The organism is Pseudomonas sp. 22490 (assembly GCF_052044465.1).
Classification (GTDB): Bacteria; Pseudomonadota; Gammaproteobacteria; order Pseudomonadales; family Pseudomonadaceae; genus Pseudomonas; species Pseudomonas aeruginosa.
Genome location: NZ_JBQENS010000017.1, coordinates 45,754 through 101,876, shown reverse-complemented (window position 1 = coordinate 101,876; position 56,123 = coordinate 45,754). Strand labels below are relative to the sequence as shown.

The window sequence follows — 56,123 nt, the reverse complement described above, 5'->3', positions numbered from 1 at the left end:
GGTCCCGGATACCGCCTGGAGGCTGTACTGCGCCGAACGCACGCCCTGCAACTCGCGCACGCCGATTCCTTGGCCCAGGTAGGCCACTTGCGGGCCGTTGGGAATCGGCGGGAAGGCGTCGTTGCTGTCGGCCAGCACCAGGGTGTGCTTGCCGGCGGCATGGGTGAAGAACCAGAAGATGCCGTCTTCCTCCAGCAGCCGCGAAACGAAGGCGAGATCGCTCTCGCCGTACTGCACGCAGTATTCGCGGGGCTGGTAGCTGCCGCTGAGCTGCAACTGGTAGTCGCTGAAGCCGTGCTGGTCGAAGACCTGGGTGACGATGTCGCTGGTGGCCAGGTTCTGGAACACCCGGTTGTTGCTGGCCAGCGTCAGCCACCAGAGCCAGGGGCGCAACAGCACCTGGTAGCGCTCGGCGCTGGCATCGCCGGGGAGTTGGCGGATCTCCGCGACCAGACCGTCGAGCGGACGCTGGTCGGCGTCGTTGTGCAGGGTGGCGGTGAGATGGGTGGCCACCGCATTGCTCAACGTCAGCGCGGTGGCGCTGTAGCCGCCGAGCGTCAGGCTGCCCAGCTCGTTCAACGCCTCGCCCCCGGAAAGCGTCTGGGGGTAAAGATCACCCAGGGTGGAGGCGCTGAGGGAGAGGGTGGTATTGGTGTCGGTGGGACGGGGCATTAGTGTGCCTTGTCATGCCAGCCCGAAGGAATGATGAATAACCTCAAGACGACCTTCATCCCGATTTTTCCATCCACGTATAGATCACCGGAAAATGATCGCTCCTCATCGGTTGGCCAAGTATTGTCGAGGAACTCCAGCTTTTCCCAAAAGGCCATCGAATGAGTGGATGTGGATTGGTTGTCCATGTGCTGTACGTTCCAGACCAGAATTTCAGCGCCATAATGATGACTTGGTCAGAGTTCATAAAGGGGGATGGAGGAGGCTTATTTTGTGGTTATGAAGTGTCAAAAAATAGATATCCCATTACTCGTTTCCTTTTTATTTGAGATGGCGCTAAATTATTCTTAAGGTACTCTCTGTCTTGCTTCCGAAGCTCGAAATCTTGGCGTTAGCACTACATTGCCTTGCGCATCAAAGAGTACCCCGTCTTTATGGTAATTGCCGTCGGCAAATTCTTTCGGTACCGACACCGATGAATTATAGTAATATACATCTATATTGGGGTAGCCCATGCTGTCTCGCATTTTGCTTTTGAATGAAGTAGCAAATTCCGAAAACTCACCCCCTGAGTTACATACGTAGAGCTTGACTCTTCTATGGTTTGCATTTAATCCTGCTACTTTCAGTCTTACTGACAGTTCCCCTGCCGTTAACGCCGGTATGAGCCCGTTCGCAGGAGGGGTGCTCAGGCTGAATATGTAGTCTGAGATGCCTTCGTAACCATGAGCAATCACGTACAGCGTATCGTCATTGTTTATGATATTTAATGGCTTCATGTGCTTAGTGTTGTAAAATAATAGCTTCGGTGGTTCTCTGCCGCGAGGATCCTTTGCCACTTGGGATGCCCAAAGCGTACCCATGGATAGTAGTTCGTTATTGCTTTCTTCGCTTGTGAATGGCACGAATAAATAGTTCATATAGACTCCTCAAATAGGGTCCTACTCCAACACCCACTCCGCCAACTTCCCCGTCACCTGCGCCATCAGCACGTTCTCGATATCCCGCGCGCCCGCCGCGCTGCACTTGGCGAGCACGGCCTTGACGATGGCCGGGTCGAAGTCGAACTGTTTGCCGGTAGCGGCCTTGTAGCGTTCCCGCAGTTTTTCCAGCTTGGCCACGACGATGCCTTCCAGGGTGGCTTCCTCCAGCGGCCGGTAAGGCACCACGGTCATGCGCGCGAGGAACGCCGGGCGGAAGGTTTGCAGCAGGACTTTGCGCAGGCGCTCGTCGAAGGCCGGGGTGGCGACCTGTTCGGCCGGGCTGTCCAGCAGCAGTTCGGCGCCGACGTTGCTGGTGGCGAGGATCACGGTGTTCCTGAAGTCCACCACCAGGCCGGTGCCGTCTTCCATCACGCCCTTGTCGAACACGTTGTAGAAGGCTTCCAGCACGTCCGGATGGGCTTTCTCGATCTCGTCCAGCAGCACCACCGAATAGGGCTTGCGGCGCACCGCTTCGGTGAGCACGCCGCCGCTGCCGTAGCCGACGTAGCCGGGCGGGGCGCCCTTGAGCTGGCTGACGGTGTGGGCCTCCTGGTACTCGGAGAGGTTGATGCTGATCAGGTTGCGTTCGCCGCCGTAGAGGGCGTCGGCCAGGGCGTAGGCGGTCTCGGTCTTGCCCACGCCGGTGGGGCCGGGCAGGAGGAATACGCCGACCGGCTTGGCCGGGTCGCTGAGTCCGGCGCGATAGGCCTGGATGCGCTGGGCGATGGCGCCCAGGGCGGCCTCCTGGCCCATCACCCGCTGGCCCATTCGTTGCGCCAGGGAACGGATGGCGTGGGCTTCGTCGGCGAGCATCTTGCCCACCGGGATGCCGGTCCAGCCGGCGATCACCGCGGCCACGGTACGCGAGTCCACCTGCTCGGGAACCAGCGGGTCGTCCTGGCGGATGGCTTCGAGGCCGGCCGCCAGGCGCGCCAGTTCGGCGGCCAGGTGGTCGATGCGACCGTCCAGTTCCTCGTCGGGCTTGGCCGCGTCGGCGCTTTCGCTGAGGGCCAGCAGTTCGCGGCGGATGTCGAGCAGTTCGCGCACCGCTTCGCGTTCCTCGTCCCAGCGGGTCTCCAGCTCGCGGATGGTCCGGCGGTTATCGCCCGACTCGCTTTCCAGGGCGGTGATACGCGCGCTGTGGTCGAGGCCGGTGGCCTGTTCCCGGCGCAGCCGCTGCAATTCCTCTTCCAGCGCCTGCTCGCGATGGCGCAGGCTTTCCAGCGGCGGCGGCACGTCGTGCTGGCCGAGGGCGACCCGCGCGCAGGCGGTGTCGAGCACGCTGATCGCCTTGTCCGGCAACTGGCGGCCGGAGATGTAGCGGTGCGACAGCTTCACCGCATCGACGATGGCCGCGTCCATGATCTGCACGCCGTGATGCAGTTCCAGCTTGCCGGCGACGCCGCGCAGCATCTCCACGGCGGTGGCCTCGTCCGGCTCCTCGACCTGGACCAGCTGGAAGCGCCGGGTCAGCGCCGGGTCCTTCTCGAAGTATTTCTTGTATTCCAGCCAGGTGGTGGCCGCCAGGGTGCGCAACTCGCCGCGCGCCAGGGCCGGCTTGAGCAGGTTGGCGGCGTCGCTGCCGCCTTCCGCGCCGCCGGCGCCGATCAGCGTGTGCGCCTCGTCGATGAACAGGATGATCGGCTGCGTGCTGTTGCGCACGGCGTCGATCACCCCCTTGAGGCGCTGCTCGAACTCGCCCTTCATGCTGGCGCCGGCCTGCAACAGGCCGAGATCGAGCACCCGCAGGATCACCTCCTGCAACGACGGCGGCACCTCGCCGGCGGCGATGCGCAGGGCCAGGCCCTCGACCACCGCGGTCTTGCCGACGCCCGGCGCGCCGACCAGGATCGGGTTGTTCTGCCGCCGGCGCAGGAGGATGTCGACGCACTGGCGGATCTCCCCGTCGCGCCCGACTATGGGGTCGATGCGCCCGGCGCGGGCCTCGGCGGTGAGGTCCTGGGTGTACTGGTCGAGCAGCGGGTCCGGGGCGCTTTCCGGCTTGTCGCCGCCTGCCGCCGGGCGGTTCGGCGCGGCCGGCTGTTCGCGGGAGGTCTGGATCCACTCCAGCAGGTTGGCCTGCAAGGCCTCGTGGGGAATCCGCAGTAGCGACGACGCGCTGTTCAGCAGCAGGGCGCGGCGCTCCTCGCGGTCGAGCAGGGCGAGCAGCAGCAGGCCGGAACGGATCTGCGCCTGGCCGAGCACGCTGGCGTGGACCACGGCGTCCTCGAGCAGGCCGATGGTGTGCGCGGACAACGCCGGAGTGCGGGTATTGCCGGCCTTGAACAGCTCCAGCGACAGGTTGATCTCGGCGACCAGGGCGTCGCGCTCCAGGCCGAAGCGCGGCAGCAGGCAGGCGAAGTCGCCGCCGTCGATGTCCAGCAGCTCCAGCAGCAGGTGCTCGATCTCTACGTAATGATGGGTGCGTTGCAGGCAGCGTTGCGCGGCGCGCTCCAGGGCGCGGCGACAGTCCGGGTTGAGGCGGCCGATCAGGGCGGCGAGTTCCATTTCAGGCTACCTCCGGCTGCCGCAGGTCGAGATCGATGCGCTGCCGCTGGCCGTCTGCGACGCGCCACAGGCCGGTGTTCCAGCTCAGCCTGGGCGGCGCACCGCGCTCCAGGCGCAGCGGCGCGCCGCCGCTCACCAGCAGGCTCAGGCGACAATCCAGGTCGGGGCCGAAGTACAGCGCGGCGAGGCTGGCCAACTGGCCATGGGCGTCGCCGTCGGGGAAGAAGCGGGCGGCTTCGCGGGCATCCAGCGGACCGAGACTGAGGGCGATGCCGGCGTGCTCGTCCCAGGTGCGCGTGCCGGCTATGGCGTCGCGACCCAGGCGCAGGTTGCGTCCGCCGCGTTGCAGCCGGCTGCGGCTGGCCGCGGGGATTTCCTTCCAGGCGCCCTGGTAGGCGTCCAGCCGTGCCTCCACGCCGAAATGCTGGCGCACCAGGCCGGCGAAGCCGGCCAGGGAGCGACGCCCGCCGGCGAACAGCGCGGTGCGTGCCAGTACCGCGCTGTCCGGCAGCGCCAGGCGCTCTTGCAGGGCTTTCGGCAACAGGCCGCTGAGGGCGCGTAGCTGCGCCTGCACCGGGGTCGCCGCCGGCACCGCGAAACCGAGCGCCACGCGATGCTTGCGCAGCACCCGGTAGAGCAGGCTGAGCAGGCGGTGCTGGAACAGGTCGAGGAACTCGGCGGGGGCATGGTCCTTCTGCCGGGCGCGTTGTTGCAGCCATTCCTGGTAGGCATAGGGCAACGGGCCGTCGGGTCCGCCGAGGCCGAACACCGGGGTGGACAGCACCGGTTGCTGCGGGTCGTCGAGCAGGCTTTCCACCTCGCTCGAGGCGAACAGCGGCAACAGCGGCCCGCGCAGGCGCAGGGCCTCCGCCCGCGGCGCGTTGCCGGTGCCCAGCGGCAACGCCTGGGGACGCTCGCGTTCGAGCAGCAGCAGCGCCTGCAACAGTTCGAAGCGCTGCGGCGTGCGGCGCAGCCGCTGACTCAGAGGGAGAGCGGCGAGCCGGCCTGGGGTTGCCATGTCTTCACCTCCTTGTCGGCTTCCACCAGGACCGTGCGCACGAAGCGGTTGGCGGTGGCATACAGCGAGAAGAACTGCGCCAGCACGGCGGAGAACAGCACGCCGCTGGCGCCGACGAAGTGTTGCGGATCGAGTCGCAGGCGGATTTCCAGGCCATTGCGCCAGCCGCGCCAGGCATCCTCGCCGACGTGCGCCACCACCCGCTGGCAGTCGAGTTGCCTCAGCCCTTCTATCTGCCGGCGGGCGCTGGCATCGTCGCGCAGGTTGTGCAGGGCGAGGATTTCCCGCAGGGCTTCGAGGGCGCGCGGGCCTTCCACCAGCGACAGGTGGTTGAGGGTCAGCTGCGAGACCAGTCTCCAGCGCGACTGGCCGTCCAGGCGCGGCTGGCTCTGCGCGCTGGGCGCGTTGCGCAGGCGTGCGGCGGCGACCGGCCCGGGCCGTTCGAAGCCCAGCGCGGTGCCGGCACCCAGGCGCTCGGCCAGATAGCGATTGGTGCATAGCAGCTCGGCGGTCAGGCTGAAGGCCGGGGCTTCGCGTAACGGGTCGAAGCCGGTATCCACCAGGCTCAGCAGCAGGTCGCTGCCCAGCCGGTTCGGGGTCAGCCCGGCGATGCGCCGGGCGTGCCAGTAGAGCGTGCCGAGGTGGCTGTCGTGGCGGCAGCCATAGTAGGCCGGGACTGGCTGCACGGTGCTCCCGGCCACCGAGCGCACGGCGCGGATGCTATGGATTTCCACGCTGTTCTCGCGGTGACTGTCGGCGACCAGGCGGTACTCGCTGCGGGTGCCGTCCGGGCGCAGCGGCTCCGAGGTCCGCGGAAAGAGGTTGATCGCCGGCGCGCAGCCGAGCTGGAAGTCTTCCGCCTGCAAATGCAGGCGTGCCGTCGGTGCGCGATCGAAGACCAGGTACAGGTAGAGCGTCTGTCCGTCGGCGAGCGCGCCGGACAGTGGCAGGTCGAAGAAGTGGAACTTGTCGGGGAAGGCGAAGTACTCGGCGAGCAGGCGCAGGCCCGGATGTCCGCCGTCTTCCTCCGGCAGCAGCGCCTCGTCGGCGGCGAAGCCGACGATCTCCGGCAGTCCGCGGAGCGCCGCCGGCGGCGTGCCGGGCGCCCCCGCCATGACCTGCACGGTATGCGCGGCGAGCAGGTCGTAGAGGATCGCGCAGCCCATCGGCGAAGCCGCCAGGTGGATGCGCAGGCGCTCGATCGACAGTTCGTCCCAGCGGTACTCGCCCAGGCAGCGCAGGCTCAGGCGCAACGCCGAGCGGGCGGCGCCGACTCCGGTCAGGGCTTGCGCCTCCTCGCCGCCGAGCAGGTTCGCCTCGTCGATCGCCAGCGGCCACAGGGTCGCCTCGGCGCTGCTGCGGAAATGCACGCTGTCGCCGCCACGGGTGGTGACGAACAGCGCGGTGTCGCGCGGCAGCCGGTAGCCCTCGGCGAGGTTGCCCTGGGTCGGGTCCGGCTCGAACTGGACGATCGCGCAGGACGGCAGCGGGCGCAGCGCCAGGGGGTAGAGCTGTTCGAGGAGGGCGTCGCTGAACTCTGCGTAGTCGTCGTCGAGGCGCCGTTGCAGGCGCGCGGTGAGCAGCGAGAAACCTTCCAGCAGACGCTCGACGTGCGGGTCGGGGCATTCGCCGGGAGCCAGTTGCAGGCGCCGGGCGACCTTCGGATAGCGCTCGGCGAAGGCGCCGCCGGCGTGCCGTAGCCAGGTCAGCTCGCGCTGGTAGTAGTCGAGCAGGTCGGCATCAATCGAATCGCTCATGGCGCACCTCAAGGCCATCGCTGCCCTGTTCGATGACGAATAGCGCAGGCGTCAGGCGCGACCCGCTGCGCAGGCGGCCGCCGAGCTGGATACGCAGGCGCTGCGGATTGCCCGGGTCAGGTTCGACCTCGACCTCGGCCAGTTGCAGGCGCGGCTCGAAATGCTCGACCGCCGCCCGCACCTCGCGCGCCAGCTGGCGCCGGTCCTCGGCGCGCAGGCGTTGCACGGCGGTCCAGTCGGCGAGCCCGTAGGCGAGGATGCCGCTGCGCGCATTCGCCGGGCGCCGTGTGTTGAGCAGGCGCAGCAGCTCGCCGCGGACCGACTCGGCCAGCGCCCGGTCGTCGAACGCGGGACGTTCGTCGGCCTCGGCGCTGAGGCGCTCGAACAGCGGCGGCAGGGCTCCGGACATGTCGGCGCCCGGTCACTTGACCAGCTGGTTGGCGGCCAGGTCCCAGGTCGAGGCGGCCGTGCCTTCCTTGGTGCCGTCGTCCTTCTGCGCGGTCAGCTCCCACTTGATCTTGGTGAAGTTCAGCGACAGGGTCTCCACCGGCTTGCCGCCGGCGCCGCCGCTGACGCTGACGTTGGAGAGCACCACGTTGTTCAGGGTGTAGACGATGAAGGGCATGATCTGCCCGTTGCCCTCGGCGGCGTTGCGGCCGATGGTGATGGTCGCCTCGGCGATCGGCTTGCCGGCGCAGCAATACTCGTTGAGGGTCGGGGTCGAGGTGTCGATGAACTTGGTGAGGGTGAATTCGCCGACGTGGGGTTTGCCGGAGGTGCGCTCCGAGTTGCTGACGTCGTTGGTGACCTGCATCGCCACGTTGTGGCTGTAGGACATGATTTCGATCTTGTTTTCGTAGCCGACGAGCAGGCTGTCGCCTTTGATGTCGCTGCCGAAATCGAGAATGATCGCATCCATCGCATCTGACTCCTGGAGAGGGGCTGTCTGGAACGGGAAGGGCGCCCCGCCGGCGCTGNCCGGCGGGGGCGGACTCACGCCGCTACCGGCGGCGGCAGGTTGGCGACCAGGCGGATCGACGCGCTGAGTTCCTCGAGCTGGAAGTGCGGCCGGAGGAACACCGTGGCGCGGTAGGCCCCCGGTTTGCCGGCCACCTCGCTGACATCCACCCGCGCCTCGCGCAGCGGGTACTGCGCCTTGATTTCCTGCGGTGCGTTGTCGTTGATCAGCACGTAGTCGGCGATCCAGTTGTTCAGGTAGGTCTGCACGTTGTCGCGGGTCATGAAGCTGCCGACCTTGTCGCGCATGATCACCTTCAGGTAGTGGGCGAAGCGCGATGCCGCCAGCACGTACGGCAGCATCGCCGACAGGCGCGCGTTGGCGTTGGCCTCGTTGGTGTTGTAGAGCCTGGCCTTGTTGGTGGTCTGGCCGCCGAAGAACACCGCCACGTCGCTGTTCTTCTTGTGGCACAGGGAAATGAAGCCGAGATCGTTGAGTTCCTTCTCGCGGCGGTCGGTGATCGCCACCTCGGTCGGGCACTTCAGCGACAGGTCGCCGGAGCTGGTGCGGAACGTGTGCGCCGGCAGGCCCTCGACCGCGCCGCCGCCTTCCGCGCCGCGGATCGCCGCGCACCAGCCGTACTTGGCGAAGGCCTCGGTGATGCGCTGCGCCAGGACCCAGGCGGCGTTGCCCCAGAGGTACTTGGAGTGGTCGGTGCCGTTGACGTCCTCGACATAGTTCATGCCTTCCACCGGTCGCGTCTCCGGGCCGTAGGGCAGGCGCAAGAGGAAGTTCGGCAGCACCAGCGACACGTAGCGCGAGTCCTCGCTCTCGCGGAAGGCGCGCCACTTGATCAGCTCCAGGCTCTCGAAGATCTTGGTCAGGTCGCGTGGCACGGCCAGTTCGGTGAAGCTGTTCATGTCGAACAGGCGTGGGCTGGCGGCGGCGATGAACGGCGCGTGGGCAGCCGCGGCGACGTTCGACAGCTTCTCCAGCAGGCCGATGTCCTGCGGATGGCGACCGAAGGTGAAGTCGCCGATCAGCAGGCTGAAGGGGTGTCCGCCGAAGGTGCCGTATTCCTCTTCGTAGATCTTCTTGAACAGTGCGCTCTGGTCGAATTCGACCGCCTTCTCCAGGTCGTTCTGCAGTTCGTTCTTGCCGACGTTCAGCAGGCGCAGCTTGAGCCGCGCGCTGGTCTCGGTGTTGCTCACCAGTTGGTGCAGGCCACGCCAGGAGGCTTCCAGCTTCTGCAACTCGGGGTGGTGGATGATCTGGTTGAGCTGGTCGCTGATCAGCGCATCGATCTGGCTGATGCGGTCGTTGATCATCGCCACGGTGTCCTTGTCGACGGCCATGCCCTCGTCGAGGACCTGGGTGGCGAATTCCGCGAGCATGTCGCGGGCATAGTCCTGCTGGCTGTCGTCGTGGGCCATGCGGCCCTTGGCGATGATCTCGTCGAGCAGGGACAGGGTCTGGGTCGAACTCTCGCCGGATTGTTCGGCGGCGGATGACTTGGGCATGGCGGCTTCTCCGGGAAGAGGGTCAGGCCGGCTGGTCGGCCGGGGGTTCGCTGTCGCCGGCCGGGGCCGCTTCGGCTTCCGGGCGGGCCGCTTTGATTTCCTGCAGGCCTTCGGTGTTGGCCACCACGTCCTGCAGCAACTGGTCGAGGTCGTCGTTGCCGTCGAGCTTGGTCAGCAGGTCGCGCAGGCGCTGGCGCGCTTCGAACAGGCGACGCAACGGGACCACCTGCTTCACCAGGTTGACCGGGTCGAAGTCCTCGATGTGGTTGAAGCGCAGCTCGACGTTCAGCTTGCTGTCGTCGCCGCTGATGGTGTTGTCGACCTGCAGGGTGGCGCGGGGAGAGATGGAGGAGAGGATCTCGTTGAAGTTGTCGCGGTTGATGTCGACGAAACGCCGTTCGACCAGCTTCGCCGGCGGGGTATCCGGCTTGCCGGAGAGGTCGGCGAGGATGCCGACCACCAGGGGCAGCTCCTTCTTCTCGATGGCGTTGCCGATCTCGACGTCGTAGGTGATCTGCACGCGCGGCGGGCGCACCCGGTCCAGCTTGTGCTGCGTACTCTCGGCCATGGCGGCTGACTCCGATGCAATGGTGGGGGAGCAATGCATCGGGGGGATGCCCTGATCATCGCAGTCCCTTGCTGGATCACAGGCATGACAGGGAAAACGGCGCAGAACCTGTCCTTGGCGATCCCTCTGGTCCGTCACTGGCGACGAACTACAAAAGACGCTAGAACAGGTCTATGGATTTGCAAAATAAAATTTTCGTTGGACTCCCATGAAGCACGGATGTTTCACCATATGTCGGAAACTCTTCCTGGCGCTGGCGATCCTGGCGCTGGCCGGCTGCTCGTATTTCTTCGCGCCGCGGGTCGAGTTGCAGCGGCTGACCCTGGATGTCGCCGCGCGCGCCAACGACGACTCGCCGATCGCCGTGGATTTCGTCGCGGTGAAGGATGCGGAGCTGTTCAAGGAACTGGCCGGACTGCCGGCCAGCCAGTGGTTCGCCAATCGCGAGCAGTACCGCCGCGACTACCGGCAGCAGTTCGCGGTATGGAGCCTGGAGCTGGTCCCGGGGCAGTTCATCGAGTCGGAGTCCTTCCCCTTGCGCGGCGACCGCGCAACTGGACTTTTGGTCTTCGCCGGCTATAACACACCCGGCGCGCACCGCTTGCGCCTCGACCAGCAGCAGCGCGTCTGGCTGCGTCTGGATACCCGGGAAATGCGACTGGTCAACGATCCCGCCACGCGTTAGCGGAGGGGCAGGCGAGCGACCGTCGTGCACGACAACGTAGGACGTCGAAGGGGAGTCGTATGAGTGTTCTGCCTGACGCGGTGTGCTGGCACGAAGGGATGCAACTGCTTCCCCAGCATTTCCAGTTGCAGGGATTGCGTGCCGAGGCGCTGGCGGCGCGCATCGGACAGGCCTGCAACCCTTGGTTCTGGGGAGTGACCGCCCTGGAACTGGACCCCTCTGCGTTGTGCGCCGGCCAAGTGCGGGTCCTGCACCTCGAAGCGATCCTGCCCGACGGCCTGCCGGTGAGCGTGCAGGCTGGTGTCGACGCGCCGCTGGAGTTCGATCTGGAGACAGCGCTGGCGGCCGCCGAAGGGCCGCTGCTGAACGTCCACCTGGCGGTCAGTCCGCTGTGGCGGGCGGGTCAGTTGCTGCCGCTGAAGGGCCGTCTGCAATCGCGGGTCGGCGCGCCGCTGCCGGACCTGGCCAGCGGCGAGCACCCCGAGCCGATCACCGTCTGGCGAGCGTCGCTGCGGCTGGTCGGCGACGACGGCAAGGCCGACTCCGTGTGCCTGCCGTTGCTGCGCGTGGCGAAGGAGGGCGGCGCCTACGTCAGCCTGCCCTACGTTCCGCCGACGCCACTGATCCTGCCGGAGTCGCCCCTGGGCAGACGCGTGCAGTCGCTCTGCGCGCGGGCCCGGGAGAAGGCGCTGTTCCTCGGCGGGCGCCTGCGCCTGGCGCAGCAGGCGGGCAACCAGGACGACGCGGTGGAAATCCGTCGCCAGCTTGCCGCGCTCTGGACCCGCCTGCCGGAGGTCGAAGGCCTGCTGGCAAGCCGTGCGGCCTCGCCGCTGGCCCTGCACGGCAGCCTGCTGGGCCTGGCCGGTGCCTGGGCGGCGCTCGATCCGCTGGCCGGCGTGCCGGCCTTCGAAGCGCTCGACTTCCTCGACCTGCGGCGTGGCTACGAGCCGCTGCTGGACTGGTTGGAGCGCGCCATCGAGTCGATCCGCGCGGGCTACCGCTGCCTGCCGTTCGAGCAGGAGGAACAGGTATTTTCCGTGCGCCTGCCCGATCCGGCGCCGCGTCAGCGCCTGGTGGTCGGCCTGCGGATGCCCGCCGGCGCCGGCGAACAGGCGGCGGCTGACTGGCTGGAGCGCGCCATCGTCGCCTCCGACCCGCACCTGCCGTTGCTCGCCCGGCAACGCATGAGCGGACTGGCGCGGCAGCCGATGAATCGCCAGGAACAGGTGGCCTACAGCGTTGGCGACGACACCCGTTTGTTCGTCGTGCAGGGTGCCGGCGACTGGTTCGATGCCGGCCAGCCGCTGCGCATCGTCGCGCCGGTCAGCGGGGGCGCCAGCAGTCCCTGGCAGATCGTGCTGTTCGTCGCCGACGGCAGCGACAACACCTAGACAGGAAGGAGCCGCCAATGCCCGAAGGGAGTGCAGGGCCTTTTTCCCAGGCGTACCAGGAGCAGCCGCTCAGCACGGCATTCCGCCAGGCCTGGCAGGAATGGCTGGAGGCCTGGGGCGCCCTCGACCGGGACGCCCAGGATGTGCCACGGATGGTCGAGCGCGCCCTCGAACTGTCCACCCGCATCACCCGGCGTCTGTGGCGCAGCGCCTTCGCCAGCGTCGGCGACGCGGCGGGCGTGCAGGTCAAGGCGATGGTCTATGCCTTCGTCGCCCTGGTCGACGAGACCCTGGTCTTCAGCGCCTGGCCGGGGCAGGGCGCCTGGCAGGACAAACCGCTGGAGTCGCATCTCTACGGCAGTCGCCAGGCGGGCGAATACCTGCCGCTGGCGATCAAGCGCCTGCTCGACGAACGCGCCCCGGCCAGTCGCGACCTGGCCAACGTCTACCTGCAATGCCTGATCCTCGGCTTCCGCGGTCGCCTGCGCGGGCCGCGCGGCGAGGCGCTGCACGAGAAGTGGCGGCAGGCGTTGTTCGCCTTCGCCTGGCAGCGCGAGGCGGACGCCGCCGACCTCGGCCGTCGCCTTGAGCAGCCCGCCGCTGCGCCGCCACGGCGTCTGCCGGTGCGCGCAGCGCTGCCGGACGGCTTCCGCCTGGGCCTGGCGGTGCTCGGGCTGGTGCTGTTGATGAGCGGTATCGGACACCTGTTCTGGCGCGACATCCAGCACGAAATGGCGGCGGTGACCCACCTGGCCGATGCGGAGCAGGCGCCATGAGCGGCGCGACGCTGTTCATGCTGGTTCTCCTCCTGGTGCTGCTGGCGCTGCTGCTGGGGGCGCTGGGCTGGTGGTGGCGGACCCGGGGCGGTACGGAGATCCGCAGCTTCTACGCGGCGGTCCGGCAGATGGAGCGCGAGCAGGGCTGGCAGGGCCGCTACGAAGCGCCCTGGCTGCTGATGCTCGGCAACGAGACCGAGGGCGAGCAGTTGTGCGCCACCTGGCGCCTGCTGCCGGTGGCGCGTCCGGCCTGGTTCGGCCGCTGGTGGTCGGACGGCGAGGGGGCGATCCTGCTGGTGCCCGAGTCGGTGTTCCTGCCCGACGAGGGCCTGCGCCGGCAAAGCGGCGCCTGGCTGCGCCTGTTGCGTCTGTTCCTGCGCCTGCGCGGCAGGCGCGCGCTGGACGGGGTGGTCTGGAACATTCCGCTGGCGCGGTTGCAGGATGGCGAGCAGGCGGCCAACCTCGGCCTCGCCGCGCGCCGTCGCTACGTGGAACTGACCCAGCGCCTTGGCCTGAGCCTGCCGGTTTACGTGGTGATCACTGGCCTGGAAGACCTGCCGGGTTTCCAGGAACTTCTCGCGGCGCTGCCCGAGGAGGCGCGCGAGCGCGCCCTCGGCTGGTCCTCGCCGTTCGCCGCCGAAGCGGCCTGGCAGTCGCGCTGGTGCGAGCAGGCGCTGGAGGAAATCACCGCCACCCTGACCGAGTCGATCGTCGAACTCGGTACCTTGCGCGGCCAGGTGGACAATGAGCTGTATTGCCTGCCGCCACGCCTGGAAAGTCTCCGCGGTTCGTTGCAGGCGCTGCTCGAACCGGTCTTCCAGGGCAACGCCAGGGGCGAGGCGCCGCGCTTTCGCGGTCTCTACCTGAGCGGCAGCGAGGCGGCGGGCGCGGCAGCCGACGAAGTCCTGCCGGCGGTCGACGCGCCGCGTCGGCGCAGCAGCTTCGCCAGCCAACTGTGGGCACGGCGGATCCTTGCCGAGGAAGGCCTGGCCCAGGCGGTGCCGCGCATCCTCCAGCTGCGTCAGCGCTGGCAGCGCGGGATCGGCCTCGCCGCGTTGTGCCTGTGCCTGCTCTGGGGCGGCCTGATGACCTGGGTCTGGCGCGACGCGCTGCGCGACGCCGGTGAACTGTCGCAACTGCTGCATGGCGCCAGTGAGCGCTACCAGCCGCTCGACGACGACACTCGGCGCGCCGCCCAGGTCCGGCAGAACGTCCAGGCCTGGTGGCAACTGGTGTCACAGGCGCCGCGCTGGCGCTTCACTTCGCTGGCGTTTCCCAGTTCCTGGTTTTCCTCCCTGGATGCACGTATCGACAACGCGTATCGCCGCGTTTCCGAGCGCCTGCTGGTGCGACCGCTGCGCAGCCTGCTGGAAGGCGAGGCGAGCGACCTGCGGGCGATCCGCAGCGATGGCCAACCCGGCCTGAAGGAGGGCGACGACCCCAGCCAGTGGAAGGACTACCTGGCGGCGAAGGACCTGGTCGCCCGCGCCACTACGCTGGAGCGCCACAATCGCTTGTTCGCCCAGGCCATCGACAACCGCAGGACGCCGCTCGACGACCTTCTGCAACTGAGTAACGATGCCTTGGGCAGCAGCTACAACGCCGGCAGCCTGGCGCGCCTGGCCTATTACAACCGCACGCTGTTCGCCGAGCGTCCGGCCGATCTCGCCGCCCTCGACCTGGGCCGGGTCGCCGCCACGGCGGCGGATAACTTCCATGACCTGATGGCACGCTGGCTGAACGCCTACTTCCTCACCGACAGCCTGGAACGCACCGGCAATGCCCTGACCCAGGAACTCGCGCAGCTCGGCCAGGAACGAGACGCCACGGCGGCCCAGTTGCTGGGGATCGGCGAATTGATCAACCACCTGCAGCAACAGGTCAACCGCATCAACCTGATCTGGGGCAATGGCGTCGGCCAGGATCTCGTCCCTGGCTACCAGAACCTGCTCAAGAGCGCCCAGCAAAGCAGCTTGCTGGGAAACCGCGTGGAGGAACTGCAGAACCTCACCGTGCAGTTGCAGCAGCAGTTTCGCAGCGAATGGATCGCGCCTCCGGAGGCTGCCGGCGACGGCCTGCTGGTGAAACAGGGGGCGACGCTCAAGCTGGCCGATGACCTGCTCGGTCTGAAACGCGCCATCGATGACCTGAAGACCAAGGACTTCGTCTCCGTGGCCCTGGCGGACAAGACACTGGCGGACCACTCCTTGCTGAGCATCGACGATATCGGCGTGACTCAGGCGTTGAGCTTCTTCAACGACTTCACCGGCTACTACGAGAGCACCCTGCCATCGCTCAACCCGCGCTATCGCTATTCGGTCCTGCACGCCGCCGCCAGCGCGGCGACCGAGGCCATGTGGCAAAGCCTCGGGCCGCGCAGTCGTAGCCTGGCCAGTCGCAATGCCTCGCGTTTCGACGTGCAGGTCAAGCAGGTCCAGGTGTTGCAGGCGGCGCTGCTGGAGTTGCAGGACCTGCAGGCCGGCGCGCGCCTGCTGCTCAGCCTCAACGCGCTGGCCGTGGCCGATATCGGCCAGGCCCTGCGCGACATCGACGAGCAGGCGGTGCTGCGCGAGCCGGTCGATTTCAGCCGCTGGTCGGGCGCGCCGAATTTCGGCCTGCAGATGTTCCGCGCCCAGGACAGTGCCGAGCTGAAGCAAAGCCTGAACAGCCAGTTCAATGCCATGGCGGCCGTCGCCGAACGCCACGCCCCGGCGCTGGAGTGGTTGCAGGCGCAGCAATCCAGCCTGGCCACCGCCGACTACAACGCGTTCGTGCGCTTCAGCGCGCTCAACGCCGAACTGCAGAAATTCAAGGCCGACAACCCGGCGAGCACCGCGGCGCAGTTGGCGAAGCTGGTGGGTAACGATTTCAACCAGATGGACATCGGCAGTTGCGCCGACATTCTCAACGGCGTGCTCCTGCCGTCCAGCCGCAGCGACCTGGCGACGCGCCTGGTGGACCTGCGCCAGGGCGCGCTCGGGCGCTGCCAGTCGTTGCAACAGCAGCAGGCGGCGCAGGCCTGGAAGGACCTCGCCGACTACTTCAACCAGTACCTCGCCGGACGCTTCCCGTTCGCCTACAGCCTGGAAGCGGCCGATGCCGAGCCGGGGCGGGTGCGGCACCTGCTGAAACTGATGGAGACGCGCTTGCCGCAGGTGCGCGAAGGGCTGGCCCAGGTTCGCTCGCCGGACCTGCCGGCCGCCGAGGACTTCGTCCGCCGCCTGGAGCAGGCGCAGCGCTGGCTCGGCCCGCTGTTCGAGCGCGACAAGTCGGGCCTGCTCGGCGTCGCCCTGGACATCGACTGGCGCAGCGACCGCAGCCTGGAACGCGGCGCCGACCAGGTGATCGCCTGGAGCCTGTACTCGGGCGACCAGGAAAGCCGTTTCCCCGGCGCGCAGGACAAGGGCCTGACCTGGAATGTCGGCGATCCGCTGAAAATCATGCTGCGCTGGGCGAAGAACGGCTCGCAGCGTCCGGCAGACGACCCGCGCCAGGCCAGCCTGGCGGTGGCCGACCTCGAGGCCGGCTGGAGCTACCAGGGCTCCTGGGCGCTGTTGCGCATGATGCGCGCGCACTTCTCCCGGCAGCGCCCGCCGAACGTCGACTACACGGAGTTTCCGCTGGTCCTGCAACTGCCGGTGTATGCGCCTTACAGCCCGGAAAACGAGGCGCGGATGTTCCTCCGCCTGTCGTTGATGAGCCTGGGCGGCAAGACCCCGCTGTCCATCCAGCCGCTGCCGGTGCGCGCGCCGCAATCGCCGTTCGCGACGCTGTTGCCGGCCACCGTCGCCAGCACCGGAGGTACCCCATGACCCTGCCTCTTTCCGGCAACGCCCTGTCCCTGGAAGTGCTGCTCGAACCGATCGACCCCGGACAGCCGTGCGGCCCCAGCCTGCGCTACGACCCGGACTACGACCGCCTGCGCGAGTTGCGCCGGGAGGACGACAGCAGCCTGCCGACCGGCGTCTGGCAAGCGGAGGCCAAGCGCGCCGACTGGGCCGCGGTGGAGCAGTTGGCCAGCGAACTGTTGCAGCGGCGCAGCAAGGACCTGATGCTCGCCGCCTGGCTCGGCGAGGCCTGGCTGCAACGCGGCGGGCTGGGCGGATTGCAGCGCGCGCTGGTGCTGCTGGCGGAACTCTGCGAGCGCTACCCCGAGGAGGTGCATCCGCAAGCCCAGGACGGCGACCAGTCGTGGCGGGTGCCGCCCATCGACTGGCTGTTGCGCCGCTATGCCGAGCTGCTGCACACGCGCCTGCCGCTGATGGGGCAGGGCGCGTTCGCCGAGATCACCCTCTATGCCTGGCAGAGGTTGCAGCGCCAGCAGGTCGCCAGCGGCGACAGCAAGAGCGCCAAGGCGGCGCTGGAAGCGGCGCAACTTCAGCAGAAGAAGCTAGACGAAGCGTTGCGCGCGGAGCCCCTGGTGCAATGGCAGCGCAAGCAGGCCAGCCTGCTCGCCTGCCAGCAGCAACTACAGCGCCTGGAACAGTGGTGCGACCGCTGCCTGGGCGAACTCGCCCCCAGTTGCCAGCCATTGCGCGAGGTCATCGCGCAATGGCTGGCCTTGCTCAAGGAGTTCATCGCCATGCACCCGCAAGCGCCGCTGTCCGAAGAACAGCCCCCGGTCGCGGAGGCGGATGCCAGCGAAGGCGACGCGGACGGCGAGGAAAGCGTCCCGGCGAGCGCGCCGAGCGGGCCGGCTGGCGCGCCGACCAGTCGCGAGGACGCCTACCGGCAATTGCTGCTGATCGCTGACTACCTGGCGCGCACCGAGCCGCACAGCCCGGTTCCCTACCTGATCAAGCGCGCGGTGGAGTGGGGCAACAAGCCGCTGAGCGAGTTGCTGGCGGAGCTGATCAATGCGGACTCGGAGGCGCGCCGAGTCTGGTCGCTGCTTGGCGTACTGCCCTAATGAGCGGGGTTATATTTTTTATTCGAATATATAAATACGAATTCAGAATTTTTTAATCTATGGGTTCCTGGGGCAAGATGGGCGCACATTCCCCGGCTCGGAACCCAGCATGTCCGTCATCACCCATCCCCACGCCCGCGAGCTGACCAAATCGGTGCGCGCCACCGTGCTGGTGTTCAACGACCCCCGTTCCCGCGAGCTGCTGGAGCGCATCGAGCGCCTGGCGCCCAGCGAGGCCAACGCGCTGGTCATCGGCGAGACCGGCACCGGCAAGGAGCTGGTGGCGCGCCATATCCACGCCCTCAGCGGACGCAACGGCGGCCCGTTCGTCGCGGTCAACTGCGGTGCTTTCGCCGAGAGCCTGGTGGAGAGCGAGCTGTTCGGTCACGAGAAGGGCGCCTTTACCGGTGCGTTGCAGAGCAAGGCCGGCTGGTTCGAGGCAGCCAACGGCGGCACCCTGTTCCTCGACGAGATCGGCGACCTGCCGCCGAGCATCCAGGTCAAGCTGCTGCGCGTGCTGCAGGAACGCGAGGTGGTGCGGCTCGGTTCGCGCCGGCCGATCCCCATCGACGTGCGGCTGGTGGCGGCGACCAACGTCGACCTGGCCGACGCGGTGGTCGCCGGACACTTCCGCGAGGACCTGTTCTACCGCCTGCACGTGGCGACCATCCAACTGCCGCCGTTGCGCGAGCGCCGCGGCGATATCCTGCCGCTGGCCGAGTACTTCATCGTCGAGCACTGCCGGCGCCTCGGCTACACCAGCGCGAGCCTGAGCCCGGAAGCCGAGCGCAAGCTGCTCGGGCATTCCTGGGCGGGCAATATCCGCGAGCTGGAGAACGCCATCCACCACGCGCTGCTGGTCTGCCGCAACCGTCTGATCCAGCCGGCCGACCTGCACCTCATCGACATGCGTGCGCGCCAGGAGCCGAACGGCTTGCGCCGCGCTCCCGAAAGCGCCGCCGGCTCGGCGTTGGAGGCGGCGCTGCAGGCGCTGTTCGAGGAAAACCGCGAGGATCTCTACGAGCACATCGAGGAAACCGTGTTCCGTGCCGCCTATCGCTTCTGCCACGGCAACCAGTTGCAGACCGGACGCCTGCTGGGGATCAGCCGCAACATCGTGCGCGCCCGCCTGGAGAAGATCGGCGAGCTGGAAACCTCGCCACGACACAACGTGGTCTCGCTGGTGGGCAAGTGAGCGTGGCGCTTTACAGTCTTTCACAATTCCCCCACAAAACCGGCAAGAACCCGGACGGCGGCTGTTCTACAACGGAGCGGTGAATCTCGTTGGCCGGACCAGGGACGTCGCCATGCCTCGCTCCGCTCGCCTGTGTCGCTCGCTCCCGGTAGCCGCTTTCCCGGCGGCGCCGAGTCCGCCTGGTCCTCCAGTCACAGCAACCTTGGTTTCCCGACCCGGCGAAGAGGATCGCTGCATGCCGTACTGTTCGCCGGAACAACTCGCCGACCTAGGCCCGCTGCTGGATTGCCTGCGCCGCTGGCCGCGCATCCGCGAGCCGCGGCCGGGGGTGTTCTACCTGGGCGACCAGCCGTTCTGCCAGTTCCATTCGCGCAATGGCCAGCGCTGGGCCGACGTCAAGCGCCGCAAGGGGCGCCTGCCGCCGTTCGTTCTGCCGCCGGGCGACCAGCATTCGGCGCGGGCATTCCAGATATTCCTGCTCCAGGCCTACAAGCTGAACTGAACTGTTGCCCGGGCAACAGTCGGACAGCAGCGCTGTTGCGTGGCTGACAGGCCGAGGCCGGAAACCCGCCGCAACTGCCCGGAAAATGCACATTTCCCCGTTGGTACGGCCCTTGCTCCAGGGCACTGCACCTAGCGCAACAGTCCACAGGGAAATCCCATGACCAGCCCCTTCAAAGTCGTCGCCGTCTCCGGCGGCACCTATCGCCCGTCCCGCACCCTGGTACTCACCCAGGCCCTGATCGCCGAGCTTGGCCAGTCGTTGCCGATCGACAGCCGGGTCATCGAGCTGACCGACATCGCCGCGCCGCTGGGCGCTACCCTGGCGCGCAACCAGGCGCCGGCGGAACTGCAGGCGGTGCTCGACGAGATCGAAAGCGCCGACCTGCTGCTGGTCGCCTCGCCGGTCTACCGTGGCTCCTATCCGGGCCTGCTCAAGCACCTGTTCGACCTGATCGACCTCAACGCCTTGATCGACACCCCGGTGCTGCTCGCCGCCACTGGCGGCACCGAGCGCCACGCGCTGGTCCTCGACCACCAGTTGCGCCCGCTGTTCAGCTTCTTCCAGGCGATCACCCTGCCCATCGGGGTCTACGCCAGCGAGGCCGACTTCGACAACTACCGGATCGTCAGCGAGCCGCTGAAGGCGCGCATCCGCCTCGCCGCCGAGCGCGCCGCGCCGCTGTTCGGCGGACGCTCCGAACTGTTGAAGATCGCCTGAGGTGCGCCGATGAACGTGTTCTGGTTCCTCCCGACCCACGGCGATGGCCACTTCCTCGGCACCAGCCAGGGCGCGCGGCCGGTCTCGCTGCCTTACCTGAAACAGGTGGCACAGGCGGCCGACAGCCTTGGCTATCACGGCGTGCTGATCCCCACCGGACGCTCCTGCGAGGACTCCTGGGTGGTGGCCTCGGCGCTGGCGCCGCTGACCGAGCGCCTGCGCTTCCTGGTGGCGATCCGTCCGGGAATCGTTTCGCCGACCGTCTCGGCGCGGATGGCGGCGACCCTCGACCGCCTGTCCGGCGGGCGCCTGCTGATCAACGTGGTCACCGGCGGCGATCCCGACGAGAACCGCGGCGACGGCATCCATCTCGGCCACGCCGAGCGCTACGAGCTCACCGACGAGTTCCTTCGGGTCTGGCGGCGCGTCCTGCAGGGCGAGGCGGTGGACTTCCACGGCAAGCACATCCACGTGGAGAACGCCAAGGCGCTCTATCCGCCGCTGCAACGGCCGTATCCGCCGCTGTACTTCGGCGGTTCCTCGGAGGCCGCCCACGAACTGGCCGGCGAACAGGTGGACGTCTACCTGACCTGGGGCGAGCCGTTGCCGGCGGTGGCGGCGAAAATCGCCGACGTGCGCCAGCGAGCGGCTCGCCATGGGCGTACGGTGAAGTTCGGCATCCGCCTGCATGTGATCGTCCGCGAAACCGCCGAAGAAGCCTGGCGCGCCGCGGACAGGCTGATCGAACACATCTCCGACGAGACCATCGCCGCCGCGCAGCAGTCCTTCGCCCGTTTCGACTCCGAAGGCCAGCGACGCATGGCCGCGCTGCACGGCGGCCGCCGCGATCGCCTGGAGATCCAGCCGAACCTCTGGGCCGGGGTCGGCCTGGTGCGCGGCGGCGCCGGCACCGCGCTGGTCGGCGATCCGCGGCAGGTGGCGGAGCGCATCGGGGAATACGCCGAGCTCGGCATCGACAGCTTCATCTTCTCCGGCTATCCGCACCTGGAAGAGGCCTACCGCTTCGCCGAACTGGTCTTCCCGCTGCTGCCCGAACCCTACGCCAGCCTGGCCGGCCGTGGGCTGACCAACCTGACCGGGCCGTTCGGCGAAATGATCGCCAACGACGTGCTGCCGGCTCGCGCCGGCGCTTGAGCAGCCGGGCCCCCGAGGAGAAACCCCCTGTGAATGCGAAGACCCGCCCCGAGGCGCAAACGCCGTTGCAGATCGCCCGGCGCCTGGCCGCCGATTTCGCCGAGAACGCCGCCGAGCGCGACGTCGCCGGCGGTACCCCGAAGGCCGAGCGCGACGCGTTGCGCCGCAGCGGCCTGTTGTCGCTGATCATCCCGCGCGAATACGGCGGCCTGGGGGCGAGCTGGAGCGAAACCCTGCAAACCGTGCGCGAACTGGCCCGGGTCGACAGCTCGATCGCCCACGTCTATGGCTTCCAGCACCTGATGCTGGCCACCGTGCGCCTGTTCTCGCGGCCCGAGCAATGGCAGCCGTGGTTCGAGCTGACCGCGCGCAACCGCTGGTTCTGGGGCAACGCGCTGAACCCGCTGGACAACCGTACCGTGGCCCGGCGCTTCGACGGCTGGCGCGAGTTCTCCGGGAAGAAGAGCTTCTGCTCCGGCGCCCGCGATTCGGAGATGCTCATCGCCTCGGCACTGGACGGCGAGGGCGGGGCGCTGCTGATTGCCGCCATCCCCACCGCGCGCAGCGGTATCAGCCTGGGCCAGGATTGGGACAACATGGGCCAGCGGCAGACCGACAGCGGCAGCGCGATCTTCGAGCGGGTGCGGGTGGAGGAGAGCGAGTTGCTGCTCGATCCCGGGCCGCTGAGCACGCCGTTCGCCTGCCTGCGGCCGCTGATCGCCCAGTTGATCTTCACCGAGGTGTTCCTCGGCATCGCCGAAGGCGCCTTCGAGGAGGCTCGCCAGTACACCCTGCGCGAAGCGCGACCGTGGTTCCGCTCCGAGGTCGCCGAGGCCAATGCCGACCCCTATGTGCTGGCGCGCTACGGCGAATTCTGGGTCGGCCTGGAAAGCACCCGGGCGCTGGTCGAGCGCGCCGCGCAGCGCCTCGACGCCGCCTGGTCCAAGGGCCCGGCGCTGGACGCCAGCGAGCGCGGCCAGTTGGCCCTGGCCATCGCCGCCGCCAAGGTCGCCGCGACGCGCAACGGCCTCGACCTGTGCAACCGCATGTTCGAAGTCACCGGCGCCCGCTCCACTCACGCCGCCCTGCGCCTGGACCGCTACTGGCGCAACCTGCGCACCCAGACCCTGCACGACCCGCTGGACTACAAGATCCGCGAGCTGGGCGACTGGGCGCTGAACCAGTCACCGCCGCAACCGACCTTCTACTCATGAACGCTTCTACCCGTACTCCCGACCGGCTGCTGACGCTGCCACGTTCGCCGAACCTGGCGACCTCGATCCGCGCCACCGCCCAGGTCTTCGAGGATCCGAAGTCCCAGGCCCTGCTCGAACACCTGCGCCAGGTGGCGCCGAGCGAGGCCAGCGTGCTGGTGATCGGCGAGACCGGCACCGGCAAGGAACTGGTGGCGCGGCATATCCACAACCTCAGCGCGCGGCGCAACGGCCCGTTCGTGGCGGTCAACTGCGGGGCCTTCTCCGAGTCACTGGTGGAAGCCGAGCTGTTCGGCCACGAGAAGGGCGCCTTCACCGGCGCCCTGGCGGCCAAGGCCGGCTGGTTCGAGGAAGCCAACGGCGGCACCCTGTTCCTCGACGAGATCGGCGACCTGCCGATGCCGATCCAGGTCAAGCTGCTGCGTGTGTTGCAGGAGCGCGAGGTGGTGCGCCTGGGTTCGCGCAAGAGCATCCCCATCGACGTGCGCGTGCTGGCGGCGACCAACGTGCAACTGGAGCGGGCGATCAATGCCGGGCACTTCCGCGAGGACCTGTACTACCGGCTCAATGTCGTCAGCCTGGAGCTGTCGCCGTTGCGCGAGCGACCCGGCGACATCCTGCCGCTGACCCGCCACTTCATCGCCGAGTACAGCCGTCGCCTGGGCTACGGCCAGAGCCAGTTGAGCCCGGAGGCGGCGCAGAAGTTGCGTGCCTATTCCTGGCCGGGGAACATCCGCGAGCTGGAGAACGTCATCCACCATACCTTGCTGATCTGCCGCGACGGGCTGATCCGCGCGGATGACCTGCACCTGTCCAACCTGCGCCTGGAGCGTGGCGAGGAGCTAGCGCGCGGGGGCCCGGCGAGCGGCGCCGCCGAGCACTTGTTGCAGCAGGCTTTCCAGCGTCTGTTCGAAGAGCAGGGCGAGAACCTCCATGGGCGGGTCGAAGATGCCCTGCTGCGCGCGGCGTACCGTTTCTGCCACGGCAACCAGGTGCATACCGCCAACCTGCTGGGACTCAGCCGCAACGTCACGCGCACGCGGCTGATCGCCATCGGCGAGCTGGTGGTGAACAAGCGCGGTGGCCAGCGGATCGATGGCGAGCGGGCGGTGCGGTTGTCGATCTGACTTCAGGCGCTCGGATAAGCGCAAGCGGTTATTCGGCCAACCTCCCGCGACTATCCGCCGTGCCGGCGCTGCGGCATTCGCCCAAACCCAGTCGGGCGCAGTAGACTCGGCGCTTTGCGGAGCGTCTGGCTCCGCGCTCTGCGCCAGGTGGAACCGCCCGATGCCCGATACCTCTCCCGATCTGCCGGCCATGTCGCCGCTCGCCGCCTATCGTCAGGCCGTGGAACAGCGCGGTTTCGCTCCCGACGAGGCGCAGCGGCGCGCAGCCGAGGCGCTGGAGCGTTGTTTCCAGGCCCTGCACGAGCCGCACCGCCACGGCGCGATCCAGGGCGTCTACCTGTGGGGACCGGTAGGACGCGGCAAGACCTGGCTGATGGACCACTTCTACCAGTGCCTGCGCGTGCCCGCGCGGCGCCAGCACTTCCACCACTTCATGCAATGGGTGCACCAGCGCCAGTTCGAACTGACCGGTACAGCCGACCCGTTGCGCGCCCTGGCCCGCGAGTTGGCGCGGGACGTGCGGGTGCTGTGCTTCGACGAGCTGTTCGTCAGCGATATCGGCGACGCCATCCTGCTCGGCAGCCTGCTGCGCATCATGTTCGAGGAGGGCGTGGTGCTGGTGGCCACTTCCAACCAGCCACCGGAGCAGTTGTACGCCGACGGTTTCAACCGCGAACGCTTCCTCCCGGCGATCGAGGCGATCCAGCGGCACATGGCGGTGGTCGCGGTGGATGGCGGCCAGGACCACCGCCTGCATCCCGGCCGGGCCGAGCAACGCTACTGGGTGGTGGAGGCGGGGCAGGCGAGCGGTTTCGCCGAACTCTTCGCGCGCCTGAGTGCCGGCGAAGCGGCATCCACGCAGCCCATCGAACTGGGGCACCGCCCGCTGGCGGTGCACCGGCACAGCGAATCGGTGCTCTGGTGCAGCTATGCGCAGCTCTGCGAGGCGCCGCTGTCGGCACTGGACTTCATCGGCCTTTGCGACCGCTACCGGGCGATCCTGATGGACGACCTGCCGTGCCTGAGCGCCAGCCAGCGCGAAGGCCGCATAGCCCGTGGCACCGAGGACGGCGCGCAACTGGTGGAGGCGGGTGATCGCGAATTGCCGCAGTTGTCGGTGCACGACGACGGCGTGCGGCGCTTCATCGCCCTGGTGGACGAATGCTACGACCGCAAGGTGCCGCTCTACCTGGAGGCCAGGGTGCCGTTGGAGGCACTTTATACCGAGGGCTACCTGGCCTTCGCCTTCCGTCGCACCCTCAGCCGGCTGCGCGAGATGCAGCTGGCACGCTTCGGCAGCGACAGCGCCGGCTAGCGCCGCGCCGCCGAAGCGGGAACTGCGGATGGCCGCCCGCGCTCATCCGCCGGCCAGGCCGAGGCTCAGTAGCCGTGCCGGCGCAGCAGCGCGTCCATGTCTTGCGCCGCCGGGCGGCCCTGGAACTTCAGCAGTTCCGAGGTGCGGTTGGTGAAGAAACCGTCGACGCCGGCCGCGCCTAGGGCCTTGAAGTCTTCCGCCGAGTCCACCGAGTAGGCATGGATGAACAACCCGCGCGCGTGGGTCATGCGGTTCATCCAGGGTTTCACCAGGTCGGCGTAGCTCTGTTCGCCGCGTTCGCTGAGGGTCGCCGAGGGCCCGGTGCCCAGCGCGCCGTGGGCCTTGGCCCAGTCCAGCCAGGCGCCGAACTCGGCTTCGGACTTCACTTCCTGCCTGGCGTAGAAGGCCGCCTTGTCGGTTTCCCCGGATTCCTTGAAGGTCACTGGCGAACGGGCTTCCAGGTAACCGTCGCCGAGCCACAGCAGGAGAATCTTCGGCACTTGCGGCATGCTTTCTTGCAGCAGCTCCAGGCTGCTCTTCTCGAAGGTCTGCAGGATCACCCGGCCATTGCCGTGGGCCACGTCGACATGCCCGGCGGCGGCGCGCTCGCGGGGTTGCAGCCAGCCGCGGCGTTCCAGCAGCTTGCGCAGGTCGTCTTCGATGCCGGGGAATTGCGCCGGTACCTTGGTCTCCAGGTACAGGCCCGGCTTGTTGGCGCCGCCCTCGGCGATGTCGAGCATCTCGTCGAGGGTGAGGATGCGCAGGCCGACGAAGCCGGGCCGGGCGCGCTCGGGGAAGGCGCGATTGAACCAGGAGCCGGCGTCCAGGCGCTTGAGTTCGGCGAGAGTGAAGCTGCTCACCGGGTCCTTGGCGCGCTCCGGGAAGACCTCGGCGACGTCGGTGGTGCGCTCCAGGGTGTCGTCGTGGAGGGCGACCAGCACGCCGTCGCGGCTGCGCTGCACGTCGGCTTCCAGGTAGTCGGCGCCGAGGTCGCGGGCCAGCAGGTAGGCCGCGGCGGTTTCCTCGGGGGCGTCGTACGAGGCGCCGCGGTGGGCGATGACCGCCGGCCAGGGCACGCCGGCGGCGGCGCTGAGGGCCTTGCCGGACGGCTCCGCGGCCTGGGCGGCGAGCCCCGCTGTCAGGCCGAGGAGGCCCAGGGTCTTGAATGTTCCTTGCCAGAATCTTTGCCGCATGAGGCGCCTTTCCTTCTTTCTTTTTCACGGGATTGCCGACCAGTCTGGCGTCGCCGGATGACCGGAGGACGACAGATACAGGTCTGTCCGGCGCGGGGAAAGATGCGCTGTCGCGGCGACGCTGGTTCCTGTCGCCCTCGGTAAAGCGCCAGCCCTCCCAGGCCGGGAGGGCGGATTCTACAGGCGTTTGTTCAGCAGGCGGGCCAGGCGGTCGCCGCCGAACTGGATCAACGTGACCAGCAGCACAAGGACGATGATCACGGTGAGCATCACCTGGGTGTCGAAGCGCTGGTAGCCGTAGCGGTAGGCCAGGTCGCCCAGGCCGCCGGCACCGATCGCGCCGGCCATGGCCGAGGAATTGATCATGGTCACCAGGGTGATGGTGAAGCCGCCGACGATGCCCGGTCGCGCCTCCGGCAACAGTACGTTGCAGATGATGTGGCGGCGTTCGCAGCCCATCGCCTGGGCCGCCTCCACCAGGCCGTGGTCGACTTCGCGCAGGCTGACCTCGGCGATCCGCGCGAAGAACGGCGTGGCGGCGATGGTCAGCGGCACCACCGCGGCCCAGACTCCATAGCTGGTGCCGACGATCATCCGGGTAAAGGGAATCAGCGCCACCATCAGGATCAGGAAGGGTACCGAGCGCAGCACGTTGACCAGACCGCCCAGGATGCGATTGAGCAGGCGCGCCTCGAAGATCCCGCCCGGCCCGGTGGTGACCAGCACCAGGGCCAGCGGGATACCCACCAGCAGGACGATGGCGGAGGACGCGCCGATCATCAGCAGGGTATCGAGGAAACCTTGCCAGAGCCGTTCAAGCATGGGCGACATGGCCGAGCACCTCCACCTTGTCCGCCACCAGCGCGGCCTTGGCCAGCACGCCGGGAAGCTCGCCGGGCGGCGCGCCGACCTGTAGCAGCAGGCGCCCCAGGGCGCGGCCCTGGATACGCTCTATGCCGCCGTGGAGCAGGTCGACGCGCTGGCCGATGGCCCTGGCGATGGCCAGCAGGTCCGGCACCCGTCGGCTGGCGCCGGTGTACTGGAGATCGAGCAGCACCGGGTCGCCGGCGCCGGGAGCCTGGCGCAGGCGCGCCTGGAGGTCGGCCGGGAGGGCGGCGCGCAGGCTGCCGAGCAGGCTTCGGGTGACGGCATGGCGCGGATCGCCGAAGACTTCCCAGACTTCGCCCTGTTCGACGATGCGGCCGCATTCGAGGACCACCACGCGGTCGCAGATCTCGCGGATGACCGCCATCTCGTGGGTGATCAGGACGATGGTCAGGCCCAGCCGGCGGTTGATGTCGCGCAGCAGCGCGAGGATCGCCTGGGTGCTCTCCGGGTCCAGCGCCGAGGTGGCTTCGTCGCAGAGCAGTATCTGCGGCTGGTGCACCAGCGCGCGGGCGATGCCGACGCGCTGTTTCTGCCCGCCGGAGAGCTGCGCCGGATAGGCGTCGCGTTTTTCCTCCAGGCCGACCAGTTGCAGCAGCCCGGCGACCCGCTCCTCGATCCGTGCCCGGGGCACCCCGGCCACCCGCAGCGGCAGGGCGATGTTCTGCCACACGGTCTTGGCCGACATCAGGTTGAAGTGCTGGAAGATCATGCCGATGCGTCGGCGCAGGGCGACCAGGCGCTGGCCGTCGTAGCCGCCGATGTCTTCGTCGTCGATCAGCACCTGCCCCTCGCTGGGACGCTCCAGGCGATTGAGGGTGCGGATCAGCGAGGACTTTCCGGCGCCGCTGCGGCCGATGATGCCGAACACTTCGCCGCGGCGGATTTCCAGGTCGATCTCCCGCAGGGCCTGGACTCCACCGGGGTAGCGCTTGCCCAGGCCGTGGAGACGGATGTGCGGCGTGGAGGCGCGCGTGTCGGGCGCCGTCGGGAACGGTTCGAGGGGCAGCAGGCTCGGGGGAACGGTCATGGCCGTCACTCCCAGCCCGGCTGGTACAGCGTGCCATGGGCCTTGTCCAGCGCGGCGCGGACCACCGGTGAATGCTGGTAGATGTCGACGAAGCGCGCCAGGCGGCCGTCGCGGTCCTGGTAGTCGCCGCGGGTGACGAACTGGATCACGTATTCCCGGTTGTCGATCCCGTCGAACAGCAGTGCCCGGGTCGGGTCGATGGTCCCGGCCAGGCGCAGGTAGTGCGGGTAACCCTGGGCCAGGTCGAAATCGTCGAGGGCGCGCGCCAGTTGCACCGCCTCCAGCTCGGTGATGCGGATGTCCTTCGGGTTGTCGACGATATCGTCGAGGGTCGCCTTGTAGCCGACGCCGTCCCTGAGCTTCAGCAGGCCGGCCTTCTGTAGCAGTTGCAGGCCGCGGCCGCCATTGATCGGGTCGTTGGCGATGGCCACGCTGGCGCCTTCCGGCAACTCTGCGAGGCTGGCGTAGCGCTTCGAATAGAGCCCGACGTTGTTGATGATCCCCGGCGCGAACGGCTTCAACTGGAAGCCGCCTTCGCGGTTGGCGTTTTCCAGGAAGGGCACGTGCTGGAAGTAGTTGGCGTCGATGTCGCCCTGGGCGAGGGTGATGTTGGGGGCGTTCCAGTCGCTGAACTCGACCAGTTCGACCTTCAGTCCCTGCTTGCCGGCTTCGCTCACGGCGACTTCCAGCGGCGGGGCGAAGGCGGCGGTGGTGCCGATCTTCAGCGGGGCGTCGGCGGCCTGGGCCGGGCCGCTGCCGAGGAGGACGGCCAGGCTCAGGGTTTTCAGGGTGTTCAGCATGGTGGGCTCCTGAACGAAAGGGAAAGTGGGGTCAGGCCTGGCGCTGGCGCGCGGCCGGGGGCTGGCGGAAGGCGGCGCCGGCGTGTTCCGCCTGCAGGCGCGCGCGGCCGCCGCCGAAGAGCTTCTCCCGCAGGGTGCCGGGTGCGTAGGCGGTCTTGTAGCTGCCGCGTGTCTGCAACTCGGGCACCACCAGGTCGATGAAGTCGGCGTAGCTCTCCGGCTCCACGGTGCGGGTCAGATTGAAGCCGTCCAGGCCGGTATCGGCGATCCAGCCTTCGAGGTCGTCGGCGACCTGGCGCGGGTCGCCTACCAGGGTCACGTAGCGGCCGCCCAGGGCCAACTGGTCGAGGAGCTTGCGCACGGTGGAGTCGGTGCGCGCCACGGTGAGGTTCTTCACCACCGACTCGATGGCGTTGTTCTTCTCGTAGCGGATCGGCTCGTCGAGCCCGTAGCGCGACAGGTCGATGCCGCTGGAGCTGGCGAAGTGCGCCAGGCCGGCCTCGGGGCTGGCGTAGCGGCGGTACTCGGCATGCTTGTCGCGGGCCTCGGCCGCGGTGGCGGCGACGATCACGTTGATGCCCATGAAGATCCTGATGTCCTCGGCGCGACGGCCGGCGCCGACCACCGCCGCGCGGATGCGCTGCACCAGTTGGCGGGTGGCCTCGCGGGTTTGTCCGGAGACGAACACGCATTCGGCGTGGCGCGCGGCGAAGGCCAGGCCACGCTCCGAGGAGCCGGCCTGGAACAGCACCGGGGTGCGCTGTGGAGAGGGCTCGGCGAGGTGGTAGCCCTCGACCTGGTAGAACTCGCCATGGTGGCGGATCTTGTGGATCTTCTCCGGCCGCGCGTAGACCCGTCGCTGGCGGTCGGCGAGCACCGCGTCGTCTTCCCAGCTGCCCTCCCAGAGCTTGTAGAGGACCTCCAGGTACTCGTCGGCGCGGTCGTAGCGGCGGTCGTGCTCGATCTGCGCGGACTGGCCCATGGCCTTGGCCGCGCTTTCCAGGTAGCCGGTGACGATGTTCCAGCCGATCCGCCCGTCGCTCAGGTGGTCGAGGGTCGAGAGCCGCCGGGCGAACGGGTAGGGCGCCTCGTAGGTGAGGTTGGCGGTGACGCCGAAACCCAGGTGCTCGGTGACCCCGGCCATGGCCGAGACCAGCATCAGCGGGTCGTTCACCGGCAACTGGACGGCTTCGCGGGCGGTCACCTCGATGCCGCCCTGGTAGACGTCGTAGACGCCGAGGATATCGGCGATGAACAGGCCGTCGAACAGGCCGCGCTCCAGCAGCCGGGCCAGCTCGGTCCAGTGGCGCAGTTTGCGGTAGTCGCTGGAGCGGTCGCGTGGGTGGGTCCAGAGGCCGTGGTTGATATGGCCGACGCAATTCATGCTGAAGGCGTTTAGGAGAATCTGCTTCTTGCTCATGGCGGTTCCTTCGGCGTTCAGAGCGTGCCGCGGCGTGGCGGCAGGCGGCCGTTGAGGTAGTAGTCGCCGACCGCGTGGTACTTCCAGCGCACCGGGTCGTGCAGGGTGTGTACGCGGGCGTTGCGCCAGTGGCGGTCGAGACCGAGTTCGGCGAGACAGGCGCGGCTGCCGCCAAGCTCGATCAGCTTGCTGCCGGCCAGCAGGGCGACCTCGGTGGTCAGCGCGCGGGCTTCGGCGACGGCGATCGAGGCGGCCGCCACGCTTTCCGCGTCCGGCTCGGCGGTGGCCCGGTCGAGCACCCGCCCGGCACGCTCCAGCAGCGCTTCGGCGGCGTGCAGGCGGATCGCCAGGCGGCCGATCTCGTGGATGGTCAGTGGGTCGGCGCTGGCCTTGTCGACGCCGGAGTCGACCCAGGGCCGGGCGCGCTCGCGGACGAAACGCAGGGTGTCCTCGAAGGCGCCGCGGGCGATCCCGGCGTCGATCGCCGCGTGGAGGATCTGTGCCAGCGGGCCGACGGTGGTCGGGCGCTCGAAGGCGTCCTGGAACGAGACCACGTCCTCGGCGGCCACCGCTACCCGGTCGAACAGCGCCGAACCGCTGCCGGTGGTGCGTTGACCGAAGCCGGACCAGTCGTCGACGATTTCCAGCCCGGCGCTGTCGCGCGGGACGAAGGCCAGTTGCTGGCGGCCCTCGTCGTCCACCGCCAGGGTCGGCACCCGCTGCGCGTAGAGTGCGCCGGTGCAGTAGAACTTGCGCCCGTCCAGGCGGTAGCCGTCGCCGTCGCCGTCGGCGCGCAGGCGGGTACGGCGCTCGCTGGCGGTACGCGTGCCGATCTCGGCCAGGGCGTTGCCGAAACGCTCGCCGGCCAGGGCGGCGCCGAACAGGCGACCTTTCTGCGCCGGCGAGCCGTTCACCCGCAGCACTTCGAGGGCGTAGAAATGGTTCTGCGGAATCTGCCCCAGGGAACTGTCGGCGGCGCTGACGATCGCCACCACCTTCGCCAGGGTCACCCGCGAGACGCCGGCCCCGCCGTATTCGCGGGGCACCGCGATGCCCCACAGGCCGGAGCGGGAGAACAGTTCCAGTTCTTCCAGCGGCAGGCGCCGCTCGCGGTCGCGCTGGATGCTTTCGCGGGCGAACAGGGCGGCCAGCTCGCGGGCCGTTTCCAGGGCTTCGTCGTCGCTGCCGATGCGATGGGCAGCGGCCGTGGGATTGTCGCGCGTAGCGTGTGCGAGGCTCATCGGGCGCTCCTCAGATCCATGAGTGACGCGCCGGACGGGCGCCGTTCAGGTAGTAGTCGCCGACCGCGTGGACTTTCCAGCGCACCGGGTCGTGCAGGGTATGGGTGCGGGCGTTGCGCCAGTGCCGGTCGAGGTTGAACTCGGCGAGCGTGGCACGGCTGCCGGCCAGCTCGAAGAGCTTCTCGCTGGCGGCCAGGCTGATCTCGGTGCTCAGCACCTTGGCCTCGGCCACGGCGATCGAGGCGCGTGCCGCCGACTCGGCGTCCACCGGCCGCGCGGCCACTTCGTCGAGGACCTGGCCGGCCTTCTCCAGCAGGGCGTTGGCGGCGTGCAGCTCGATTTGCAGGCGGCCGACCTCGGCGATGCTGTAGAGCTCATCGCTGGCGCGTTCGACCTGGGCGTCGATCCAGGGCCGGCTGCGTTCGCGGACGAAAGCCTGGGCGTCGTCCAGCGCCGCCTGGGCGATGCCGGCGTCGATGGCGGCCTGGATCAGTTGCGAGACGGCGCCCTGGAGGCTCGGGATCTCGGCCAGCAGGCCGTTGTGGATCAGCATGTCGCCGGCTACCGGAACCTCGTCCAGCAGTACCGTGCCGCTGGCGGTGGTGCGCTGGCCGAAGCCGGACCAGTCGTCGACGATGCGCAGGCCGGGAGCGCCGCGCTCGACGAAGAGCATCACCGCGCGTTCTTCCTCGTCGATGGCCTTGACCGCCACCCAGTGGGCGAACAAGGCTCCGGTGGAGTAGAACTTCTCGCCGCTGACCCGGTAGCCGTCGCCGTCGCGACGGACCCGCGCCTTCAGCTCCAGGGTGTGGCGGGTATTGCGCTCCGGGCCGGCGTTGGCCAGCCGGCGGCCGTCGAGGATGCCACGGAACAGCTTGCGTTTCTGCGCCGGGCTGGCGACGTTGTCGATCACGCTGAGCAGGCCGAACTGGTTCTGCGGAATCTGTCCGAGGGCCGGGTCGGCGGCACAGATGACACGGAACACCTCGGCCAGGGTCACATGGGAAACCTGCGCGCCGCCATGGGCGCGGGGAATGCCGATGCCGCCCAGGCCGAGGCGGGTGAAGAGTTCCAGTTCCTGCCAGGGCAGGCGTCGTTCGCGGTCGCGTAGCGCCGCTTCGCGACGGGCCAGTCCGGCTACCTCGTGGGCGGCCTGCAACGCCTGGGCGTCGTTCTCGATGAGGCGTGCCGGGAGTAGCCGGGGCGCCTGGTCACGAAGATCCTTGGGTGCGGTTTCGTCGGTCATGGTTCAGCCTTGCAGCGTGGTGGTTCCGCCAGCGGCATCGGTGTGGCGCGGCTCGCGGGTTCGGTGGTGCGGGTGGAACGCCTGGAGGAGGGAGGGGAAACAGGCGGTAACGACATGCTCGCTGGGCACCTCTGGCAGTTCGGATAGGTGGCTGGCGCGATCGCCAAGCCTCTGCCGGGTCTGTTTGCACAAGCCGTGCCGTTTGCTAATCCATAGAAAAATCAAAGAGTTGGAGGTTTTCTCCAACAGTTTCTGCTGGTCCGCGGGCGCTGCCTGTTGCTCCGCTGTTGCCAGGGCAACAGTTACCGGCGGATTACAGCCGGATGCCGCGCGCCGGCGCCGTGCTGCTAGGGTGATAGGGTTTCGCGCGCGGCGGCCTGGCGCGCGTCCACCCACTCGGATCGTCGAAGGAACTCCCATGCAGAGCGCTAACGCTTCAGAACTCACCACCGACATCGCCGTGATCGGCGGCGGCGCGGCCGGCATCGGCGTGATCGCCAGCCTGCTGAAACGTTCGCCGGGGTTGCGTATCAGCCTGATCGAGCCGGCGGACACCCACTACTACCAACCGGGCTGGACCCTGGTCGGTGGCGGCGCCTACGCACAGGGCGACACCGCGCGGCCGATGGCCGGGCTGGTCCCGCCCGGCGTGGAGTGGTTGCGCACCCGCGTCGAGCGGGTCGACCCCGAGGCGCGCCGACTGTTGCTGGAGGGCGGCGACAGCCTGGAATACCGCAACCTGATCGTCTGCCCCGGCCTGCGCCTGGCCTGGGAGCGCATCGAGGGCCTGGAGGAGACCCTGGGGCGCAACGGCGTCACCTCCAACTACCGCTACGACCTGGCGCCCTACACCTGGGAGCTGGTGCGCGGCCTGCGCGGCGGCAAGGCGCTGTTCACCCAGCCGGCGATGCCGATCAAGTGCGCCGGGGCGCCGCAGAAAGCCATGTACCTGTCCTGCGACCACTGGCTGCGGGAGGGCGTGCTGCAGGACATCGAGGTCGAGTTCGACCTGGCCGGCGCGGCGTTGTTCGGTGTCGCCGATTTCGTTCCGCCGCTGATGGAGTACGTGCGCAAGTATTCGGCCGAGCTGGCGTTCAATTCCAACCTGGTGAAGGTCGACGGCGCGGCGCGCAAGGCCTGGTTCGAGGTGAAGGACGCCGACGGCAACACCAATCTGGCGGAAAAGGACTTCGACCTGCTGCACGTGGTGCCGCCGCAACTGCCGCCGACCTTCGTCGCCGCCAGCGGCCTGGGCGACGCGGCCGGCTGGTGCGAAGTCGACCCGGCGACCCTGCAACATGTCCGTCATGGCGAGATCTTCGCCCTCGGCGATGTCTGCGGCACCGCCAACGCGAAGACCGCGGCGGCGGCGCGCAAGCAGATCGTGGTGGTGGCCGAGAACCTTCTCGGCCTGCGCAGCGGCCGTGGCCTGCCGCTGCGCTACGACGGCTACGGCGGTTGTCCGCTGACCGTCGAGCGCGGCCGGGTAGTGCTGGCGGAGTTCGGCTATGCCGGCAAGCTGCTGCCGACCTTCCCGCTGGAGCCCACCGCGGCCAGCCGCTTCGCCTGGCTGCTCAAGCGCCACGTACTGCCCTGGGTGTACTGGAACGCCATGCTCAAGGGCCGGGAGTGGCTGGCGCGGCCGGGGCGCTAGACCGGGCGGCAGCCCTCGGCCTGACCCTCCGCACGGCCGGCCTCAAAGCTCGTGGGCGAACGGCAGGTCCGGCCCCACCCGCGAGCAGGTGACCGCCGCCGCGCGGATGGCGAAGGCGAGCATCGCGTCGATCGCTTCCCGCGACAGCGCGGCTAGCCCGGCCGGGCTGTCGGCGTCGAGGCGGCGGAGGTAGGCGAGGGTCGCCGCCTGGAAGGTATCGCCGGCGCCGACCGTATCGCGCAGTGGCAGGGCGGTATCCGCCGGGCGACTCCAGCTGCCGTGGGCGCAGTGCACGCTGGCGCCGGCCCCGCCGTGGGTGACGAAGACCAGCCGGCAGCGCGAGTTCAGCCAGTCGCGGGCCACCTCGCCGGGGGCGCGGCCGGGGTAGAGCAGGGCCAGGTCTTCCTCGCTGGCCTTGATCAGGTGCGCATGACTGGCGAAGGCCTCGACCCGGCGCCGCCAGAGGTCGATGTCCGGCTGCGGGTCGAGGCGCACGTTGGGATCCAGGCTGACCAGGCGCCGGCCGCTCTCGCGCCGGACCAGCGCCAGCAGGGTGTCGGCCACCGGTGTCACCACCAGGGTATAGGAGCCGACGTGCAGCCCGCGTATCCGCCCATCCAGCGTCGGCAGGTGTTCCAGGCGCACCTGGCGGTCGGCGCAGCCGTCGCCGCGGAACTGGTATTGCGCCGAGCCGTTGGCGTCGAGGCCGACCATCGCCAGGGTGGTCGGGGCGTCGCTGGGCACCAGGAAGCCGCAGTCCACGCCTTCTTCTTCGAGCACCCGGCGCAGCCGCGTGCCCAGGTAGTCGCTGGACAGCCCGCCGAACAGCGCCGCCTCCACGCCCAGCCGGCGCAGGCCGACGGCGACGTTGAACGGCGAGCCGCCGGCGATCGCGGTGAAGCCCAGCTCGTTGCTGCGCGCAGCGCTTTCCAGGCTGAAGACATCGAAAAGGGCCTCGCCACACACCAGGTACATGCAGATCTCCAAAACGCCAGAAGAGGAAGGAAAGCGACCATTATCGCGGAGGCAGGAGCTCCAGGTAACGCCGGTAGGCCTGTTCGTAGGCCGCCTGTTGTCGCGCCTGGGGCTGGGTGCGGGTCGACTCGTCGAGCGCCACGCAGCGCCGGCACAGGGCTTCCAGGCTTTCACCGGCGCCGCTTTCGCGGCCCAGGCTCCAGGCCGCCTGGAGCGCCGCGCCAAGGGCGGCGGCCTCGGTCTGCCGCGGACAGACCAGCGGCAGGCCGAGCAGGTCGGCGAGCGTCCGCCGCCACAGCGGGTTCTTCGCCGCGCCGCCGACCAGGCGGACTTCCTCGCCCGGCAGGCCGCTGGCGCGCAGCAGGTCGAGGCCGTAGCGCAGGCCGAAGGCGGTGCCTTCGAGCACCGCCCGGCAAAGATTGGCGCGGCTCAGGTTGGCCGCGGTCATGCCATGCAGGCTGGCGCTGGCGTGCGGTAGCGCCGGAACCCGCTCGCCGTCGAAGAACGGCAGCATCAGCAGACCCTCGGCGCCGACCGGCGCCTGGGCGGCCAGCCGGGAGAATTCGTCGAGGTCGAGGTGCAGCAGGTCCTGTACCAGGCCGCAGGCACCGGTGAGGTTCATCGTGCAGGCCAGCGGCAGCCAGCCGCCGGACGAGGCGCAGAAGGTCGCCAGCTCGCCGTGCGGACTGACCAGCGGCCGCTCGGCATAGGCGCTCAGGGTGCCGGAGGTGCCCAGGCTGGCGGTGAGCAGGCCGGGGCGGATGTTGCCGGTGCCGATGGCGGCGAGCATGTTGTCGCCGCCGCCGCAGGCGACCCGCGTGTGGGGAGCCAGGCCGAGGGCGGCGGCCGCTTCGGGGCGCAGGTTGCCGATGCAGGCGCCGGGCTCGATCAGCTCCGGCAGCGCTGCCGCCAGGCGTCCGCCCGGCTCGACCAGCTCCAGCACGTCGCTGGCCCAGGTGCGCCGGCGCACGTCGAAGTAGCCGCTACCGGAGGCGTCGCCCGCTTCGCTACAGACGCGGCTGGTGAGCCAGTGGTTGAGGTAGTCGTGGGGCAGGAGGATATGCGCGACGCGGGCGAACAGCTCGGGAAAGCGTCGCCTGCTCCAGAGCAGCTTGGACAGCGTGTAGCCCGGCGCGAGCACCAGCCCCAGGCGTTCCAGCGAGCCGGCCGGGCCGCCGAGGGCTTCCAGCAGTTCGCGGTTCTCCGCCGCGCTCTCGGTGTCGCACCAGAGCTTGGCCGGGCGCAGCGCCCGGCCCTCGGCGTCGAGCAGGAGCAGCCCATGCTGCTGGGCGGAAACCGCCAGGGCGCGGACCTCGCGGCCGTCCACCGCGGCTTCTTCCAGGGCCATGCGTACCGCGCTGGCCATGGCTTCCAGCCAGTCCGCCGGGTCCTGCTCGCGGCGTCCGTCGCGGCCTTCCGGCGGGCGCTGCGCGGCGCTGCCCAGGCCCAGCGTGCGGCCGCTGCCGGCGTCGAGCAGCAGCGCCTTGCTACCCTGGGTGCCGCAATCGATGCCGAGGAACAATCCGTGCATGCGGCCCTCCGGAGTCATTCGCCGAGTACCTGGCGCAGGGTTTCGCTGACGCCGTGTCGGCGCAGGCTGTCGTAGAGCCGCTCGAAGGCCTCGACGAAGGCCGCCGATGCCGGGATCGCCGGGCCGAACACGGTCTCCACGCCGAGCAGGCGCCGGCCCAGGCCGTGGCGTTCGGCAACCAGCGCCTGGCATTCGGCGGCGCGCGGATCGGGAATCGGGTAGCGTTCGCCATGCTCGTCGACCCCGCCCAGGTACAGCGCCCAGGCCGCCACCACCAGGGCCACCCGTTCCAGCGGCCGGCCGGCGGCGATCAGCCGATTGGCGGTGGGGACGATGAACTTGGGAAACTTCGACGAGCCGTCCGAGCAGACCCGTTCCAGTTGGTCGGCGATGGCGCGGTTGGCGAAGCGCTCGACCAGGCTGTCCTTGTAGCGTTCCAGGTCGATCCCCGGTACCGGTGCCAGCAGCGGGGCCACGTCGCGGTCCATGAAGGCCCGCACGTAGCGGCGCAGCAGCGGGTCGCCGAGGGTCTCGTGGACGAAGCGGTAGCCGCGCAGGAAGCCCAGGTAGGTGAGCGCCAGGTGGCTGCCGTTGAGCAGGCCGATCTTCATCTCCTCGTAGGGCGTGACGTCGTCGGTGAACTGCACGCCGACCTTTTCCCAGGCCGGGCGCCCAGCGCTGAAACGATCTTCCAGCACCCATTGCACGAAGGGTTCGCAGACCACCGGCCAGGCGTCTTCCACGTCGTGCCGTTGGGCCAGTTGGCGGCGGTGGGCGGGGCTGGTCATCGGGGTGATGCGGTCGACCATGGCGTTGGGAAAGCTGACGTGCGTCGCGATCCAGCGCGCCAGCCCCGGGTCGAGCCGTTCGGCGAAGGCCAGCAGCGCCTTGCGCGCCACCTCGCCGTTATGCGGGAGGTTGTCGCAGGACATCACGGTGAACGCCGGCACGCCTGTGTCGCGGCGCCGCCGCAGAGCCTCGCAGAGAAAGCCGAAGACCCCGCGCGGGGTCCGCGGGTTGGCCAGGTCGTGGCGCACCAGCGGCAACTCGGCGAGGAACTCGCCGCTGCCATCGTCGATGCAGTAGCCGCCTTCGGTGATGGTCAGCGAGACGATGCGGATGGCCGGCTCGGCAAGTTTTTCCAGCAGCGCCTCGGCGCCGTCCTCGGCGAGCAGCATGCCGCTGATGGCGCCGATCACGCGGACCTCGGTGTCCGGTTGGTCGCCCAGCTCGTAGAGGGTGTAGAGGTAGTCCTGGGCGGCCAGGGCGTCGTGCATGGCGCGGTCGTCGCTGCGCAGGCCGGCGCCGCAGATCGCCCAGTCGAGGGCTTCGCCGCGGTTCATCAGGGCGTCGGTGTAGGCCGCCTGGTGCGCGCGGTGGAAGCCGCCGACGCCGATGTGGACGATGCCCTGGCGCAGTTGCGCGGGGTCGTAGGACGGGCGGGCGACAGCGGTCGCCAGCAGGGGGAGGTGCTGCCGGTTGAGTTTCATCGGTGGGTTCCCGCTGGCGGCTTCAGGCCGCCTGTTGCAGTCGTTTGTCGAGGGCCTGGCCGTTGCTGTCGAACAGGTGGCAGTGCTCCGGATCGAAGCCCAGCTCCAGGGGGGCGCCGTAGTCCGGTGCGAAATCGCCGCGCACGCGCAGGGTGAGCATTTCCCCCGAGTCGGCGCGGACATGGCAGAAGCTGTCGCTGCCCAGGCGCTCGCTGACGTCGGCGGCGACCCGCAGCAGGCCCTGGAAGGCATGGCCCGGGCGGGCGATGTTCAGGTGTTCCGGGCGGATGCCGAGGGTCACCGGGCTGCCGGTTGCCAGCTCGCCGGCGCATAGCGGCAGGCCGACGCGCGCGCCGCATTCGAGGGCGACCTCGCAGCGCTCGCCCTGGTTGCGGCTGAGATGGCCGCGCAGGAAGCCCATCTTCGGCGTGCCGAGGAAGCCGGCGACGAACAGGTTGGCCGGATGGTGGTAAAGCTCCAGCGGCGAGCCGACCTGCTCGACGCGCCCGCCGTTGAGCACCACGACCTTGTCCGCCAGGGTCATCGCCTCGACCTGGTCGTGGGTCACGTAGATCATGGTCGCCGCCAGTTCCTGGTGCAGCCGCGCCAGTTCCAGGCGCATCTGCACGCGCAGGGCTGCGTCGAGGTTGGACAGCGGTTCGTCGAAGAGGAATATCTTCGGGTTGCGCACGATCGCCCGGCCGATCGCCACCCGCTGCCGCTGGCCGCCGGAGAGCTGGCGCGGCTTGCGCTCCAGCAGCGCTTGCAGTTCGAGGATGCGTGCGGTGGCGTCGACCTTGGCGGCGACCTCGCGCTTGTCGACGCCGGCCAGGTCGAGGGCGAAGGAGAGGTTCCTGCGCACCGTCATGTGCGGGTACAGCGCGTAGGTCTGGAAGACCATCGCCAGGTCGCGTTTCGCCGGCGGGGTGTCGGTGATGTCCGTGCCGTCGAGGGCGATGCTGCCGCCGCTGGCCTCTTCGAGGCCGGCGATCAGGCGCAGCAGGGTCGACTTGCCGCAGCCGGAGGGGCCGACGAAGACTACAAACTCGCGGTCGCGGACGTCGAGGTCGATGCCCTTGATGATGGCCTGGCCGTCGAAGCCTTTCTGCAGGTTGCGGATCTTGAGATCAGCCATGGCGGAATACCTCCGTGGACGAAAGGATGGGGATGCGCTTCATTTCACGGCGCCGAAGGAAAGGCCGCGTACCAGCTGCTTCTGGCTGATCCAGCCGAAGACCAGGATCGGCGCGCAGGCGAGGGTGGAGACGGCCGAGAGCTTGGCCCAGAACAGTCCTTCGGGGCTGGAATAGGAGGCGACCAGGGCGGTCAGCGGGGCGGCGGCCGAGGAGGTCAGGTTGAGCGACCAGAAGGCCTCGTTCCAACACAGGATCAGCGACAGCAGCAGGGTCGAGGCGAGCCCGCCGCGGGCGATCGGCAGCAGTACGCGGACGATCTCCTGCCAGGTGCCGGCGCCGTCCAGGCGCGCTGCTTCGAGGATGTCCACGGGGATGTCCTTGAAGTAGGTGTACACCATCCAGACCACGATCGGCAGGTTGATCAGGGTGTAGACGATGATCAGCGCCAGCCGCGAATCGAGCAGGCCGAACTGCTTGGCCAGCAGGTAGATCGGCATCAGTACGCCGACCGGCGGAAGCATCTTGGTCGACAGCATCCAGAGCAGCGTGCGCTTGGTGTGGCGGGTCTCGAAGAAGGCCATGGAGTAGGCCGCCGGCACCGCGACGAGCATGCACAGGAGAGTCGCCGAGGAGGAGATCAGCAACGAGTTCCAGGCGTAGGCGAAGTAGTCGCTGCGCTCGTTGATGTGCAGGTAGTTCTCCAGGGTCGGCTGGAAGATGAACTGCGGCGGCGTGGCGAAGGCGTCGATCTCGCTCTTGAAGCTGGTCAGCAGCATCCAGAAGATCGGGAAGAACAGCAGCAGGGCGATGCCCCAGCAGAGCAGGCCGAGCAGGGCATTGCGCAGGCGGCGGGATTGCTTGAGTGTCAGCATGGCGGGTTCCTCAGCTGCGCTCGGTAAGGTTCTTGCCGATCATCCGCACCAGCACGATGGCGGCGATATTGGCGATCAGCACCGCGATCAGGCCCCCGGCCGAGGCCATGCCGACATCGAACTGCAGCAGCGCCTGGTTGTAGATCAGGTAGGCGAGGTTGGTCGATTCGTAGCCGGGGCCGCCGCTGGTGGTGGTGAAGATCTCGGCGAACACCGAGAGCAGGAAGATCGTCTCGATCATCAGCACCACCGCGATGGGCCGCGCCAGGTGCGGCAGGGTCAGGTGCCAGAAGATCGCCAGCGGACCGGCGCCGTCGAGGCGGGCAGCCTCCTTCTGCTCCTGGTCGAGGGACTGCATGGCGGTCATCAGGATCAGGATGGCGAAGGGCAGCCATTGCCAGGAGACGATGAGGATGATCGACAGCAGCGGATAGTGCGCCAGCCAATCCACCGGCTCGGCGCCGAACAGGCGCCAGACGGCGGCGAGGATGCCCGAGACCGGGTGGAAGATCAGGTTCTTCCAGAGCAGCGCGCTCACCGTCGGCATGATGAAGAACGGCGAGATCAGCAACACCCGCACCGCGCCGCGGCCGAAGAACTCGCCGGCCTCCAGCAGCGCGGCGATGAGCACGCCGAACGCCACGCTGATCGCCAGCACGCTGCCCACCAGCAGCAGGGTGTTCAGCGCGCCGGGCAGGAAGCCGGCGTCGGTGACGAAGAAGGTGAAGTTCTCCAGGCCGACGAAGGCATTCTCGCCGGGATACAGCAGGTTGTAGCGGATCAGCGAGAAATACAGGGTCATGCCCAGGGGCACGATCATCCACAACAGCAGCAGCGCCACCGAGGGGCTGACCAGGAGCCAGCCAGGGCCGCGCCGGCGGCGCTGGAGACGGCGGCGGGCGGGACGGGCCGGGAGCGGGGTATCGAGGGCCGAGGTGTTCATGGCGACTCCGTCTGGATCTTCAAGGACAAGCGCTCGAGCAGCGCCGCGCCGGGCGCGGCTGCGCCCGGCGGCGGACTACTTCGGATAGCCGGCGCGCTTCATCTCGCGGGCGGTGCTCTGCTGCGCGGCGGCGAGCGCCTGGTCGCTGCTCATCTGCCCGGTGAGGGCGGCGGAGAACAGCTTGCCGACCTGGGTGCCGATGGCCTGGAACTCGGGGATGGTGACCAACTGGATGCCGACATAGGGCACCGGCTTCAGCGTCGGATGGTTGGGATCGACGCGCTTCAGCGATTCCAGGGTGACCCGCGCGAACGGCGCGGCGGCCAGGTAGGCCTCGCTGTAGGTCGAGGCGCGGGTGCCGGGCGGCACGTTGGCTACGCCTTCCCTGTCCGCCACCAGCTTGCCGTACGCCTGCGAGGTGGCCCAGGTGGCGAAGGCCTTCGCCGCGTCCTTGGCGCGCGAGCTGGCGGGAATCGCCAGGGCCCAGGAATACAGCCAGGAGGCGCCCTTGTCGGTGACTTCCCGGGGGGCGAAGGCGAAGCCGGTGGCGTCGGCGACCTTGCTCTGGCTCTTGTCGGTGACGAACGAACCGGCGACGCTGGCGTCCACCCAGATCGCGCACTTGCCGCTGTTGAACAGCGCCAGGTTCTCGTTGAATCCGTTGCTGGAGGCGCCGGGCGGGCCGTACCGCTTGAGGGTGGAGACATAGAAGTCGAGAGCCTTCTTCCATTCGCCGCCGCTGAATTCGGGCTGCCATCGCTCGTCGAACCAGCGTGCGCCGAAGGCGTTGGCCAGGGTGCCGATCAACGCCATGTTCTCGCCCCAGCCGGCCTTGCCGCGCAGGCAGATGCCGTATTGGCCCTGGTCCGGGCGGTTGAGCCTGGCGGCGAATTCGCCGAGCTGGGTCCAGGTCGGTTGCTCGGGCATCCGCAGCCCGGCCTGCTGGAACAGGTCCTTGCGGTAGTAGGTGATCGAGGCTTCGGCGTAGAACGGCAGGGCGTACAGCGTGCCCTTGACGGAGAGACCGTCGCGCACCGAGGGCAACAGGTCGTCCAGGGCGTAGTCGGCGGGCAGCCCGCTCATCGGCTCCAGCCAGCCCTTGGCGCCCCAAAGCGCGGCTTCGTACATGCCGATGGTGAGCAGGTCGAACTGTCCGCCCTGGGTGGCGATGTCGGTGGTCAGGCGCTGGCGCAGGACGTTCTCTTCGAGCACCACCCATTTCAGCGCGATGTCCGGGTGGCTTTCCTCGAACACCTTGGACAGGCGTTGCATGCGGATCATGTCGTTGTTGTTGACCGTGGCGATGGTCAGGGTCTCGGCGCCCTGGGCCAGCAGGGGCAGGGCGAGGCAGGCGGCCAGGCAGGCCTTGATCGAGTCGTTCATCGGTGAACTCCTCTTCCGGGCCGGCGGGCGGCGCGGAAGACATTATTGTTTTTGTGTCGCTCGCTGCCGATTACACAGGCGCGTCACGCAACCGACAAAGCCTCGACTGCACTTCGACCGATACTTTTTTGCACCGCCGGGGTGGGGCGCTGGAGGCTCAGAGCAGGTTCTGCTCGGTCAGCCGCTGGGTCACCAGGCGCCGGTAGCCGGTGGGCGTCATGCCCTTGAGCTGCTGGAAGCGCCGGTTGAAATTGGACAGGTTGCTGAAGCCCGACTCGAAGCACACCTCGGTCACCGGCAGCTCGCTGCGGGCCAGCAGCTCGCAGGACTTGCTGATGCGCAGGCGGTTGACGAACTCGACGAAGCCGCGCCCGGCGGCCTGCTTGAAGAAGCGCGAGAAGTAGGTGGGGGTCATGCCCAGGTGGGCGGCGACCTGCTCCTGGGTGAGGTCCTGGGCGTAGTGCTGGAAGATGTAGTCCACCGCCCGGTTGATCCGTTCGACGTTGTGCTCGTCGGCCAGTTGCGAGGAAGTGACGGTAGAGAGCAACTGGTAGTCCTCGCATTCGGCGAGCTGTTCCATGAGGATAAAAAAGTATCCCAGGCGGGTCATGCCGCCGCTGTCGGCGATGCGTTGCAACAGTCGCCGGCTTTCGCCGATCAGCGCCGGGTCGCGGAACTCGATGCCGTAGCGCGCCCGCGCCAGCAGCGGGGCCAGGCGGTTCAGCTCGGAGAATACGCCGCTGCCGTCCTCCAGCACCTCGTCGGTGAAGTTCACCAGCATGTCGCGCCGGGCCACCACCTCGTCGGGCTCAACCTGGCTGATCCAGTTGTGCGGCAGGTTGGGACCGGTGAGGAACAGGGTGTCGGGGGCGAAGTTGCCGATGTAGTCGCCGATGAATACCTTGCCGGAGCTGGCGACGATCAGGTGCAGCTCGTATTCCTTGTGGAAGTGCCAGCGCACCAGCGGGCTGGGGAAGCCGTGCTGGCGGTAGATCAGCGAATGGCCTTCGTGATCGTCCATCAGCTCGTAGGACGGATCGGTGACTTTGCTGGCTCTGGGCATGGGCGCGGGCCGACCGGGGGAACGAAGGCACATCCTAGCCCGAAGCGGCGGGGCTGTGCAGGGGACCACCCGCGAGCCTCGCTCCCCTGCGTGGCGCCGGGTGGCCGCAGGGGCGGGTAGCGGGCCGTGGCTCTATCCGCCGCCATCCGCTTCAACGCCGCGCCGTGACCTGCGGCGTGGCGCCGGGAACCGCCAGGTTCACCGCCTTCTCCTCGCGCGGCGTACCTTCGGGCACCCAGTCGTAGGCCACCGGCAGCGCGCGGTAGACCCAGTTGCTCCGGGCGTCGCCGCGCGGCGCCTTGCCGAAGTAGGGGCTGACGTACTCCCAGACGATCTCGCCGCCGGGCGTTACCTGGAAGAAGCGTCCGTTCTGCCCTTCGTCGATCAGCGTATTGCCGTTGGGCAGGCGCCGCGCGCTGCTGATGAAGGCGCTGTAGAAGGCCCAGCCGGGCTGCTGCGAGTCCTCGGCAGTGTATTGCCAGACGATCTGCTTCTTCAGCGGATCGATTTCCAGTACCCGCGAGCCGGAGACCAGCCCGCGCTGTACCGAGGGGTAACCGGCGTCACCCTGGTTGTCGAACACCAGCAGGTTGCCGGCGCCCGGCAGGCCCTCGGGAATGAGGTGGGCGTCGTGCTGGCCACTGATCTGGTCCACCGGGCGCGGCAGCTTACGGGCGCTCTTCGGGTCGATCGGCGGAAGGTTCGGGCCGAGGCGCCAGACCACCTTGCCGCTGGCCTTGTCGACGATCGCTATGAAGTTGGCGTTGCGTGAGTCGAGCAGCAGGTTGTCCGGGGCGAAGCGCCGGTCGCCGGCAGCGTGCCAGCGGTTCTCGCCGAGCGGGGCGAGGTTGTTGATGTGCAGGTAGTCGGGGTTCTCGCTGGCCCGTACCCGCTTCAACTGGTCGGCGGTGAATCCGAATTCGTCGAGATGCTCCGAAGCGGTCCAGCTCCAGGCCAGCTTGCCCTGCGGCGTGACCTCGTAGATCACGTCATCGATTACCCGGGGCACGGCGAAGCCCTTCACCGCGTGGACCTTGTTCGCCAGCAGCAGGGTGTTGCCGTTGGCCAGCCGGCGCTGGTCGTGGTGCTGATGGGCGGCGCCGCCCGGCGCCTGGTCACCCCAGCGCCAGACCTCCTTGCCATCCCAGTCCAGCTCGCCGAGGGCCTGGTTGGCCAGGCCGTTGCCGGGCGAGGCCAGCTTGTCCGGAGCGGCCAGGTCGGCCAGTTGCAGCAGCACATGGCCGCGCTTGCCGCCGTTCAGAGCCGGGTCGATCACGGCGGCGGGGAAGCCGGGGTAGTCCCAGCGCTTCACCTCGTTGCCGTTCATGTCGATCAGGTGGGTCTTGCGGTCTGCGCCGCTGAAGATCACGTACTGGTTGAAGGCCTTCTGCGGGTCGTAGCGGGTCACTCCGGTGGGGTAGACGCTGGGCGCGGCATGGGCGCCGGCGGCGAGCAGCGCGGCGCTGAGCAGGAGCATCGGGAATCTGGGCATGGCGGGTTCCTCGGCGATCGGTTCAGAAGTCGTAGCGGGCGGTCACGCCCAGGGTGCGCGGCGTGCCGAGCACGCCGGCGTAGCCGCCGTTGGCGGAATTCCAGAGGCTGGTAAAGTAGGTCTTGTCGAAAGCGTTCTTCAGCCACAGGGACAGGTCCCACTGGCCGTCCCCGTAGTCGCCGCGCAGGCCGGCGGAGGCGTTGACCAGGGCGTAGCTGGGGATCTGTCCGTATGCGGAATCGTCGATGGTGCCCACCGCCCTGGAGCGGAACGCGTAGCTGGCGGTGAGGTAGGGCTCCAGGCCATCGTCGAGCTTCCAGCGATACTCGCCATTGAGGTTGGCGATGTACTTCGAGGCACCGACCACCTGGTGCCCGCTGAGGTCGCAGGACGCCGGGGCGCCGGTCTGGAAGGCCACCTCGGGGGCGCACGGGGCGTTCTTGTAGGACAGGTAGCGAACGTCGTTGTAGGACGCATTGAAATTCAGGGTCAGGCCGCGGATCGGCAGGGCCGTCGCTTCGAACTCCAGGCCGCGCGAGCGCACATCGCCGGCATTGGTCAGGTACTGGGTGCGGTTGGCCTCGTCGTAGGCATTGGCCTGGTAGCCGTGGACCACGGTCCAGAACAGGTTGCCGTTGAGGATCAGGCGGTTGTCGAGGAGGGTGGTCTTCAACCCCAGCTCGGCATCGTTGGCGCGCTCGGTGCCAATCAGCAGCGAGTCGGCACCGGCGCTGGGAGCGCTGGCCACGGTCAGGTTGACGCCGCCGGATTTCTCGCCGTGGGACAGCGAGGCGTAGCCCAGAACCTGGTCGCTGAAGCGGTAGCTGAGGCTGAGCAGAGCGGACGGACTGACGCTGTGCAGGCCGATGTCGCCGCTGTCGTAGGCGCCGACCCTGCCGTTGCGCGCGGCCGCCGCCGCGCCGCTCACCGCGGCGCCGCCGAGCGGGGCGTAGCGTTCGACCCAGGCGGACTTTTCCTCGTAGGTGCCGCGCACGCCGGCGGTTAGGTCCAGGCACTCGGTTAGGTGCCAGGTGCCCTGGGCGAACAGCGCGTAGCTGTCGGTGTCGATGTGCCCGCGACCGCGGGTGCTGACGTCGCTCAGGGCGCCGGCGGGGGTTCCGTTCCAGATGTCTGCCCTGGGCCCGTAGTCGGTGAAGGACTTGTTGTCGAGGTCCTGGCCGAAGTAGTAGGCGCCGAGCACGTAGTCGAAGAAGCCGCTGCTGGGCGAAGCCAGGCGGATTTCCTGCGACCACTGCTTGTCGCGCACCGAGACTCCGGCGTTATAGGCCGCCGGTACGTCCAGGCCGTCGTCGTTGCGCGGCGTGAAATCCCACCAGCGGTAGGCGCTGATGGAAGTGAGGGTGAAGTCGTTGGCCAGCTTCCAGTTGGCTTCCACCGAGGTTCCGCCCTGGAACACCGTGACCTGCTGGTCCGAGTCGAAGTTGACCTTGCGCCGATGGCCGTCCACCAGCGTCGCGCCGGCCGCAGCGGCGCGCTGTTCGTAGCGGTTCACGCCGTTCACCGTGGGGCCGCTGCTGAACAGGGTAAGGACACCATTGTCGGAGTCTTCCTCGTTGTAGTCGCCGATCCAGCGCAGGCTGAAGTCGTCGTTCGGCTTGAACAGCAACTGCCCGCGGAAACCCTGGCGTGCGCCGCCGTTGAGGGTATTGCCGTCGTGGAGGTTCTTCACGTAGCCGTCGTCGCGGGTGCGGTAGGCCGACAGGCGCCCGGCGAGGGTCTCGCCGAGCGGTCCGGAAATCGTGCCCCTGGCCTGGAAGTAGCCGTCCTCGCCGCCGGATATCTCAACGCTGCGCTCCGGAGTGAAGCTCGGCGCACGGGTGCCGATGTTGATCACCCCGGCCGTGGTGTTCTTGCCGAACAGGGTGCCCTGCGGGCCGCGCAAGACCTCCAGCTGCTCGATGTCGAGAAGGTCGAACGAGGCCATGCCGGGGCGGCCGAGGTAGACGTTGTCGAGGTACAGCCCGACGCTGCCTTCCAGGCCGTCGCTGGCCGGGTTGTTGCCGAGGCCGCGGATCGACACGCTGGACTGGCGCGCGTGGACGTAGGCGACGTTGGTGCTCGGCACCAGTTGCTGCAGGTCCTGCACCCGGTAGATGCGCTGGCTCTCCAGGGTTTCGCCGCCGAGCACGCTCATCGCGGTGGGCACATCCTGGGAGTTTTCCACCCGTCGCCGCGAGGTCACCGTGACGGTCTGCAGGGTGGTGGCCGGCTGCGCCTGGCGCGCCTCTTCGGTGCCCGCGGGGGTGTCGTCGGCGCCGGCCAGTTGCGCCCCTCCGGCGCAGGCCAGGCAGATCGACAGGGGCAGCAGGCGACGGCGGAACGGTGCGCTGCGGGACGACGGGATGGAGCGGTACGCGGGTCGGCGATTCATGTGTGGGTCCTGGATGAAGGGGTGACTGCTAATTCCGCATGGTTATTTATTTATGTTTTATATTGCTTTTACGGAATAAGAGATTGCCTTTATAAAAAGCCCACGCCGTCCCCGGCAATTGCATTCGCCCGATATTTTCCATGTAGAAAATGCATATCGATCTCCGCCAGCTCCGCCACTTCATCGCCCTTCACGAGCACCGCAGCTTCGTCGCCGCGGCGCTGGCGGTTAACCTTTCGCAATCGGCCTTCAGCCGCAGCATCCAGGCGCTCGAACACAGCGCTGGCTGCCGCCTGGTGGACCGCGCGGCCAAGGACCTGCGTCCGACCAAGCAGGGCCTGATCGTCCTCGAACATGCGCGCCGGCTGGTCAGCGGCGCGCACAACCTGGCCAACGAGATCGCCCTGTTCAACGGCCTGGAGGCCGGCGAACTGCGCTTCGGCGCCGGACCGGCTCCCGCCACCTGGCTGGTGCCGCGTGCGGTGGGGCGCTTCAACGTGCGTTATCCGAAGGCGCGGGTGAGTTTCCAGGTCGAACACTGGCAGGCGCTGAACCGCCGCCTGCAGGCCGAGGAGTTCGAGTTCTTCGTCGCCGACACCCGGCATTTCGAGGCCGACCCGCAATACCGGACCTCGCGCCTGCGTCCCCGGCGCTGGCATTTCTGCTGCCGCGAGGGGCATCCGCTGGCCGCTCGCGAGAGCGTTTCCGCCGAGGAGCTGTTGAGCTTCCCGCTGGCGACCAACATCAGCCCGCCGAACATCCGCAAGGTGCTGGTGGACCTCAGCGGGCGTCCCGACTTCCGCCCGGCCATCGAGTGCGAGAACGGCCATAGCCTGCTCGGCGTGGTTCTCGCCTCGGATGCCATCGGCATCAGCAGCGGCCTCGGCGACCTGGCGCCGCCGGGACAGGGAGGCCTGCGTCCGCTGCGGGTGCGCGAGCTGCCCGACGACCTCGACGAACTGCATACCCGCTACGGCATCGTCAGCCGCGCCGGCTACAGCCTGTCGCCGCTGGCGGAGGCGATGATCGACGAACTGAAGCGGGTCGACGACGCCACCTGAATTGCGTCGCACGCATGCCAACTATGTTCCGAATGCGCTTGCCGCCGGACGCGGCGGACCGCGAAATGAAGCGTCGTTTCCTTTTCGCGAGCCGTCATGAGCCAGCCCAAGCCGATCCGCAACGTCCTCTACATCATGTGCGACCAACTGCGTCGCGATTACCTGTCCTGCTACGGCCATCCCTATCTGCACACGCCGAACATCGACCGCCTGGCCGCGGAGGGCGTGCGCTTCGCCCGTGCCTATACCCAGGGCACCATCTGCGGGCCGTCGCGGATGTCCTCGTACACCGGGCGCTACGTCAGCAGCCACCAGGTGGCCTGGAACGCGGTGCCGCTGCCGCTGGAGGAGCTGACCCTGGGCGACTACCTGCGCGCCGCGGGAGTCCGCACCGCGCTGGTCGGCAAGACACACGCCACGGCCAACCTGGAAGGCATGCGGCGGTTCGGCATCAATCCGGCCAGCGCGCGCGGCGCGGCCCTCGCCGAAGCCGGCTTCGAGCCCTACGACCGCAATGACGGGGTCTACCCGGATGACCCGGCCTTCGCCGACAAGCGCGAAAGCGCGCCCTACACCCACTACCTGCGGCGCCTCGGCTTCACCGGCGACAACCCCTGGCACGACTGGGCCAACTCCGCCGCCAGCGCCGACGGGGAAATCCTCAGCGGCTGGCGGATGCGCCATGCCGGATTGCCGACACGCTTGCCGGAGGCGCACAGCGAGACCGCCTATACCACCCGTCGCGCCATGGATTTCATCGACGAGCAGGGCGAGCGTCCCTGGTGCCTGCACCTGTCCTACATCAAGCCGCACTGGCCCTACATCGCGCCGGCGCCGTACCACGCGCTGTACCGCGCCGACCAGGTGCTCCCGGCGCTACGCGCGGCGCCCGGCGAAGAAAGCGACCACCCGGTGTACCGCGCCTTCCGCGAACATCGCGAGAGCCTCAATTTCTCCCGCGAAGACGTGCGCCGGCAGGTGATACCTACCTACATGGGGCTGATCCGCCAGGTCGACGACCAGCTCGGCCGGCTCTTCCAGCACATGCGCGCCAGCGGGCGCTGGGACGATACCCTGATCGTCTTCACCAGTGACCATGGCGATTTCCTCGGCGACCACGGCCTGGGCGAGAAGGAGTTCCTCCTCGAGTCGGCGGTGGGCGTGCCGTTGCTGATCCGCGATCCGCGCCCCGAGGCGGACGCCACCCGCGGCCGGGTGGAGGAGGCGCTGGTGCAGTCCATCGACGTACTGCCGAGCATCCTCGAAGCCTTCGCCGTCGAGCCCGCCAGCCATCGCATCGAGGGCCGTTCGCTGCTGCCCTTCGTCCATGGCGCGCCGCCGGCGGACTGGCGCCGCTACGCCATCGCCGAGTACGACTACGCCTTCCAGGCGCCGGCGCGGGAGCGCCTGGGCCGACCCATCGATGCCTGCCGCATGTACATGGTGCGCAGCGAGCGCTGGAAGTACATCGCCTACGACGGCTTCCGCGCCCAACTGTTCGACCTTGCCAGCGACCCCGGCGAATTGCGCGACCTCGGCGCCGACCCGGCGCATGCGGCGGTGCGCGAGGCCCATGCCGGGATGCTGTTCGACTGGCTGCGCGGGCTGAAGCGGCGGACTACCATCAGCAACGCGGAGATCGACCTGCGCGGCCAGGCGTTCCGCTACGGCGAGCCGGAAGGCGGGCGCCTGGTACCGATCGGTCTCTGGTGATCAGCGGCTGGCCTTGCGATAGGCCCCCGGCTGCTGTCCGGTGGCCTTGTGGAAGGCACGGGTGAAGGCGGCGGTGGACTGGTAGCCGACCGCCGCCGCGACCTCGGCGACGCTGGCGTCGGCGCGCAGCAGGGCGCAGGCGCGGTGCATGCGCAGGGCCAGCAGGACCTGCCCCGGCGACTGACCGCTGAGTTCGTTGAAGCGCTTGAAGAAGGCCGAGCGCGAGAGTCCGGTGCGTTCGGCCATCTGTTCCAGGCTCCAGGGCTGTTCGGGTGCCTCGATCAGCGCTTCCAGCAGGCCGGCGAACTGCGGCTGGCGTGCCAGTGCCACCAGGCCGCCGAGGGTCGGGTTGTCGAGCACCTGCTGGCGCAACACGTAGAGGAACAGCAGGTGGCTGAGGCGCTCCAGCAGAACCGGCGACGGCGCCGGCTGGCGGCGGCACTCGTCGACGATCAGGGCGAACAGGCGTCGCGCCGCGTCCAGCGCCGGATCGCCGGCGCGCAGGATCAGCCAGTCGGGCAGGGCGTCGACGATCAGCCCGGACAATCCCGAATGGAAGTGGAAGAACCCGCAGACCAGGCCGGCACCGTCCGCCGCGTTCCACTCCAGCGCCTGCATTTCGCCACGCGGCTGGCAGCGCGCTGCCTCGGCGGTGGCCTCGCTGGACAGGCGGAACTCGACGTCGCGCAGGAAGAACAGCGCGTCGCCGCTGTCCAGTCGCCAGCCCCGGGCGCTTCCGGCGACGTGCGCCCAGCAGTGTCCCTGCACCACCAGGTGGAAGCTGGCACGCGCCAGACCGTGGGTGGAGGCATGCCAGCCGCCGCAGTAGCGACCGACATGGAACAGGCTGGTGTCGACTTCGAGGCTGTCTAATAACCAATCGACAAGGGGGTTGGACGAATTCATCTAAGGGAAAGACTCAAGAGCAAGTGATAGCGACTTTAGAATATTGAATGGATTTCTTATTACCAAGAGACTTCTTCGACACCTCAACCACCGGAGTCGAAAGCATGTCACGCGTTCCCGTGCTCACCCTGGAAAACGCCCCCGAGGCGGCGCTTCCGTTCCTCCAGACCGCGCTGAACAACTCGGGTTATATCCCGAATCTGCTCGGCGTGCTGGCCAATGCGCCGGCCGCCCTGGAAACCTACCTCACCGTGTCCGGGCTGAACGCCAAGGCCAGCCTCGGCCTGCCCGAGCGGGAAGTGGTGCAACTGGTGGCGGCCACCACCCATGGCTGCGACTTCTGCGTTGCCGGGCACACCGCGGTGGCGCGCAACAAGGCGCGCCTGCCGGAGCCGGTGATCGAGGCCCTGCGCGCCCGCGGCGAACTGCCCGATGCCCGCTACGAAGCCCTGGCCGACTTCACCCGCGCGGTGATCGCCAGCCGCGGTGCGGTCACCGACGAGCAGTTCGAAGCCTTCCGCGCCGCCGGTTTCGACCAGGCCCAGGCCCTGGAAGTGATCCTCGGGGTGAGCCTGGCGACGCTCTGCAACTTCGCCAACGTGTTCGCCCGCACGCCGCTCAATGCCGAGCTGGAGCAATATCGCTGGACCAACCCGCAGGCCTGAGCCTGCGCTTGCCGGGCGGCATGCCGCGCCGGCGCAAGGAGTGACGACCATGCTTGACCCGACCCTGAGCGACTGGCTCGACCGCCAGGCCGACGCCCTCGACCGCGGCGACGCCGATCCCGCCGCGCTGCTGCCGCGCCTGGCCGCCGCCGGCGTGCTCGGCGTGGCGGTGGAGGAACGCCTCGGCGGCGCCGGCGGCACGCTCGCCGACGCGGTGGAGCGGGTGGCCGCAGTGGCGGCGCGCTCGCTGACCGCGGCGTTCGTCTTCTGGGGCCAGCGCGCCTTCATCGAGTACCTGTTGCAGAGTCCCAACCAGGAACTGCGCCAACGCCTGCTCGGCGACCTGCTGGCCGGCCGCCTGGCCGGCGCCACCGGGCTGTCCAACGCGATGAAGTTCCTTTCCGGGATCGAGGCGCTGCAGGTGGTGGCGCACGCGGAGGAGGCCGGCTGGCGCCTGGACGGTCGCCTGCCGTGGGTGACCAACCTGCGCAGCGGCGATTTCGTGGTGGCGGCGGCGATCGAACACGGGGAGGGCGGCAAGCCCTTCGTCCTGGCGATTCCCGAAGGCCTCGCCGGCTTGCAGCGCTCGGCGGACCTGCGCCTGCTCGGCCTGCAATGCAGCAACACCGCCGCCCTCGATCTGCGCGCGGTGGCGGTCGGGCGCGACTGGCTGTTGCACGACGACGCCCGGCAGTTCCTGCCACGGGTGCGCCCGGCCTTCCTCGGCCTGCAATGCGGCATGGCCATCGGCCTGGCGCGCCGCGCACTGGACGAAGTGCAGCGGCACCTGGGCGGCAGCCGTTCGCTGCTGGATGGCGAGCTGGCGGCACAGCGCGAAACCCTCGACGGACACGTGGCGGCGCTGCACGCCGGACTGGCCAGCGGCGAGTTCGCCAGCCAGCCGGCACGCCTGTTCCGCATCCGCATCGGGCTCGCCGAAGCCGCCGCCAATGCCGTGCAACTGGAGTTGCAGGCCAGCGGCGGCAAGGCCTACCTGAGCGAGCACGGCGCCGGTTTCGCCCGCCGCTGGCGCGAGTCGGCGTTCGTCCCGATCGTTACGCCGAGCCTGGTGCAACTGCGCGCCGAACTGCAACGCCAGGCCGAGGCCAAGGCATGAGCGAGGCGCTCCTCGACGCTCGCGGGATCGCCCTCGGCTATCCGCGCGGTGCCGGCTGGCAGGCGGTGCTCGGCGATTTCGAATTGCGCCTGGGCGCCGGCGAGGTGGTCTCGATCCTCGGTCCCAGCGGCGTCGGCAAGTCCAGCCTGCTGCGCGTGCTGGCCGGCCTGCAGGAGCCGGCCGCCGGCAGCGTGCGGGTACTCGGCGAGCCCCTGCGCGGACCGCATCCGGGCGTCGCGGTGGCGTTCCAGGACCCCAGCCTGCTGCCCTGGCTGAACCTGGAGAAGAACGTCGCCTTCGGCCTCGATTTCGCCCGCCAGCCGCACCTCGACGCGGCCACCCGCCAGGCCCGCGTCGACCAGGCGATCGCCGCGGTCGGCCTGGAGCACGCCCGTGCCCGCTACCCGGCGCAACTCTCCGGCGGCATGGCCCAGCGCACCGCGCTGGCCCGCTGCCTGGCGCGGCAGCCGAAGGTGCTGCTGCTCGACGAACCTTTCGGCGCGCTGGACGAAGTGACCCGCGCCGACATGCAGCAGCTGCTGCTGCGGGCGATCCACGAGCGCGGCACCGCCGTGGTCCTGATCACCCACGATATCGACGAGGCCCTGCTGCTCTCCGAACGCATCCTGCTACTGGGTGACAGCCCGGCGCGGACCCTCGGCGAGTGGCGCATCGACCTGCCGCAGCCACGCGCGGAGCTGGTCGAGGAACTGGGCGCGTTGCGCATCGAGATCCTGAAAACCCTACGGCGGGCGAGCCGCACCCATGCCCATCCCATCGCTCAGCCGGAGGCCTCCCATGTGCCTGGACGACCCGACCCATTCCCGACGTGACATCCTCAAGCTCGCCGCGCTGCTCAGCGCTGCCGGCGCGTTGCCGCTGCTGAGCAGCCTGCAGGCGCGTGCCGCCGCCGAACCCGACGCGCCGGTGCGCATCGGCTACCTGCCGATCACCGACGCCACGCCCTTGCTGGTGGCCCATGCCAACGGCCTGTTCGAGGCCGAGGGCATCCAGGCCGAACGGCCCGTGCTGTTGCGTAGCTGGGCGCAGGTGATCGAGGCGTTCATCTCCGGCCAGGTCAACGTCATCCACCTGCTGTCGCCGATGACCGTCTGGGCCCGCTACGGCAGCAAGGTGCCGGCCAAGGTGGTGGCCTGGAACCACGTCGGCGGCTCGGGGCTCACGGTGGCTCCGGAGATCGCCGACGTGCGCCAGCTCGGCGGCAAGAGCGTGGCGATCCCGTTCTGGTACTCGATCCACAACGTGGTGTTGCAGCAACTGCTGCGCGACAACGGCCTGCGCGCGGTGAGCCGTGCGGTGGGCGCGGCGCTGGCCGCCGACGAGGTCAACCTGGTGGTGCTGCCGCCTTCGGACATGCCACCGGCGCTGGCCAGCAAGCGCATCCACGGCTACATCGTCGCCGAGCCGTTCAACGCCCTTGCGGAGAACCTCAAGGTCGGCCGGGTACAGCGCTTCACCGGCGATGTCTGGCGCAACCACGCCTGCTGCGTGGTGTTCATGCACGAACACGACCTGGAGCGGCGGCCGCAGTGGTCGCAAAAGGTGGTCAACGCCATCGTCAAGGCCCAGCTATGGACTCGCGGGCACCGCGCCGAGGCCGCACAGTTGCTGTCCAAGGCCGGAGCCAACCGCTACACGCCGCACGCACCGGAGGTCCTCGGCCGGGTGCTGGCGCCGGGCGCCGAGGAGCAGCAGGCCTATCTCGCCAGCGGCGCGATCCGCCACGCCGACTGGCAGGAGCGGCGCATCGACTTCCAGCCCTATCCCTATCCGAGCTATACCGAGGAACTGGTGCGGCGGCTGAAGGACACCCTGATCGAAGGCAATAATGCCTTCCTCGCCAGCCTCGATCCGCGCCAGGTGGCCAGTGACCTGGTGGACGACCGCTTCGTCCGCCAGGCCCTGGCAGAGGTCGGCGGGTTGCAGGCGTTCGGCCTCGCCGAGGGCTTCGAGCGCAGCGAGGAGATCAGCCCGTGAGGCAGACGCTGCGCCAGGGCGCGCTAGGCGTCGCCGGGCTGTTGACGCTGTTCGCCCTGTGGTGGCTCGGCGTGGCCCTGTTCGGCGCCGCCGACGGCCTTTCGGCACGCTTCTCGCCGCAGGCGACGTTGCTCAGCCTGGGTGAACTGCTGGAACGCCGCGAACTCTACGAGCACGTGCTGGTGAGCCTGAAACGGGTCCTGCTGGGCTTGTTCCTGGCGCTGCTGGTGGGAGTGCCGCTGGGGCTGCTGGTGGGCGCCTCGCGCAACCTGGAAGCAGCGACCACTCCGGCGTTCCAGTTCCTGCGGATGATCTCGCCGCTGTCGTGGATGCCCATCGCGGTGATGCTGATGGGCGTGGGCGACCAGCCGATCTATTTCCTGCTGGCCTTCGCCGCGCTCTGGCCGATCCTGCTGAATACCGCCGCCGGCGTGCGCCAGCTCGACCCGCGCTGGCTGCAACTGAGCCGCAGCCTCGCCGCCACGCCCTGGGAAACCCTGCGCCGGGTGATCCTGCCGGGCATCCTCGGCCATGTGCTGACCGGCGTGCGCCTGGCCATCGGCATCCTCTGGATCGTCCTGGTGCCCTGCGAGATGCTTGGCGTCAGCGCCGGGCTCGGCTACTACATCCTCGACACCCGCGACCGCCTGGCGTACTCCGAGCTGATGGCGATGGTGCTGCTGATCGGCCTGCTCGGCTACCTGCTCGACGCGGCGGCGCGCGGACTCTACCGGCGCTGGGCGCACGGGGCGCTCGGGTAGGACGAGGTACCGGTGCGCTGGCGGATAGCGCTGGGGCGCTATTCGCCCTACGGGTAATGGGGATGCTCGGGTAGGGCGAATAGCCGCTCGCGGCTATCCGCCGGGTGGGGTACCGGTGCGTTGGCGGATAGCGCTGGGGCGCTATTCGCCCTACGGGTAATGGGGATGCTCGGGTAGGGCGAA

Annotated in this window: 48 protein-coding genes (1 of these 48 running past the window's edge); 20 read left to right on the top strand and 28 right to left on the bottom strand. The window is 68.6% G+C overall.

The window, feature by feature from the left end:
- The 10 genes from tssI to tssB form a co-directional block, all read right to left on the bottom strand.
- A protein-coding gene (tssI, locus tag ACTJJX_RS19615) for a type VI secretion system Vgr family protein (protein ID WP_003114515.1) crosses the window boundary here: on the bottom strand, positions 1-672 show its start. It extends 1,335 nt beyond the left edge of the window; only the first 672 of its 2,007 coding nucleotides appear in the window; the start codon lies at positions 670-672; the stop codon falls past the left edge of the window.
- Complete coding sequence (locus ACTJJX_RS19610) at positions 672-860, bottom strand: hypothetical protein (protein ID WP_003104930.1); 189 nt, start codon at positions 858-860, stop codon at positions 672-674. Before ACTJJX_RS19610 ends, tssI begins: the two co-directional genes overlap by 1 nt.
- 159 nt (positions 861-1,019) lie before the next feature.
- Positions 1,020-1,592 carry a hypothetical protein gene (locus ACTJJX_RS19605; protein ID WP_003122693.1) on the bottom strand — a complete coding sequence of 191 codons (573 nt, stop codon included), beginning with the start codon at positions 1,590-1,592 and terminating at the stop codon, positions 1,020-1,022.
- Between the two features lie 21 nt (positions 1,593-1,613).
- Positions 1,614-4,163: a type VI secretion system ATPase TssH gene (gene tssH / locus ACTJJX_RS19600; protein WP_016852873.1), complete on the bottom strand. Its 2,550-nt coding sequence runs from the start codon at positions 4,161-4,163 to the stop codon at positions 1,614-1,616.
- A 1-nt stretch (position 4,164) separates the two neighbouring features.
- A complete protein-coding gene (gene tssG / locus ACTJJX_RS19595) occupies positions 4,165-5,181 on the bottom strand; it encodes a type VI secretion system baseplate subunit TssG (RefSeq protein ID WP_016852874.1) in 1,017 nt (338 codons plus the stop codon).
- Positions 5,145-6,938, bottom strand: coding sequence for a type VI secretion system baseplate subunit TssF (gene tssF / locus ACTJJX_RS19590; protein ID WP_003104926.1), 1,794 nt, complete (start codon positions 6,936-6,938; stop codon positions 5,145-5,147). The genes tssG and tssF overlap by 37 nt, the downstream gene beginning before the upstream one ends.
- Positions 6,922-7,347 carry a type VI secretion system baseplate subunit TssE gene (gene tssE / locus ACTJJX_RS19585; RefSeq protein ID WP_003450950.1) on the bottom strand — a complete coding sequence of 142 codons (426 nt, stop codon included), beginning with the start codon at positions 7,345-7,347 and terminating at the stop codon, positions 6,922-6,924. The genes tssF and tssE overlap by 17 nt, the downstream gene beginning before the upstream one ends.
- 12 nt (positions 7,348-7,359) lie before the next feature.
- Positions 7,360-7,857, bottom strand: a complete 498-nt coding sequence (locus tag ACTJJX_RS19580) for an Hcp family type VI secretion system effector (protein WP_003089495.1) — start codon at positions 7,855-7,857, stop codon at positions 7,360-7,362.
- Positions 7,858-7,931: 74 nt separating this feature from the next.
- Entirely contained in the window at positions 7,932-9,416 is a 1,485-nt protein-coding gene (gene tssC / locus ACTJJX_RS19575; protein WP_003089494.1) for a type VI secretion system contractile sheath large subunit, read from the bottom strand.
- 22 nt (positions 9,417-9,438) lie between these two features.
- Entirely contained in the window at positions 9,439-9,984 is a 546-nt protein-coding gene (tssB, locus tag ACTJJX_RS19570) for a type VI secretion system contractile sheath small subunit (RefSeq protein WP_016852875.1), read from the bottom strand.
- Positions 9,985-10,192: 208 nt separating this feature from the next.
- On the opposite strand from tssB, the gene ACTJJX_RS19565 reads away from it, so the two are divergent.
- The 12 genes from ACTJJX_RS19565 (at position 10,193) to zapE (ending at position 24,973) form a co-directional block, all read left to right on the top strand.
- Entirely contained in the window at positions 10,193-10,669 is a 477-nt protein-coding gene (locus ACTJJX_RS19565; RefSeq protein ID WP_016852876.1) for a hypothetical protein, read from the top strand.
- A gap of 59 nt (positions 10,670-10,728) precedes the next feature.
- Entirely contained in the window at positions 10,729-12,060 is a 1,332-nt protein-coding gene (gene tssK, locus ACTJJX_RS19560; RefSeq protein WP_023082413.1) for a type VI secretion system baseplate subunit TssK, read from the top strand.
- A 17-nt stretch (positions 12,061-12,077) separates the two neighbouring features.
- Positions 12,078-12,836 (top strand): DotU family type IV/VI secretion system protein, encoded by a 759-nt coding sequence (locus ACTJJX_RS19555; protein WP_003104706.1) that lies wholly within the window; start codon positions 12,078-12,080, stop codon positions 12,834-12,836.
- The gene (locus ACTJJX_RS19550) at positions 12,833-16,648 is read left to right on the top strand and encodes a type VI secretion system protein (protein ID WP_009876461.1); all 3,816 of its coding nucleotides are present in this window, start codon (positions 12,833-12,835) and stop codon (positions 16,646-16,648) included. The genes ACTJJX_RS19555 and ACTJJX_RS19550 overlap by 4 nt, the downstream gene beginning before the upstream one ends.
- The gene (gene tssA, locus ACTJJX_RS19545) at positions 16,645-17,745 is read left to right on the top strand and encodes a type VI secretion system protein TssA (RefSeq protein WP_003117861.1); all 1,101 of its coding nucleotides are present in this window, start codon (positions 16,645-16,647) and stop codon (positions 17,743-17,745) included. The genes ACTJJX_RS19550 and tssA overlap by 4 nt, the downstream gene beginning before the upstream one ends.
- A gap of 109 nt (positions 17,746-17,854) precedes the next feature.
- Positions 17,855-18,940, top strand: a complete 1,086-nt coding sequence (locus ACTJJX_RS19540) for a sigma-54 interaction domain-containing protein (RefSeq protein ID WP_003115339.1) — start codon at positions 17,855-17,857, stop codon at positions 18,938-18,940.
- A gap of 235 nt (positions 18,941-19,175) precedes the next feature.
- Positions 19,176-19,442: a hypothetical protein gene (locus ACTJJX_RS19535; RefSeq protein ID WP_003104712.1), complete on the top strand. Its 267-nt coding sequence runs from the start codon at positions 19,176-19,178 to the stop codon at positions 19,440-19,442.
- 159 nt (positions 19,443-19,601) lie between these two features.
- Positions 19,602-20,162: an FMN reductase gene (gene msuE / locus ACTJJX_RS19530; RefSeq protein ID WP_003089470.1), complete on the top strand. Its 561-nt coding sequence runs from the start codon at positions 19,602-19,604 to the stop codon at positions 20,160-20,162.
- Positions 20,163-20,171: 9 nt separating this feature from the next.
- Positions 20,172-21,317, top strand: coding sequence for an FMNH2-dependent alkanesulfonate monooxygenase (ssuD, locus tag ACTJJX_RS19525; RefSeq protein WP_016852878.1), 1,146 nt, complete (start codon positions 20,172-20,174; stop codon positions 21,315-21,317).
- 29 nt (positions 21,318-21,346) lie between these two features.
- Entirely contained in the window at positions 21,347-22,531 is a 1,185-nt protein-coding gene (locus ACTJJX_RS19520; protein WP_003104714.1) for an acyl-CoA dehydrogenase family protein, read from the top strand.
- A complete protein-coding gene (locus ACTJJX_RS19515; protein WP_003111445.1) occupies positions 22,528-23,658 on the top strand; it encodes a sigma-54 interaction domain-containing protein in 1,131 nt (376 codons plus the stop codon). Before ACTJJX_RS19520 ends, ACTJJX_RS19515 begins: the two co-directional genes overlap by 4 nt.
- A gap of 160 nt (positions 23,659-23,818) precedes the next feature.
- On the top strand, positions 23,819-24,973 hold the full coding sequence (gene zapE / locus ACTJJX_RS19510; RefSeq protein ID WP_003122701.1) for a cell division protein ZapE: 1,155 nt from the start codon (positions 23,819-23,821) through the stop codon (positions 24,971-24,973).
- Between the two features lie 65 nt (positions 24,974-25,038).
- Here zapE and ACTJJX_RS19505 read toward each other — a convergent pair whose 3' ends face one another.
- The 7 genes from ACTJJX_RS19505 to ACTJJX_RS19475 form a co-directional block, all read right to left on the bottom strand.
- Positions 25,039-26,166 (bottom strand): glycerophosphodiester phosphodiesterase, encoded by a 1,128-nt coding sequence (locus tag ACTJJX_RS19505; protein WP_003122702.1) that lies wholly within the window; start codon positions 26,164-26,166, stop codon positions 25,039-25,041.
- A gap of 177 nt (positions 26,167-26,343) precedes the next feature.
- Complete coding sequence (locus tag ACTJJX_RS19500; protein WP_003111646.1) at positions 26,344-26,997, bottom strand: methionine ABC transporter permease; 654 nt, start codon at positions 26,995-26,997, stop codon at positions 26,344-26,346.
- Positions 26,981-28,090: a methionine ABC transporter ATP-binding protein gene (locus tag ACTJJX_RS19495; RefSeq protein ID WP_003144045.1), complete on the bottom strand. Its 1,110-nt coding sequence runs from the start codon at positions 28,088-28,090 to the stop codon at positions 26,981-26,983. The genes ACTJJX_RS19500 and ACTJJX_RS19495 overlap by 17 nt, the downstream gene beginning before the upstream one ends.
- Positions 28,087-28,881 (bottom strand): MetQ/NlpA family ABC transporter substrate-binding protein, encoded by a 795-nt coding sequence (locus tag ACTJJX_RS19490; RefSeq protein WP_003115004.1) that lies wholly within the window; start codon positions 28,879-28,881, stop codon positions 28,087-28,089. Before ACTJJX_RS19490 ends, ACTJJX_RS19495 begins: the two co-directional genes overlap by 4 nt.
- Before the next feature lie 31 nt (positions 28,882-28,912).
- Complete coding sequence (locus ACTJJX_RS19485) at positions 28,913-30,301, bottom strand: LLM class flavin-dependent oxidoreductase (RefSeq protein WP_016852879.1); 1,389 nt, start codon at positions 30,299-30,301, stop codon at positions 28,913-28,915.
- 17 nt (positions 30,302-30,318) lie between these two features.
- On the bottom strand, positions 30,319-31,542 hold the full coding sequence (locus ACTJJX_RS19480; RefSeq protein WP_016852880.1) for an SfnB family sulfur acquisition oxidoreductase: 1,224 nt from the start codon (positions 31,540-31,542) through the stop codon (positions 30,319-30,321).
- Between the two features lie 10 nt (positions 31,543-31,552).
- Positions 31,553-32,788 (bottom strand): SfnB family sulfur acquisition oxidoreductase, encoded by a 1,236-nt coding sequence (locus tag ACTJJX_RS19475; RefSeq protein WP_003106870.1) that lies wholly within the window; start codon positions 32,786-32,788, stop codon positions 31,553-31,555.
- 418 nt (positions 32,789-33,206) lie between these two features.
- Between ACTJJX_RS19475 and ACTJJX_RS19470 the strand changes: the two genes are divergently transcribed.
- Entirely contained in the window at positions 33,207-34,442 is a 1,236-nt protein-coding gene (locus ACTJJX_RS19470) for an NAD(P)/FAD-dependent oxidoreductase (protein WP_003106867.1), read from the top strand.
- Positions 34,443-34,484: 42 nt separating this feature from the next.
- Here ACTJJX_RS19470 and ACTJJX_RS19465 read toward each other — a convergent pair whose 3' ends face one another.
- The 10 genes from ACTJJX_RS19465 to ACTJJX_RS19420 form a co-directional block, all read right to left on the bottom strand.
- Positions 34,485-35,417: a carbohydrate kinase family protein gene (locus tag ACTJJX_RS19465; protein ID WP_016561907.1), complete on the bottom strand. Its 933-nt coding sequence runs from the start codon at positions 35,415-35,417 to the stop codon at positions 34,485-34,487.
- A gap of 40 nt (positions 35,418-35,457) precedes the next feature.
- Entirely contained in the window at positions 35,458-36,966 is a 1,509-nt protein-coding gene (gene xylB / locus ACTJJX_RS19460; RefSeq protein ID WP_073656842.1) for a xylulokinase, read from the bottom strand.
- Positions 36,963-38,438, bottom strand: coding sequence for a mannitol dehydrogenase family protein (locus ACTJJX_RS19455; protein WP_003105368.1), 1,476 nt, complete (start codon positions 38,436-38,438; stop codon positions 36,963-36,965). Before ACTJJX_RS19455 ends, xylB begins: the two co-directional genes overlap by 4 nt.
- A 22-nt stretch (positions 38,439-38,460) precedes the next feature.
- On the bottom strand, positions 38,461-39,573 hold the full coding sequence (locus tag ACTJJX_RS19450; protein ID WP_016852882.1) for an ABC transporter ATP-binding protein: 1,113 nt from the start codon (positions 39,571-39,573) through the stop codon (positions 38,461-38,463).
- Positions 39,574-39,612: 39 nt separating this feature from the next.
- On the bottom strand, positions 39,613-40,446 hold the full coding sequence (locus tag ACTJJX_RS19445) for a carbohydrate ABC transporter permease (RefSeq protein ID WP_003105365.1): 834 nt from the start codon (positions 40,444-40,446) through the stop codon (positions 39,613-39,615).
- 10 nt (positions 40,447-40,456) lie between these two features.
- Positions 40,457-41,389: a carbohydrate ABC transporter permease gene (locus ACTJJX_RS19440; RefSeq protein WP_003105364.1), complete on the bottom strand. Its 933-nt coding sequence runs from the start codon at positions 41,387-41,389 to the stop codon at positions 40,457-40,459.
- Between the two features lie 75 nt (positions 41,390-41,464).
- A complete protein-coding gene (locus ACTJJX_RS19435; protein ID WP_016852883.1) occupies positions 41,465-42,772 on the bottom strand; it encodes an ABC transporter substrate-binding protein in 1,308 nt (435 codons plus the stop codon).
- 157 nt (positions 42,773-42,929) lie between these two features.
- Complete coding sequence (locus tag ACTJJX_RS19430) at positions 42,930-43,835, bottom strand: AraC family transcriptional regulator (protein WP_003089438.1); 906 nt, start codon at positions 43,833-43,835, stop codon at positions 42,930-42,932.
- A gap of 151 nt (positions 43,836-43,986) precedes the next feature.
- Positions 43,987-45,327, bottom strand: a complete 1,341-nt coding sequence (locus ACTJJX_RS19425; RefSeq protein ID WP_003124602.1) for an aryl-sulfate sulfotransferase — start codon at positions 45,325-45,327, stop codon at positions 43,987-43,989.
- Positions 45,328-45,349: 22 nt separating this feature from the next.
- The gene (locus ACTJJX_RS19420) at positions 45,350-47,719 is read right to left on the bottom strand and encodes a TonB-dependent receptor (protein WP_016852884.1); all 2,370 of its coding nucleotides are present in this window, start codon (positions 47,717-47,719) and stop codon (positions 45,350-45,352) included.
- A gap of 149 nt (positions 47,720-47,868) precedes the next feature.
- Here ACTJJX_RS19420 and ACTJJX_RS19415 point away from each other — a divergent pair, with 149 nt between their 5' ends.
- Positions 47,869-48,780 (top strand): LysR family transcriptional regulator, encoded by a 912-nt coding sequence (locus ACTJJX_RS19415; RefSeq protein WP_003105356.1) that lies wholly within the window; start codon positions 47,869-47,871, stop codon positions 48,778-48,780.
- 96 nt (positions 48,781-48,876) lie between these two features.
- Positions 48,877-50,493: an alkaline phosphatase family protein gene (locus tag ACTJJX_RS19410; protein ID WP_016852885.1), complete on the top strand. Its 1,617-nt coding sequence runs from the start codon at positions 48,877-48,879 to the stop codon at positions 50,491-50,493.
- Here the strand turns inward: ACTJJX_RS19410 and ACTJJX_RS19405 are convergent, their stop codons facing one another.
- A complete protein-coding gene (locus tag ACTJJX_RS19405) occupies positions 50,494-51,399 on the bottom strand; it encodes an AraC family transcriptional regulator (RefSeq protein ID WP_003089436.1) in 906 nt (301 codons plus the stop codon). It lies immediately after the preceding gene.
- A 104-nt stretch (positions 51,400-51,503) separates the two neighbouring features.
- On the opposite strand from ACTJJX_RS19405, the gene ACTJJX_RS19400 reads away from it, so the two are divergent.
- The 5 genes from ACTJJX_RS19400 to ACTJJX_RS19380 are packed head-to-tail and all read left to right on the top strand — an operon-like array spanning position 51,504 to position 55,940.
- Positions 51,504-52,064, top strand: coding sequence for a carboxymuconolactone decarboxylase family protein (locus tag ACTJJX_RS19400; RefSeq protein ID WP_003122713.1), 561 nt, complete (start codon positions 51,504-51,506; stop codon positions 52,062-52,064).
- Positions 52,065-52,113: 49 nt separating this feature from the next.
- Positions 52,114-53,181, top strand: coding sequence for an acyl-CoA dehydrogenase family protein (locus ACTJJX_RS19395; protein WP_003117847.1), 1,068 nt, complete (start codon positions 52,114-52,116; stop codon positions 53,179-53,181).
- The gene (locus tag ACTJJX_RS19390; protein WP_003115101.1) at positions 53,178-54,014 is read left to right on the top strand and encodes an ABC transporter ATP-binding protein; all 837 of its coding nucleotides are present in this window, start codon (positions 53,178-53,180) and stop codon (positions 54,012-54,014) included. The genes ACTJJX_RS19395 and ACTJJX_RS19390 overlap by 4 nt, the downstream gene beginning before the upstream one ends.
- Entirely contained in the window at positions 53,980-55,179 is a 1,200-nt protein-coding gene (locus tag ACTJJX_RS19385) for an ABC transporter substrate-binding protein (RefSeq protein ID WP_016852886.1), read from the top strand. Before ACTJJX_RS19390 ends, ACTJJX_RS19385 begins: the two co-directional genes overlap by 35 nt.
- Positions 55,176-55,940: an ABC transporter permease gene (locus ACTJJX_RS19380; RefSeq protein WP_003107734.1), complete on the top strand. Its 765-nt coding sequence runs from the start codon at positions 55,176-55,178 to the stop codon at positions 55,938-55,940. Before ACTJJX_RS19385 ends, ACTJJX_RS19380 begins: the two co-directional genes overlap by 4 nt.
- The last annotated feature ends 183 nt before the right edge of the window (positions 55,941-56,123 follow it).

What these genes read in the sequence shown, in the direction of transcription:
- ACTJJX_RS19390 (WP_003115101.1), top strand. Translation starts at nt 53,178, where the DNA reads ATGAGCGAGGCGCTCCTCGACGCTCGCGGGATCGCCCTCGGCTATCCG.
- ACTJJX_RS19440 (WP_003105364.1), bottom strand. Translation starts at nt 41,389, where the DNA reads ATGAACACCTCGGCCCTCGATACCCCGCTCCCGGCCCGTCCCGCCCGC.
- tssA (WP_003117861.1), top strand. Translation starts at nt 16,645, where the DNA reads ATGACCCTGCCTCTTTCCGGCAACGCCCTGTCCCTGGAAGTGCTGCTC.
- ACTJJX_RS19470 (WP_003106867.1), top strand. Translation starts at nt 33,207, where the DNA reads ATGCAGAGCGCTAACGCTTCAGAACTCACCACCGACATCGCCGTGATC.
- ACTJJX_RS19490 (WP_003115004.1), bottom strand. Translation starts at nt 28,881, where the DNA reads ATGCTGAACACCCTGAAAACCCTGAGCCTGGCCGTCCTCCTCGGCAGC.
- ACTJJX_RS19410 (WP_016852885.1), top strand. Translation starts at nt 48,877, where the DNA reads ATGAGCCAGCCCAAGCCGATCCGCAACGTCCTCTACATCATGTGCGAC.
- tssE (WP_003450950.1), bottom strand. Translation starts at nt 7,347, where the DNA reads ATGTCCGGAGCCCTGCCGCCGCTGTTCGAGCGCCTCAGCGCCGAGGCC.
- tssH (WP_016852873.1), bottom strand. Translation starts at nt 4,163, where the DNA reads ATGGAACTCGCCGCCCTGATCGGCCGCCTCAACCCGGACTGTCGCCGC.
- ACTJJX_RS19430 (WP_003089438.1), bottom strand. Translation starts at nt 43,835, where the DNA reads ATGCCCAGAGCCAGCAAAGTCACCGATCCGTCCTACGAGCTGATGGAC.
- ACTJJX_RS19555 (WP_003104706.1), top strand. Translation starts at nt 12,078, where the DNA reads ATGCCCGAAGGGAGTGCAGGGCCTTTTTCCCAGGCGTACCAGGAGCAG.
- ACTJJX_RS19395 (WP_003117847.1), top strand. Translation starts at nt 52,114, where the DNA reads ATGCTTGACCCGACCCTGAGCGACTGGCTCGACCGCCAGGCCGACGCC.
- ACTJJX_RS19415 (WP_003105356.1), top strand. Translation starts at nt 47,869, where the DNA reads ATGCATATCGATCTCCGCCAGCTCCGCCACTTCATCGCCCTTCACGAG.
- ACTJJX_RS19605 (WP_003122693.1), bottom strand. Translation starts at nt 1,592, where the DNA reads ATGAACTATTTATTCGTGCCATTCACAAGCGAAGAAAGCAATAACGAA.
- ACTJJX_RS19485 (WP_016852879.1), bottom strand. Translation starts at nt 30,301, where the DNA reads ATGAGCAAGAAGCAGATTCTCCTAAACGCCTTCAGCATGAATTGCGTC.
- ACTJJX_RS19420 (WP_016852884.1), bottom strand. Translation starts at nt 47,719, where the DNA reads ATGAATCGCCGACCCGCGTACCGCTCCATCCCGTCGTCCCGCAGCGCA.
- ACTJJX_RS19450 (WP_016852882.1), bottom strand. Translation starts at nt 39,573, where the DNA reads ATGGCTGATCTCAAGATCCGCAACCTGCAGAAAGGCTTCGACGGCCAG.
- ACTJJX_RS19500 (WP_003111646.1), bottom strand. Translation starts at nt 26,997, where the DNA reads ATGTCGCCCATGCTTGAACGGCTCTGGCAAGGTTTCCTCGATACCCTG.
- ACTJJX_RS19385 (WP_016852886.1), top strand. Translation starts at nt 53,980, where the DNA reads ATGTGCCTGGACGACCCGACCCATTCCCGACGTGACATCCTCAAGCTC.
- tssK (WP_023082413.1), top strand. Translation starts at nt 10,729, where the DNA reads ATGAGTGTTCTGCCTGACGCGGTGTGCTGGCACGAAGGGATGCAACTG.
- ACTJJX_RS19400 (WP_003122713.1), top strand. Translation starts at nt 51,504, where the DNA reads ATGTCACGCGTTCCCGTGCTCACCCTGGAAAACGCCCCCGAGGCGGCG.
- tssF (WP_003104926.1), bottom strand. Translation starts at nt 6,938, where the DNA reads ATGAGCGATTCGATTGATGCCGACCTGCTCGACTACTACCAGCGCGAG.
- ACTJJX_RS19535 (WP_003104712.1), top strand. Translation starts at nt 19,176, where the DNA reads ATGCCGTACTGTTCGCCGGAACAACTCGCCGACCTAGGCCCGCTGCTG.
- ACTJJX_RS19505 (WP_003122702.1), bottom strand. Translation starts at nt 26,166, where the DNA reads ATGCGGCAAAGATTCTGGCAAGGAACATTCAAGACCCTGGGCCTCCTC.
- xylB (WP_073656842.1), bottom strand. Translation starts at nt 36,966, where the DNA reads ATGACTCCGGAGGGCCGCATGCACGGATTGTTCCTCGGCATCGATTGC.
- tssG (WP_016852874.1), bottom strand. Translation starts at nt 5,181, where the DNA reads ATGGCAACCCCAGGCCGGCTCGCCGCTCTCCCTCTGAGTCAGCGGCTG.
- ACTJJX_RS19475 (WP_003106870.1), bottom strand. Translation starts at nt 32,788, where the DNA reads ATGACCGACGAAACCGCACCCAAGGATCTTCGTGACCAGGCGCCCCGG.
- ACTJJX_RS19465 (WP_016561907.1), bottom strand. Translation starts at nt 35,417, where the DNA reads ATGTACCTGGTGTGTGGCGAGGCCCTTTTCGATGTCTTCAGCCTGGAA.
- ACTJJX_RS19610 (WP_003104930.1), bottom strand. Translation starts at nt 860, where the DNA reads ATGGACAACCAATCCACATCCACTCATTCGATGGCCTTTTGGGAAAAG.
- tssC (WP_003089494.1), bottom strand. Translation starts at nt 9,416, where the DNA reads ATGCCCAAGTCATCCGCCGCCGAACAATCCGGCGAGAGTTCGACCCAG.
- ACTJJX_RS19565 (WP_016852876.1), top strand. Translation starts at nt 10,193, where the DNA reads ATGAAGCACGGATGTTTCACCATATGTCGGAAACTCTTCCTGGCGCTG.
- zapE (WP_003122701.1), top strand. Translation starts at nt 23,819, where the DNA reads ATGCCCGATACCTCTCCCGATCTGCCGGCCATGTCGCCGCTCGCCGCC.
- ssuD (WP_016852878.1), top strand. Translation starts at nt 20,172, where the DNA reads ATGAACGTGTTCTGGTTCCTCCCGACCCACGGCGATGGCCACTTCCTC.
- msuE (WP_003089470.1), top strand. Translation starts at nt 19,602, where the DNA reads ATGACCAGCCCCTTCAAAGTCGTCGCCGTCTCCGGCGGCACCTATCGC.
- ACTJJX_RS19515 (WP_003111445.1), top strand. Translation starts at nt 22,528, where the DNA reads ATGAACGCTTCTACCCGTACTCCCGACCGGCTGCTGACGCTGCCACGT.
- ACTJJX_RS19580 (WP_003089495.1), bottom strand. Translation starts at nt 7,857, where the DNA reads ATGGATGCGATCATTCTCGATTTCGGCAGCGACATCAAAGGCGACAGC.
- ACTJJX_RS19405 (WP_003089436.1), bottom strand. Translation starts at nt 51,399, where the DNA reads ATGAATTCGTCCAACCCCCTTGTCGATTGGTTATTAGACAGCCTCGAA.
- ACTJJX_RS19550 (WP_009876461.1), top strand. Translation starts at nt 12,833, where the DNA reads ATGAGCGGCGCGACGCTGTTCATGCTGGTTCTCCTCCTGGTGCTGCTG.
- ACTJJX_RS19445 (WP_003105365.1), bottom strand. Translation starts at nt 40,446, where the DNA reads ATGCTGACACTCAAGCAATCCCGCCGCCTGCGCAATGCCCTGCTCGGC.
- ACTJJX_RS19435 (WP_016852883.1), bottom strand. Translation starts at nt 42,772, where the DNA reads ATGAACGACTCGATCAAGGCCTGCCTGGCCGCCTGCCTCGCCCTGCCC.
- ACTJJX_RS19455 (WP_003105368.1), bottom strand. Translation starts at nt 38,438, where the DNA reads ATGAAACTCAACCGGCAGCACCTCCCCCTGCTGGCGACCGCTGTCGCC.
- tssB (WP_016852875.1), bottom strand. Translation starts at nt 9,984, where the DNA reads ATGGCCGAGAGTACGCAGCACAAGCTGGACCGGGTGCGCCCGCCGCGC.
- ACTJJX_RS19540 (WP_003115339.1), top strand. Translation starts at nt 17,855, where the DNA reads ATGTCCGTCATCACCCATCCCCACGCCCGCGAGCTGACCAAATCGGTG.
- ACTJJX_RS19425 (WP_003124602.1), bottom strand. Translation starts at nt 45,327, where the DNA reads ATGCCCAGATTCCCGATGCTCCTGCTCAGCGCCGCGCTGCTCGCCGCC.
- ACTJJX_RS19480 (WP_016852880.1), bottom strand. Translation starts at nt 31,542, where the DNA reads ATGAGCCTCGCACACGCTACGCGCGACAATCCCACGGCCGCTGCCCAT.